This is a genomic window from Chlamydiifrater volucris, assembly GCF_902806995.1.
GTDB lineage: Bacteria > Chlamydiota > Chlamydiia > Chlamydiales > Chlamydiaceae > Chlamydiifrater > Chlamydiifrater volucris.
Genome location: NZ_LR777654.1, coordinates 807,401 through 865,071 on the forward strand (window position 1 = coordinate 807,401; position 57,671 = coordinate 865,071).

The following is a 57,671-nucleotide window of genomic DNA, read 5'->3' on the forward strand; positions in this document are numbered from 1 at the left end:
CTGATATCCTCGTCTTTTATCTTCAAGGACGCGCCTTTTGCTATATCCCGAATATCTTGTTCATTTAGGGGCTTATCGCTCATACTCAAGATCTCCTGACACCAGAGGTTTCAAAAACATTTCTCATTACTAAGGCAAAAATTTCGAATTACAGAACTAATGATAAAAAAAAATCAACACAAAACCCTCTTAGGAACTCCAACCCTAGAGAACGGAAAACCAAAGAATTAGACAGCGAGATTAATTCATCTCAAACAAAAAAGTCAATGTGACAACAAACAAAAAAGCTAGAAGTTTTTTGAAAAAAAATCTCCAATAAAATACATGAAAAAGTAAAAGACAATTGCTTTTGCATAAAATTAAGGAGATACGCCAATGTTAGGCAAGCTATTCCGAGGGCTATCGTCTCTCATTGTGATCCTTTCGGCCTTAAATATGGGTTTGATTGGAATTACCAATAACAAATACGACCTTATGACAACACTGTTTGGAGCCTCAGGATCTTTGCGCCTCGCTTACATTATCATCGGAGTTGCTGGAGCGATCTCCCTGTTTTATATGGGGCGTTCTTGCTGCAAATCACACCATAAAGGCTCTTGCAGCGCACACCACCACGATAAAAAAGACTAACCTTTTTTCTTCGCCTTTTCTGGGAAAGTTACGCAAGCTTTCCCTTTTCTTTCCTTCTTTCTCCCTCGAGAAAACAAAAAAGATTCCTTGGATTCAAAAAAATAGTTGATACGATTGCTTTATTTTTGAACTTCCTCTATGTATACCCTTAATCAGATACTTAACCTTTCGATCAAGAAATGAGATTACCTTTCAGTAGGATGTTGTTTTCAGCGACCCTGGCTGCTTACCTAAGCGCTTTTGCTAATGGTTCTGATGTAAAAGAAAATGAACCTCTTGAAAATCAACATTCAGAGATAAAAACACCTACTGAAACTAAGAACGGTGTAGAAGGGAAAGCTGTTTTAGAAGAACATTCAGACGCTGCAGATTCTTCACCAACAACCACTCTCCTCTCCGAAAGCAAATTTGGAGGATCTGATCCAGAAAAATTTCCTTTCCAAACAACAGAAAACGGAGCCATCTACTCTCTAACTAAAGGAATACGTTTATCAGATTTCAACGGAAACTTGCTAGCAAAGCCCGTGCCTGTGTTTACCAACAAACAAGGAGATTTAACTTTTGAAGGAAATGGTTTTTCTTTATTGTTTTCAAATAATATGGGACCTACGGCAGGTCTCGCTGTTAAAAATCCTTATACCGAAGCGCCCTCAGATAATGCAATTGGAGCCGTGGCAGCTGTAATACCTGTTGCAACCCAAGCTGATCAGTCTTCGTCAAAAAAAACCACATTCTCTGGATTCTCGTCTCTCGGATTCATCAACAACCAAGTAACCCTAAAAAGTGCAACAACTCCTGCTGAGCCAGCTGTTACTATGGCAAGCACCACGGACACAGAAGATCCCGCTTCCATAATCCATGTTGAAGATTTAACTTTTCAGGGAAACGGTGACATTATTTTTAAAGAAAATATTTCACCCGGAAGTGGAGGAGCTATCTCCGCCACAGCCAAACTCAACGTAACTGCAAATACTGGAACAATTTCTTTTGAGGGAAACGTCTCTACAGGAATAACTCCTCCTCCCTCTGGATCAACTGACGGGGCAAATGGAGCAGGAAGTGAGTCGTTAGCTTCTAGATCAGCCTCCCTCTCTACTAGCATAACTAACGAAGTTACGAATAGGGATACCCTTAAGTTTGCCACTTCTAAAGTTGCCGCAGCCGCCCCTACTCCATCAACCACTTCATCCCCCAATTCCACGCAGGCAGGAAACGGAGGAGCTATAGCTTTTGGAGTTACAAAAGAATCACCTGCAGAAGAAGCTCAACAGGAATCCGAAGAAGAAACCCCTTCTCCAGGACTGTTCGGCGCAAACTCCTCAAGTATAAATTTTTCCCAAAATATAGCTCACGGAAAAGGAGGCGCTATCTACGTAGAGAAAGGGCCTTTCTCTTTTGAAAACAATCTAGGACCTATTACCTTTGTTAACAACAGAGCCTCTAGTGGAGGTGCCATCTACACGCAGGATTCCTTATCATTTTCTGGAAACAGGGATATTATTTTTTCCGGCAATATAGCCTCCTCCTCTACTATGTCAGAAGGGAATGGTGGGGCTGTTTGTTTTAAAGAGAACAGTATTCTTTCTGAAGCGGTAAAACAATTGGATGTCTCCCCTCCCACTAAATCCGTTTCTTTCTCAAAAAATGGATCCATTGTTTTTCAAAGAAATATTGCTTCTGGAAACGGAGGAGCTATTTCTGCAAAAACTCTCTCTTTCACGGATAATGGACCCATTTTCTTTCTTAATAATACCGCAAATCAAGGTGGCGCTATCTATGTTGATAATCAAGGAACTTTAACCTTATCGGCAGACAAAGGAAACATTATCTTTTTTGGAAATACAAGCTCTACCCCAAAGGTTGTTTCAGAAACTCAGCTTACTCTTGATAATCAAGAAAATTCTAAACACTGCAGAAACGCCATATATTTGGATGCTGGGTCCACGTTTAATTTGAGAGCGTTAGCTGGCAATGCTATATGCTTTTATGATCCCATTGTTGTGAAGAAAGCGAACGGCGGACTCCAAGCTGTTACAGTTTTGCCTACTCTTCAAGTTCTCTCGGAGAAAACCCATTCTTCTAACTCCTCCCTTGTTATCAACGCAGACCCCGTTTCAGAAGAGGAAGTCGAGAAAGCTAACCTCAAAACACCTAAAGCTCTTCAGATATCTCCTGTTTCTCATCCTTTGTCCGGTTCTCATTGCAAAATTCTATCAATCGCTCCCAACACTGAAACTGATCTCACTGAAGAAGATGTAAGTGTTCATCCACAAAATGTTATCACTAAAAATTCAGAAGAAATTCCAACTGTTCGTGCCCTTACAGAAGAGGCTCCTGCTCCAGATTATTCAGGAACCATCGTATTTTCTGGAAAAGGATTGTCTGAAGAAGAAAAAGCCAATGTGAATAATCTAACTTCCATCATAGAACAGGACGTTACGCTAAATAAAGGAATATTAATCTTAGAACAGGGAGCCATTCTTAAGGTAAATAAGTTTACTCAAACTTCTGGAAGCCATCTTGTGATGGATTTAACAAGTCAGATAATTGCAACAGATACAACTAATGGTTGCATTACACTGCAAGACTTAAGCATTAATTTTGATGGAATCTCTGAAAGTTCCTCAGGAGCAACCCTAAAGTGTGAACAACCTTTAGCCAGAGAACAATCGATCTCTCTCCCCACTGCAATTACCATTCTGGATCCTAAAGGCTCTCTATACGAGAATCATAGTCTTTCCTCTAATCACGACTTTACGGTACTTAATATTAATCCCGAATCATTGGCACCAAACCAAAGAAATATAACAAAATTCGAAGGAGCAATCTCCTCCCCCTATGGATACCAAGGAACATGGTCCATTTCTACAGGAGAAAACGAAAGAGCTAGCACCCCTATAAAGGCCAAATGGAATTACACAGGATACATTCCCAGTCCAGAAAGGACACCCTACCTATCAGTATCTAGTTTATGGGATTCTCATTTAGATTCCCGGGCCGTTCGAAGGGCGATAACAACCAGCTCTAGTGCTGGAAGGTTCGATTTAGTAGACGATGGCTTTGGACATAGGACCTGGGCATCGGGGTTGGGAGTGTTTTTCCACCAAGATTCCAGAAAAGATCAAAAGAGCTTCCGACACTTGGCTGGGGGTTATGCCGCAGGGCTAAGTATAAAAGCTATGAATGGATCCATAGTCACCTTCGGATGGGGACAACTTTTCGGAAAATCCAAGGATTATCTGATCTCTGACAACAAAGAGTTAGCTTCTGTAGCTGCAATGAATCTCCAGCACCGCGCCTACTTATCTAACCGTTCCCAGCCTGTCCTTTCAATTACAGGAAGTTACGGAAGAACTGACAACCGACTTGTTACAAAATCTCCTGTCTTTGGAGAACTTAAAGGAAGTTGGAGAAATTTATCTCTGGGGGCTTCTGCAGAACTTAAAGATTTTGCTGTCCTTGCCTCTAAACATTTATTATTTTCACCATTTTTGAAAACGGATGTTACTTACGCAAGAGGAGGATCTACCACGGAAAGCGGAACTGAAGGTAGAAAATACACTCTAGAACCTCTTTACAATGTTTCTGTGATTCCGGGAGTTACAGCGTTACGAAGAACTAAATGCATTGAAGAAGGAGAAGAAGTCTCTGAGTTGGACGTCTCTATATCTTACGTTGCCGACATATATAGAAAAAATCCTTCTGGAACGGCCACTCTACTGGCCAACAATCACACTTGGTCAGTAAATGTTTCCAACTTGTCTAAACATGCATTGATGGTACAAGCAGATTCAAAGACCCGACTTTCTCCAAGATGGTGGGTTATGGCCAATTACGCCTTTGAATTACGAAGTTCTTCTCGCTCACACAACGTGTATGCAGGAACTAAAATTAGCTTTTAAACTAAGGAACGGTATTAAATGATGCCTATCTCCATAAAAAGATTATCTTCCGTATACGCTTTGGGAATGTTATGCAGTTTCCAAGCTTTTGGAGATCCTTTGCCTCTTTCCGAGCAAAAACTGCCTCTCTACGTAACAGGAAACGGGACTTTCTTTTTATCAGAGAATACTAGCATTGTAAACTTTGACGCCTCCTTAAGTACGACAGCCCTTCTAGGATCTACAGAAAACTTTTCTATTGATGGCAAAAACCGATCACTATTCATAAGCGGTTGCCAAGGCCCTCAAAGAGGTATCCCTTTGGTTCTGGCAGGCACTTTCTCTAGCCCAGAAGATAAGAAACAACGACAATCACCATCCAACACTTCATCTTCAATGACCTTAAGTGGTTTGCATACTTTCTCCTTCTTAAATAACACTACTTTCTCCACAGAGGGAGTCATCAGTGCGGGAAGTATCAATTGGAATAACAACAAAAACATCGTCGTATCCAAAAACACTACAGTAGCTCTTCCGTCCACGCCTAAAGAGGAGGAGGAAGAGGCTGTAGAATCTGCCGCCGAAGAAGAGGCTTCTCCAACACCTGCTGGAGGCATAGTCAAAGCTAAAGAAAGTATTTCCATAACAAACACTTCTGACACAGTGTACTTTGGAGAAAACTCCTCAGATTACGGAGGGGCTTTACGAATCGAAGAAAAAACTAGCCCACAACCTCCGGAGACACTCACCACTAATGGTGTTACTTTAATCAGTAACAATCCTGGTTCTGTCTCCTTTGAGGGCAATAAAGCTTCATCCTCTGGTGGGGCCATCTTTGGAGGTTCAGCTTTCTTCACCTCTAACGAAGGCTCCATACAATTTCTACGAAACTCTTGTACAGGAGCTGCATCCGAATCAAATTATTTGGGATCTGGAGGAGCTATCTCCCTTCCCAGCGGACTAGCTGCTTTTCAAAATAATGGTGGATCCATAATCTTCACCAAAAATACAGCCACAGGAGACGGTGGTGCTATTTACGCAAAAACTTTCCAAGCTTCAGGGAACACCGGTACTATGTTATTTGCAGATAATACATCTGCAAAAAAAGGTGGAGCAATTAGAGCTGAAATTGTTTCTATAGAAGCTACTAGCAATGTTGTTTTCTCCAATAACATTGCCTCTGGAGACGGTGGAGCCATTCTTGTTGATTCCTTAACATCAAATGGAACAACAGGTACGGGAACAACTTCTAATGGCATAAAATTACCGGGTTCTTCCTTGTCTCTTTTTGCTAATTCCGGTGATATCATCTTTATGGGCAATATCGGAGCAGCGGGCACTAGAAACGCTATAGCTGTCGGAGCCTCCACTTCCATAAAACAACTTTCTGCCAATGCAGGACATACCATTGCTTTCTATGATCCGATAACCGAAGTTGTTTCTCAACCCTCCGCTGTATCTACTTTTTCAAGCACAGATTCTGCGCTAGTCCTTAATGATGGAACTTCTGGGAAAATCTTGTTTTCAGGAAAGTTTGCTCCCAAAAGCTCTACACCTGCAGAGAAACAAACTAAGAATATTTCTCTGGCCAATTCGAAAGATGCTCAATCCAAAATCAATGCAGCAGTGACGCTGGCTGGAGGGATCTTAGAAATTACTGAAGGAGCCTCTCTAGAAGTGTCCTCTTTTACCCAATCTGGCGGTCACCTAGTTCTGGGCTCTGGGTCCACACTTAAAACGGCTTCTGAACCTACTTTAACCAAAGTTTTCATAGATCTATCAACCTTCCCCAGAGAAGATTCTACCCCAGCAACAATAGAAGTAACAGCATCTAACGCAGCTGGATCTACTCATACCCTTACTACTTTGGAGGCTGAAAAAGAGATTCCTACCCCTGCAGAACATACTGCTTCAACCTTGGAACTCTCCCCTACGCCTTTACCAACGACGAAACCTAGTGAAGACCCCTCAAACACAATAGTACCAGGATCGGTCTCGGATAGACCCGCTACTTTGGAAGCTACAAATTCTGAAGAAGCGCCCTCTACAGTGGCAGGTGGAAGTCATCCATCGAGTACTACTCTTCTGGTTTCTCCAAGAACACTTTCTGTAAGTGGAGTAAGGGTCGTCGACACCGAAGGATCTAATTATTACAACAAAGATTGGAATAAGTCTCATAAAGTCACAATTCTTACAGCCTCAGGAGAAAATCTTACAATAAGTGCTATGCCGGAAACTCAAATCCGGTCCGGCACTGACTACGGCTACCACGGCACTTGGACTATATCCGAAGCAACAAATGGAGAAAGAACCGGCACTACTAAAACTATCCAAGCACAGTGGACTCCTGACGGCACATTCTTCCTCCCCTACAATCGAAGGGGAGAGATCGTAGCCAACACCTTATGGAGTACATTATCGGCTGTGGATGCTTTTGCTACCACCGCCTATGAAAGCCCTTTCGAAGCTTACGAAGGTAAAAGACTCGTTGCTGAAGGGATAGGTTCTTTCCTGGTGGGAAAAACAGAGAAAGATAGCGAGCGTGATGGTTTCCGATTTGAAGGAGGAGGCTACGGTGTCTGCTTCGGCTCCAGTTACAATGGGTTCTCATCGGGAGTCGCTTTAGGACAAATCTTTGGAAAAACAAGAAGTAAGTTGTATCCGTCTAAGAGCACAGAAAACGCCTTCTTGGGCACTTTCTATGCGGCTGCTCCTATACCTTTCTTGTTCAGGGAACTGGAAACTGTAGCCTCCTTCGTTTTGGGATATGGATTTGTAGAAAACACTTTAAAAACAGACTATCCAGAAAACTCTGTCTTCACAGCAATGAAAACTTCTGAAGGAAAATGGGATAACCGAGGGGCTATCTTACGCATTCGATTCACTAACTGTCTTCCTCCAAAGCATTTTGATGCCATCACTCCCTCTTCAGGTTTAAGGGAAATCGCCTTTTTCTTTGGTCCCGAGCTTTCTGGCGTTCGTCAATCCTCCTTCATAGAACGAGGAGCTCCTGCTAGAGCTTTCCAAAGGGGTAAAGGATTTGTCATTTCCCTTCCCGTAGGGATTGCGTATCAAGCACACTTGCATGTAGGGAAAAATGCTACCCACATCCGTACATCATTCATGTACAAACCTGATATTTACAGAGATAACCCTCACACCCGCTTAATGCTGTTAGAAAACGGTAGGGAATATAGGGTTGATGGGGCTCATTTACCCAAAAATGCTTTTCGTCTAGACGCCCAAGGCGCAACGAAGATTAGTAATCACTTCGAATGCACTGCAGGGTATAGCTTCGAGGGTCGCAAATCCGTATGTATGCATAGAGCTTCGGTCACTCTGGGTAGAATTTTCTAAAAAAAAAACACCAGAAGGATTCTTCTGGTGCTCTCCTGTACTTCCAAAAAGTACTTTTTTTGAAACACTTTTGACTAAGATTTTTTCATACCTCTATCAAACTGTTTCCAATTTCTTCCTTGAACGCGACTTAGCATCTCTTTCGTTTGCTTTTCAAGTTCACTCATGACTTTATCCTGAGCGTCCATCTCCCTTTTGGCTTGACGCTCAGTTCTAGGGGCTCCCCTTTGACCTAGGGCTTCAAGAGTATGCTCTGTTGCTTCTAATACTTTCTTCTGAGTAGAAACTACAGCTTGCATAGAGACCGTAGCAGTAGTGAGCTTACCAAGAGAATCTTTCGAAGTGAGCGGGGTAGCACGCCCCCTAACGGCTGTGGTAAGACGTTCTTCCACATAAGACCCCAGACCTGGTTTTGAGGTTACTACTTTTGCTGTTATTGGACCTGAAATTTTAGAAGCTGTCTCTTTGTCCTTGAAGATGATTTCGGCGTACTCAACTTCTTCTCCAACACTGGCTTTTTCCAAAGTTACCGTTTTGGTTTTTGCGTCATAACGGACAACGAAATCCTCCTGGGGTCCTAAAGCCCCTTCTCCTCCCTTTGAGAAAATCCTTGCTAAATCTCTAGTAAGTTTTTTTAGTCCCTTATCAAACTTATCAATAGCTTTTCGAGCATCCTTAGCAACCTTTTCTAACCTACTCCTGCCGCTTTTCCACTCTTTTTCTGTCTTTGATGAAGTTTTTGCCGCTTTCTTGCCAGCGTCGATGGCTAACTGAGCGTAAACCACTCTCTCGCCCCTAGGTCCCTCAGAAACTTCTAATCCCGATCCACCGCCAAGTTCCATCAACGCTTCAGCTTGCTCCATTAAGCTATCACTTAAGTCCTCTGTGGAAGAAGAGGAGGAGGAAGAAGAAGACCTAAGCCCACCAGTTTGAAAGAAAGCTCTAAGATCCTCTACTACCCTCTCTGGCAACTTGACAGGATCATAGCCTCTGGAAGCTCCTTTTGGCGAAGCTGATCCGGCTCCCAGATCCACGTACCAGGTTGTTTTAGAAGCTTGTGCTTTCTCTTTTTTCCCAGAGAATCCTAGATAGATGGTTTTACCTGTAGCGCTTACTTTTTCTTTTAGCCTTCTGAGTTTTTCTGCTACACGAGCTCTATGACCCCTATCTCCGGAAGCAACTCCTGGGATATCCCCTTCGGAGAAAGACCTAGAGACTCCGGCTCCTTCTGAAGCTTCCGAGGATCCATGACCATGGATATCTCCTTCGGAAGCAGATCTACCCAAACCTGTTTTGATACGAGCACCTAAACTTTTGACACCTCTAGCAAAATTGCCTCCGGCTTTTTTGGCTGCACCGATAGCCTTACGAGCGGCTCCGCCTACTGCCTCTTTAATGCCTCCGGATCTAGAACTCGATGAAGATGAGGAAGATGATACACTTTCGGAATCAGAGATTTCATGATCCCCAAGACCACCTTTTCTGCTGGGTTTTTTAGATCCAGGAGACTGAAAAGGAGGAATTCCACCAGTTCCCCCGCTACCTGATACTCCGCTAGTCATATTCCACCTACAAAAACTTTCTAAAAATAAAACTAATTTTTATAAAAAAATTTTATAAACAAATTAATTTTAAATTAAATATTTTAATTTTCATTTAAAAGACGCTTAACTTGTTTAGCAACCTCAGGAGAAACATCCTCCTTATTAACAGTCTCTTTGTTATCAGGGACCAACGTAATCTTTCTTTTCAAAATAGGCTGCTGGGAAAGCTCTTTCCTCTGCTTCGATTGTCTAGAAAATGCTTTGCATATTGCTAGCGATACCCCTGTAACCAACAACCCATAAGCACCTAGTTCAAAACATCGTTGGCCTATGATAGCTAAAGCAGTCAAACCCGCAGGCGCTATTGCCAAAGTACTTGATAATATCAGACATACAACGCCTGTGATAAGAAGCGACAACGCTATAAGCACCACAGCCTTTTGCCAAGATGTTGTGTGCTTTACCAAACTATGACTATCGTCCACAGAGTAAGTATGCGGAGTAGGCACCGGCGAACGAAAAGCTGATCGATCTAATTCCATAACTTCCCCAATTACTCCTCTTCCGAATCCCCATCATTGGAAAGTAGGGTCCCTCTAAAACTTCCTACTCCAAAAGGAGCCCATCCTACCGAACCAAACCCTATAGGACCTAAATCAAATGTCCTTAAGGAAAGTTCTGGGAAACGATGCTTAGAGCCTCCCCTTTGAAAATCCTCTACCCATTGAGAAGCAGAAACATCTACATACACATCCATAGGCTCTACTCCAAGAGCCGCTGTCGCTACACGTATCCTTTCTTTGCGTTCCTTAGCTCTTTTTCTATACGTATACAACTGATGATTAAGCCAATCTATCAAACGCTTGATAAGCATGAGACCTCCAGTGATAAGGAAAGGTCCTGCTATAGATATTAATGCTGCTGAGAAAGCACCTACCCCTGGAATGAGTCCAAGAAGAGCGATGCTTACTCCAAGCAGGAAGGTTATACCACCCACAAGAAGTACATTGATGACTTTTTCTTTATTGGTTTGATTGATATCACTAGCGACCATTTTATCAACATCTAAGCTGTTGACTTTATAGTACCCTTTCTTTCTTCCTGTGATTGCTCGAATCTTTTCTCTTGCTTGCTCCCTTAGGAATCTTCCCGACCTATTTCTATTTTTCAATTTACCAGCAACAGTGAACAAACCTGAGAATACCGTACTGAAAGCTGTCCCTAGGATTGATGAACCCACTACGGACATAATAAGAATCTGATAGGCAGCGAGCCCCCCCACCCCACTCACTAGAAGAAGCGTTAATGAGGTGATGAGAAGGAGAGATCCTAATGCCAACGCTACCTTCTCTTTCCTTGATAACAGGGGTTCAGAAGAAGGGTCCACACTTTCTATCGAAGATAAACTATTGGTCCCATTTTCCGAGGATGTTTCCGATGCAGAACTTTCTGAAGTTCGCCTTCCTTTGGGAAGGTACGCAGACACATTTTGTTGGGACATATCCAGAAACGTATCTGCTTTGTTGAAAATACTTCCTTCTTCGGAACCATTTGCTAATGCTTCAGCTTCCAACAAATCGTAGGAAGACTGTTTGAGATACTCTTTCCACTTGCTAAGTTCTCCTCGAAGCAGAGATCGAAGAGATAGCCCAACCCCTATAGAGAGCAATGGAGGAGCAAAAACTAATGCTAAAGTTGCCGGAACCCCCGAAAGCACTACAGTACCTACTACAGCCAAAGATATCCCTAGCAACACACAACCAACGCCTACAGAAAGTACAGACATTGCCAAAATTGCAAACTTTCTATTTTCCTGCATACGTTCTTCTTCTGTAAGAGGTTCTGCTTTAAGAACCTTTTCCGAAGCTGCCAAACGCATATACAAGAGGTAGCATAAACTATTAAAAGCAGAGTTACTTCCCATAGTAAACGCCGTTGATCCTACATTACCCACAACACTTCCGTATCCCGGAATGAAGGATCCACCAAATTTCATTGCAAATCCTATACTTGTAAGTCCCGCTCCTAAAGAAAGACCATGAGCCGCTATGCGCCACTTCTCATCTTCTTGGCATTTTTCCTTGACCTTACTGTGGATGATTCCCATCCCATTTTGGATGGTTGTCATACTCCCTATTACTAAGGTCGATAAAGCTATTCCAAGAATTATACTTTGAGGAATTCCTGCTGTTAGTACAGTCAAAGCTACAACAGCCACTGTGATAGCTATGGCCATAACGGTCACACCCGCTATAAGTGCCATAGAGTGACTATTCATGATTACTGGTTGATTATCAGATATTTCTTCTTGACGATCGAGGATATTTTGTAGATCGGAAAGATCAACATCTGAAGGTTCTACTCCTTCAGATCCTGTAATATCGAAATCTCCATTATCAGCAAAAGGACCCTGAACGCCAGAAATTGTCATGAAAAAATAAATTGTTATTATTACCACACAATAATAACAATTCATAAATTATTATTTTCAACAAACAAAAGCAAAATTAAATAAAATAAACTAAGAAGCCACCTTTATAATTAAAGTAGTTAGCGGAGGGATATCCAAAAATACCCCTATCCCTAGATTTTTGGAATCACGATACAGAGAACTATGCAGACACCACCCCGAGCCATCGCCACCAAAACTCTTAGCATTCGAGTTAAATACTAACTCCACGTTCGAAGAAGCACAGGATAAAAAATACTTCGAAAGACTTTGAACACCAAAGTGATGCACGCACAGCAACTTGTACTGATCCTCTCCCATCCCACTTAGACGTGTCTCCAACTCCTCATACCTAAGGTAGCCTTCGCGGTAAGAACGAGATCGATAACCAGAGCGTGTATACGCAATAACACTGTTTGTAGTATCGCTAAAATCTACCCAATCAAACCCTTCCTGCTTACAGTCTTTCTCCCAAAGCGGAGGATGACCAAGATAGAAGAAATTCAGCGCCTTGACAAAATCGTTAAATGTCTTATGATCAACATCTTCCAACAAATACTCTTGTAAACCTCTGTTAGGACTCCACTCATCAAATGCAGCTAGTTCAGTGCCCATAAACGATAACTTTTTTCCCGGCTGACACATTTGATAAGACAACAGCAACCTAAGTTGTGCAAACTTCTGTTTTCGGTCTCCAGGCATCTTCCCTATCAAACTACCCTTCTCGTGAACCACCTCATCATGGGAAAAAGGTAAGACAAAATTTTCATTAAAAGCATACATAAGACCAAAAGTAAGGCATTGATGATGGGAAGATCGTTGATCAGAATGGGTACGAAAATAGTGGAAAGTATCATTCATCCAACCCATATTCCATTTATAATCAAATCCCAACCCACCATCTTCAACAGGAAACGTAACCTTAGGAAATGAAGTAGATTCTTCAGCAAAGGTGATTACGCCAGGAAATTTTTCATGAATAACAGCGTTCACTAGCTGAATAAATTCTTTGGCCTCTATGTTTTCCCTTCCCCCATCCTTGTTAGGAGTCCATTCCCCGTTTTCCCGTCCGTAATCCAAGTACAGCATAGAAGCTACAGCATCGAAGCGGATACCGTCGATATGCATCTCCTTCAACCAGAATAAGGCGCTTCCTAAAAGGAAATTCACTACCGGATTTTTATTATAATCGAAAGTATAAGTACCCCAGTGGGGATGCAAATAATCCCTATGCCAAACACTTTCGTAAAGAGGTGTCCCGTCAAAGTTAGAAAAAATAAAATCATCTGTAGGAAAATGTGCTGGGACCCAATCTAATATGACTCCTATCCCCTGACTATGTAAATAGTTAACAAAATATCGAAAATCATTAGGAGAGCCAAACCGTCTTGTAGGTGCGTAGTAACCTCCCACCTGGTATCCCCAAGATTCTACTAGAGGATGTTCAGTGACAGGTAATAATTCCACATGTGTGTAATGAAATTGTTGGCAGTACGCAGCCAACTGTTCTGCTAACTTTTGGTAAGACATGGGACGATCATTTTCCCATCGCCATGATCCCAGATGCACCTCATAGATATTGATGGGAAGGTGTCTTCGATCACCTGCTTGAATACGCCGTTCCATCCATGAATCATCCGTCCAAGTAAAAATCTCCTCGCCAATAACGACAGAAGCGAATTCTGGAGGGTAATCGAAACTTTTACCATAAGGATCGCTCTTTCGTATTCGCTCTCCTGAAGAGGTTACTATTTCCCATTTGTAGCGTGTTCCTTCACCAGTCCCTGGAATAAATAACTCCCAAACGCCTGAGGATCCTTCGACTTTCCTCATGGGATTAACAAAACCGTTCCACATATTGAAATCGCCAACCACAGAAACGCTAATGGCATTGGGTGCCCATACAGTAAAAGACACCCCCTTAACTCCCATGAACTCTCTAACTACGGCTCCCATCCTAAGGTAAATTTCTTCATGCTTACCTAGCATGAAAAACTCCTCATCTAGACGACTCCAAAGACTAGGGAACGCATAGGGGTCATGCGCCAATAATCCACTTTCGTGATAAATTTTGTAGTCAAAGCTTCCTAGAGAAGATGCAGCTTGCGTAAGCTTTTCTGGCAACTTGTAGAAAAAAAATCCTGGAGCTTCTTGAAAAGAAGTTGCTTCAACAACTTCTTCAAAGATCTGCAGAGAAACCTTTTCCGCTCCCGGGCGAAAAAGGACTATGACAGCATCCTTAGAGCCTTTCTTAGATAACGATTGCAAGCCCAAAACACTGTGAGGAGAGTCACTCTCTCCCTTACACAACTTCTCCACTTCCCGGGACTGTAAGATTCTTTCTACCATCCCTAAACTCTGCTAGACACGCTTACTGATAAAAACAATCCAACAGATACGTATTTCCTGATTTTAATGCCAACGTTTCGCCAGCCTTCATTATTTTCTTCTTCTTAAGCTCCCTTCGGATCATTTTTGAAGCGCGTAGGGATTCCCCTTGCCAGGGGATCTCCATGAGTCTGTACTGACGAATATCTGAGGGAAACACCAGGGCTATGTCCTTTTGAAGAAATTCTTCTTTACACTGAATTTCCATGCGACGAATTTTTTTCTTTGTCCACTCTAGGTGACATAATCCTATTCCTGGCAAGATGATTTCCAGGCAGCGACCACATGGGAAATCAGGCAACAACGACGGTAATACTGTGATTACATCCCCCTCCTTGCGGACGAGCATAGCCAACACCAGATGAAATAGCTCCTGATATAGTTGGAAAGGAATCGGAGCAGCAAGTTGGCTCACGTCTGACGGACTAGGGATAATCCCCAAGAAACTGTCGTCATACAACCTGGGCAAAAATGTCTCTGAAAATCCTGCAAAACATAGATCCCTTAAAGACTGACCCACGACATCGTGTTGCTTGGAAGCTATCTGTTGGTAAATCCCTTTAAGTAAAACGAATACCCCTTCATTTGTAAAATCTTTGATGAGAGGATGCTCTTTCCTATGACGACTAAACAACACGCCGTGCCGAAAAAGCACTGGCAAGATCTCTTTGAGATCCCCTCGCCGCCGCACCCTAGACAAATCTAACTGCTTGTGCATTCCCAAAGATAATAATGTCCCATGAAAACGGAGATCATCTTTGTAAGTCCTTAGCGACATGACCTTTTCTCCACTGGGAAGCAAGTAATACTTGTATTGATCGGTAACAACCTTCAAAACACCTCGATGCAAATCTTGGAAAACACCAAAATGCTTCAATGGTCGTTGGGTAGGGATAGGCTCTTCAAAAATCATCTCCCTATTAGCATTAAAAACGCGCACAAGCGTCGGAAAAACTGTTGCATACAGGGAAGAACCTGGAATGGTCAAAGGATCGCCTGGAACCAGAGAGTAAGGACGCAAACAACGGAATATAGAAATCATTTACGCCTTCCTTCTCCCCAATAATCCGTTCAAGCTATTTTCTTCTATCATGACATCCACCACATCATTTACTAAAGTTTGTCCTTCGTGAGGGAACCAAACACTTTCGAAAAATTCTGAATGTCCAAACGCTTGACCGTTATGAATACTTTCGACAAGCACAGAAGTTTCCTTACCTATTCTTCGGGCCCTTGAAGAATACGCTACTCTCTCTGCCAACTCTGATAATTGACGCTTACGCTCCCCTATAACCTCTGGCGACAATGCTCCAGAAAATTCGTAAGCTTTTGTACGCCGCCGAGCACTAAAAGGGAATATATGGACTTTGACGAAACCAACGGTTTCGATCACTTTGACAGTATCTAAAAAATCGCCTTCTGTTTCCCCCGGGAACCCTACTATAACGTCTGTAGTGAAGGAAAATTCGGGATTTCGAACCCTCAAAGACTCTACACAGTCCAAGTAATCCTGACGGTTGTATTTGCGATTCATGCGTTTCAGGATAGCATTGGAACCAGATTGCAGCACCAGATGTAATGAGGGGCACGTTGCTCTCCCAGATAAGACTGCATCACGAAGATCCTCGTTGACATCCTCTGGATCTATGGAAGAAATACGAATTCTCTCAACACCTTCTATAGCATCAACAGTACGAATCAAATCCGCTAGCGATTTATCCTGATCCCTGTAATCCCCTACATTGATGCCTGTTATAACAATCTCCTTATATCCTTGCTCAACCACTCCTCTGATTTCTTTTACAATAGATGGTAGTGACCGAGAAGTAGATCTCCCCCTTAGGTAAGGAATAATGCAGTAGGAACAAAAAGAATTGCATCCATCTTGCACTTTGATAAACACCCTTGAACGATCCTCGAATCGTTTGACGGCAAACTCCGGCAATTCTTCCGCGTATGGAACAATTTTTTCTACAAGAAGATGTTTCTCTTTATTGGGAACTAAAATGCAAGCCTCTCCGAGGCTACGAAAAAACTCTTTATCAGCATCAGCAAAGCAACCTGTGACGAATACCCTTGCTTCCGGGTTTCTTCGTATGAGCTGCCTTATCGCGTGTCTACTGGAGCTTTCTGCGGACCCCGTAACAGCACAAGTGTTAACAATGCAAACGTCTGCAGGTTCTTCACCATCTTTTACCTCTCTGTATCCTAATACCGTCAGCTGATCCCGGTAAGCTTGCACCTCATACTGGTTAACACGACATCCTAAGTAAACCAGTCTAAACGTTCTATTTTCCGCAATGTGTTTGTCTATGATTGTCATGAACTTCTATACCTTAACAAACGGAAACCTTCCTTCAAGGTCTGCTACAAACCCAACAATGTAAAAACCATGACCCACGGGAAATCCGAAGGAAACTATTCTAAGATATAAAGACTTTTCAGAGTATGAAAGATAAAAGAAAAAAATCTTTTTTCACGAATAAAAGAATTTTTTCACGAGACACAAAAGGCAACAATAAAAAACTTGTACAAGAGAACTAATCGGAATGAGACGAAGGAGTATACTGTAAAAACTTTTTTTCTAAACTGGGAGGCAAGAACGCCCGAAGACGCACATTGTCCTCATCAAAACGCTTAGAAATTACCAGCCCAGCTTCCAATAACTCTGCAACTCTATGGTATTCCTTACAAGGAATGACTAATGCTGTTTCTTTGTAGTCTGCAACTACTAAATCTTCCATAGTTTGTAGCAAACTAGAAATGCCCGTTCCATTAACACAAGAGACAAGTATGGGAAGCGGGCAGAACAAACGAAGCTTGCTGAGCATCTTATTGTCCGTACACAAATCTGTTTTATTCAGAACGGTGATAATCTTTGGATCAGTAATCTTCAATTCTTTCAATAGAGCCGTTGTTGTTGCTATATGCTCTTCAGCAGAAGGATGAGAAACATCCACAACATGAATAAGAAACCTATCTCTGAGGGCAGACTCTAAGGTACTGCGAAATGCTGCGACCAAAGTATGTGGTAGCTTACGAACAAAACCTACAGTATCTGTGATAAGTACAGGTAATTTATTTGGAAGCAAACATCTCTTTGTCTTGGGATCCAGCGTAGCAAATAGCTTGTCTTCAGCATAAGTTCCTGCATCTGTCAAAGCATTGAATAATGAACTCTTTCCTGCATTCGTATACCCTATCAAGGCAAATGAAGGTATCCCACTACGTTCCTTAGCCTTACGCTGCATTTCTCGATGCTTTATGGATTCCTTCAAGCGCGATGACAATCTATGGATCTTCTCCTTGATCATGCGCTTATCTAACTCTATTTGCTTCTCACCTTCTCCTTTAACGTATCCTCCTCCGCCCCCAGATTTTTGCCGAGATAGATGCCCCCACATACGCTTCAAACGCGGCAACAAGTATTTGGCTTTAGCTAATTCCACTTGAATCCCTGCTTCCGCAGTTATCGCTCTTTGAGAAAAAATATCTAAAATGACCTCAGTGCGATCCATAACCAAGGTTCCAAAGCGCTTCTCTAAATTCCTTTGCTGAGAAGCCGTAATTTCATCATCAAAAATAATCACACCAATGCTCGGGAATAAACGAAGCACCTCTTCGACTTCTTTGGCTTTCCCTTCACTAAGATATGATGACGGAGCTAGCGTACGTAGATGAAAAGTACGAGTCTCTATCGTAGTGATACCGCACGATCTCGCCAACTCTGCTAATTCCAACACGTGATCTTTGGCAAGTTTTTCTTCTTTGCGATCTTCGTAACAAGATATTAGTAGTGCTTGTGAAGGGTCCTGCTCAGGACGAGGTAATGTAACACCAGAAAAATCCACTAAACGTTCTGAAAAAGCCTCTTCACTCATCGACGGTAAACCTTAGTTCTTGCCCTTCCTTAGCAAATTCTACCCCAGGCAAATCTTGATATTGACCAAGCTCCCTTTGCAAAACATGTCCTATATGACTTATTACCAACCTATTGGCCCCAGATTTCACAAAAAAATCTACAGCTTCCTCCACGGTAAGGTGCGAACGCTTCCTCGTTCGCATAACATTAGGCAATTCCCGATATATAGCAGAGAGGACCAAAGTATCAACTCCTTCTAAGAAAGAAAAAACACTCTCCTCGTAACACTGCATATCGGTAAGGTACGCCAAGTTGCCGAACCGAAACCCTGTCACCCGCATTTCATTCTGAAAATACGAACAATAAGAGAACGGCAACTCTCCCATCTTGCCTCTACCAGTGGCTTCCTCTAAAGCGGTGAACGACAGCGAGGCCGCTAGGGAAGCTCCTTCTTGGAAAAAATGTTTCCTAGTCTCCTTTAAAACATCGAGGGTATCTCGGGAGGCTACAACGGGTACCGTATCCCCAAAAACAATCAATTTCGAGCGCATCTCGTCGATACCTCCCACGTGATCATAATGGGCATGCGTCAGAAATATCCCATCAACATCTGGAACAGCATATCGTAACAGCTGTTGGCGCACATCAGGACCCGTGTCTATAAGAAAGTGGGCCCCCTTGTGAATAACAAGCACTGAGGAGCGCAAGCGATGAACAGCTCCTTTGCAAGCCGGGCAAGAACAGAAAGGGACAGGTATACCCTCGGGGTTCCCTGTTCCAAGAAAAACAAAACTCCCCTTGCTACTCTCCTTCAAAGATCTCGTCCCCACAACTCATTCCTTAGACACCTGAAAGACTATAACAAACCTTATTTAAAACCCAACTATGGAGATTTCGTTAGGTGGCTTCCGTCCCACTATTTCCTTCAGGAATATTGCTAGCTTGCGTTTCCTCTCCAGGTGAAGAATTCAATAGCCGATTAAACTCTGACAACATAAAACCTGGAACAGGGACAGATAATCCCAAAGACAAATCAGACCTATCGATACGAACTTTACGCGCTCCTCTAACCTCAGCAGAAACCCGAGGCGAGCATACTGGGGGGTAGTGGTTAACCATGTGGTATTGGGAATCGTCACACACCTTCCTCAATGAGCAAAGTGATATATACTCATCTGCCAACTGCCTCCAGGCCGTTACTTTGCGACTAGATATAGAACTTGTGATTAAACTTACCAGTAAGAAAAATACCCCGACTCCGCCAATAATGAGCCCAACAAACCATGCAGGCAAACCCACAACGAGTGACGTAAATACGCAAGACAGAAGAAGACCCGCCGATGCCATTAAAGCACCTAAGACACTCAGGCAAGTGGTAGAAAGATCCAGGATACGTACCCCATAGTAACGGTCTATAAGCTGACGGTACAAAAATTCCCCTCTATCGGAATTATGAACCAGAGCATGCAGAGTAGTAATGTCATCTCCGAACTGAAAACCATCCAATTCATGTCTGAGGCAGCGCAGCACAGACACCTTGTACTTCGGCTCTGCCGAAAGCGAATCACAGACCATCAACGTAACTTCTTTGGTCTTAACAACACTATCGCACTGGCTACAGTAGAAGAAGTAGTTCCCACAATCCAGCTTGTTTGAACCTGGCTTACAGGGGTTTATCCCATACATACGCAGACTAAACTACCAGTTAAAATAAAAGAATTTAGATAAGAATAACAGAAAAGGAAACAAATATAAACTAAAGAAAAACGTCCTTTTATTCAGAGCAAAATATAGTTTTATATTTACAAACCTTCAGACACACTCCCAACCTTAGACCTCCAGAAAATGCCTTGCATGGACATCCCAAAAAGACGCTTGACAGGGTAAATCAAATAAAAACTTTTCTAAAGAATTTTTTTCCTAATATACTCTGCCACATTATCACTCAAAGACATACTTTCGTAATTTTCGAATGTAGCACGCCATAACTTCCAAGGAACTCCTGATGATTTTATTAGCAGATCCACGGTAAATTCCGATGCCTGACAACAAGCAAGATACCTCGTAACCGATAAATATTCGTCAACAGTACACACATCAGAACAAAAACGATACCCCCTTTCTACCAGGAACTTATGCGACAGAATCATAGACAAAACATTTAGAGATTTAATCAAAATTATAGAATCTCCGTCACGAAGAATAGACTCCGGGCCACTTGTGGGTCTTACCTTGCATGAAGTTGCTTCGTCTGCCTCTTCCAACCCCTCATACCGGCTCTCAAAATTTTGAATTAGACGACTGATGTTAACAGCCAGTATCAAAAACTTATCAAGGGATAGATTGCGGACAAACTTATTAAGCGATAGAGGATCCAAAATAGGCGATTCCAGAAGATGTATTAGCTGCTCTACTTCCCAGCAAGGGCCCTCAAGGGCAGATTCTTGAGAATGGGAAAATAATAATCGCTTACGAAAAACTTCTAGTAACAGGCAGATCTCCTCTAGTTTCTTTTGGCAAGAAGCATAAATATGCGCGCCCTCTGCAAAAGAATGACCTATTAATTTTTTCACAAAATACACGCAGGGACTTGCATCCCTGTATTTCTTCTCTATCTGACGAATACCCTCTTCAATACATACTTGCCTAGAAGACCTCTCGCGAGCCTTTTGCTCTTCATCTATATCTTCTGCCACAGATTCTTCATTTTCCAAATTACGAAGAACAAATTCTCCATAAAGGCGTAAAAATTTACTAATAAAGGAGGGATTCCAGCAGTAAGATAATGGATCCCTACTAGAGAAAATGTAATCTTCCTTTTGCAAGACTTCCAGAAATAAATTCCACTTCTCCTTAGCTGGAACAGAATCTTTTGAATAATAAAACCCCCTACCTCTGGGCACTAGAGTACCAAATTCTGCATATCGAAATAATAATGAACTTGCGTGAAAAGGATTACAGTTTAAGGCCACTTTTAGTAGCGCAGGTTTAGTAATCCCTTCATGACAAAGATGCTCTAACAACTTTTCTGCTCCATGAGCATCCTTCCGATTAAGAACTAAAATTTCTCCTTCAGACATACTTGCCCAATGATCGGAAAGAGCTTGGATAAGATGAGGCAAAGGAACGCAAGAGCTTAGTAATTTGCTCAAAGTCGATGCTGGAGTCGCTGAATCGACGATATTCCTCAAAGTCGTTCCCGAACGCAGATCGCCTCTGGAAGAAAATACCGCCAACTGAGAGGAAAGAAAACCCTTAGAAATGGCAAGAGACAACTCACGCTTCCAACCTAACTTGAACTCCGCATAACTAACTTCCCCAAACGAAGAGCTTACACGAGCAATACTCCATTCCCTGCCAAGAATGAGCCAAAAGCTGTACAGGTAGGCCAAACCAAAGACGACAAAAGCCACCACCCCGGCGACTAGAATCCCCACGGACCAACTTGCAGCTCCTATAAGCTGCAACGACAGACTAACGAAAGAGAACACCACCCCTACGAAGAATAGGTTCCTAGCTCGCACGTAGTGGCCCTCAGATTCCTCAAGAGTCGTCTCTCGACAAAAATCTGTGCGATCCAAACACAACGGACGAAAAGCGCCCACGCTAATCATAGCTTAGTCTTTTCGAAGATTCCACTTCCTCTCAAGCCGACGCATTGTCCCGTCCGCTTTCATTTCCCGAACGTGATCGATTACCTCTTTGTGAAGATCTCCTCGAGATTTAGATACTCCTATCCCATAGCCAAAGATCTTTTGATCTTCGGGCAAAGGAACCAGGCAATGAGAAAACTCAGGAAATTCCTCTACAGTGACTTTCCCGATAGAGGGTTCTAGAACAGCCACTGGAGACTTTCCATAGCGCACCTCCATGACTAACTCCGCTACGCTGTCAAATGACCGCACATGGACTCCTCTAAGAGAGAGCAAATACTCTTCCTGAAAAGTCCCAGACTGCACGGCCACAGAGGAATATTGAGAAAACTTCCCTGGATCCTTACCCAACGGCTGCTTGGATATAAGGAATAGCTCCTCTATTTCCTCTCCTTGGTAAGGAACCATATAAATCTCCTTCAACCGAGAAGGGGTCACAGACATTCCTGAGACAATAAGATCTATGCGCCCACGTTTCAAACTTAAAATCAATGCATCAAAGGCAAGCTCTCGCACTTCAACACTCTTACCGAGCCTAGCCCCAAGCTCAGTCGCCACGTCAATGTCAAAACCTACAACACGCCCCTGCTCATCGACAGATTCATAAGGAGGGTAAGTAGCATTGGTTCCTACAATAAGAACTCGTTCTCTATCAACCCCTCCTCTTCCCCTATTATATCCGCTAAGAGAACACGCCGACAGAGTAAGAAAAGATAAGAAATAAAAAAGCCAATATTTTTTCATATCTACAAACCCCCATAAGGAAGAAGAGCACCCCAAACGGGGAAAACCATAATCCAAAGGACAATTTTATTCGAGAAACAACTTTGATAAAATAACACAAAAAAGATGGATAGAATAGAACAATAACTGATGCTGCAATGAAAACAAAATTTTTGACGCGAAAACCTTGTAAACCATTGCATATAAATAAGAAATGCCATTCCCAAACGATCACAAAAATATATAGAAGTATTCTTGGAGATCCCTTACAATCCCTTCCTGTTCCTTTACGAAACTCTCCAAGCATGGCCTTTCCAGAAGTGTGGGATCAAGATTTTCTAATCGAAAAGATTAGTCACTAGAAATCTGCCTTGCTCAGAGGGTCCTGGGCAGCTCATATTACGCCAATCTATTTGGTGGCAAAAAATTAAGGAAGTCACTATGCAGTCTCATATCCTCAGCCGTCCGTCCTTCCCTCCCTCCCAAATACCTCCCCCACTTTCTTTGACAGAAAGCTCCCAAAAGGAAGACCCTTCAGCAAGACCTCTTTGGAAAAAAATTGCTATATTCGTATTAACAGTATTGTTCCATATAATTACCTTAGGAGTCTTTCTCATTATTGATTGCTTTTGCAAACGTGAAATCGTGACCCCACCAGAAACTCCTTTCCCCCTCCCCTCGCCGCAAATAATAGACCCATTAAAACTCCCCAAATTCTTTCCAAAAATCCCCTCACAATCCGTCCCTATACCTCCCTCCCAGCCAAGGCCCACTTACGAACCAGCACTTCCTCTTCCTATACCAGCAATTGTAAGGCCCAGCGCATGGAAGCTTCATGACTCGTTACTCGATCTGTACAAAAAACAGGAGAATAATGAAATTCCCAGAGCTGCCCGCCCTTTTCTGGACACAGTGTTCGGACCTAAGGATAATCCCCATTTTGTAAACAGCTACCCTGTATATCTCATGAAATCCTTCCTCGATGTGGGTCTTATCGACAGATTCCTTGCGGACCCTGAAAATCCAGGAGAAGAATGGCTGTTCCCAAAAATCGTTGATCAAATCTGCTACCTAGACAACAGGTACTTCTTGATCAATGTATCCGGAGACGGTACTTGCTTCTATAGATCTTTTGCTATAGGTTGGTTCGTTTCTTTGATAAGTAACCCCGAAAATCCTAAAGCCCTCCGAAAAGAAATATGTAGATTGGAGTCTTTGCCTTTTGCAACCTCTTCGGAAAGAAACGCCATCTTGACACGACGAGTAGTTGCTATTTTAAAATTATGTTTCCGAAAACGAAAACTTTCGTTCTTGTTCGACCAAATTTTTCTTTCTGCTCCAATGACAGATGTTATTGAGTATCTCCGCGAGCTTTCTTACTTTTCTGCTGCCCAGAAAAGAAAGTCGACTATGACGGAGGCCGATGCCAAGCAATTAATCCTAACACAACTTAATGATGATCCTTCCTATCTACAACAAGCTTTGACAACGCTTTCAGAATTCTCTCCCTGTAGCTCTAGTATTCAAAGCCTTTTCTACTCCCCAGATATGCTCTTAAACACTTCTACAATGGACCCTTGTGATGAACTCTTTTTAATGTGCAGATTCTTTAAAAAAATCGCCCTATCCACACATAAGGAAGTTGCCCCATTGGCCAGAGCTCTAGGGAAAGCTCTCAACATCATCCTCGATAAAACACTCGAAACCCAGATCAAAACTAAGTGGCCAAGCCTCTTTGTTAACGTCCCTGCTTCAGCAGCATACCGACAACTAAAGCAGAACACCCCCTATCTTTCTGACTTCTCGAGGCTCTACCTGCACCTGGAAACCCTCCCGGCATCTTCATTTGACCCAAAAATAGAGGCTTTCCTCACGCAAATACATTCACATATAAAAACTTATGGAAAATCCAAGCAATCCCTTAAAGAATTACTATTTCTTCAGGATTCGATAGAACACAAGTTTTACGAAGTAAAGGATCGTTTACTTCATTCCCTCTTCCGTAAAGATTTTGCTTTGCGAGCTACAAATGCACTTTTAACGACAATAAGCACTTCTATCTCTCACTCCGAGTATTCGCGAAAAATCATTCAAAATTTTGTCGCCCTTCTCAATAGTAATTTCCAATCTCTCTACGAAGCTAACAGAGAAATGATCCAAATTCAGCAACAAGAATTACTGACAGAAGAATATTTACTCTCCTCCTCCCCCACCTCCATAGAAGCAGAGCAAGAACTAAAAGAAGATTTTTCCTCCCTATTAAAAACTTTAAACATAAAAAACCTAGACCCTTTGGTCATAGACTTTCTTTTTCTGATAAACTCTCCCCAAAGAGCAGAAAAAGTTTTAAAATCATATCGAAGTGCAGCTCTGTTAAATACCTTTTCTTACCTTTACAATTCCACGGCTGCTGAGCTTCTCGACGAAAAAGATTTCAAAGCAACCCTAACTAAAGCCTCCTTCCAGTTGTGCTTGACACAAAGATATTCTTCCAACGATGAAATTCTCTTTTCCCTTCTAAGAATAGATTCAGACGAAGCAACCATTCTACGAGCAGCTTTCTCTCACCCCGAGTTCGTTTACTCACTAGGATGCAAAGAACTTTTGCAATCTTGCTGGTCGGTTCTCGCTGAAGCAAACCAAATGGCTACACGCTTAATCCTTTCACTGAATAGTGAACACCGAAACAAATTAGAACTGTACAAGGATAGCCTAAAGGTCTTATCTCTAAAAGAAGGTGACGTCCAAATTCGAGATAACGTACTGCAAGACATCAATGAAAGTTCTCTACTTTATGCTTTTTTACTTAACCACCCAGGTGTAGTAGATGAAGACCAGAATGCCATGGTGTTCCTTGGCATCTGCAAAAGACTCTGCAACGCGGATCACTCTGCACTACAACTCTCTCTCCCTTCTCGGGCTGTTCGAAATAATTTGTCTAAAAAACGACTAGCTGAGGCAATATATTTCCAGAAAGTATTCATTCAAAACCCATTGTATAAAAAATTGCTGGAAGATTTACTTCTCAGTATGCCCCTTGATGAGTTGGACCGTGCCTTCCGTCACTCCATTACGCAAGCCGAGACTGAGCATGTAGCTTCTTTGTCCCGAGAAATCTCCTCTTTCGCCATTTGTCAATTTTTAGGAACCAACGAAGCTATCAGCCCTTACAATTTCTCTTTAGACCTAGCAGACCAGGTGTCGCTGTTAACTGAAACACAGGGCTTTGTATCTTTGTACGCCGCAGAAGAGGAAGCCTCCGTACGCTTGCTTCGACTCTCCAATCACTATTGCTGTCTTCTACCTATAGAAAAAGAGGAATCCGAAGAGACAAAAGCTTCCAATACTGATAAAAAGTTATAAACCCTTTCTCATCTATTTCCGAAAATAACTTTTTTTTCTATGATCTCTCCAGCTAATTAACCACAGTTTATGAAAGAAAGTTCCTCCGAAGAGCTTTTAGAGGCTTTTCCAGATCTAGCTTCTCTGCAGAAAGAATGTATCCGTGCCGTTAGCAACCCCAGGAGAAATTCTAGTGTTACGGCGCTGTCTCCGTCCGTCTGCTTTGATGGTTCGGATCCTGTCATTATCGCGGGTCCTTGCGCACTGGAGAGTTATGAGCAAACTTTAGAGATCGCTCTAGCAGTCAAAGCTGCTGGAGCAAAGATTTTTCGAGGATCAGCGTATAAACCTCGAACTAGCCCCTATAGCTTCCAAGGGCGAGGAAAAGAAGCCCTCCTGTGGCATAAAAAAGCTCAGGCTGTCCACGGATTACTTACAGAAACGGAAGTTACTTGCCCGAGACTTACCGAGTTATGTGCGGAACATGTGGACATACTCCGTGTTGGTATGCGCAATATGCAAAACTTTTCGCTCCTTGAGGAAGTAGGAAAAACAGGTAGACCAGTGATCTTGAAACGTGGTGCCAGTTCTACGCTCAAAGAATGGCTCCTTGCTGCTGAGTACATCCTGAAGGAAAACAATAGTGGACCAGTTATCCTTTGTGAGAGAGGTATTCGAACATTTGAAACCTCTATGCGTTACACATTGGACTTCGGAACAGCACTTATCGCTAAGGAAATTTCCTGCCTTCCCGTGATTATAGACCCGTCTCATGCTGCAGGGCATCGAAGATGGGTACTTCCCCTTGCTCAAGCAGCATTATCCCTGGGAATAGATGGCATTATGATAGAAGTGCATCCTCACCCTGAGAGAGCTCTTTCAGATTCTCAACAACAAATCACACTAGAGGAGTTTTCCAAACTCACTCTTTCCTTAAAAAAGATGCAATATTGCAATTAAAATCTATTCAAAAAACATAAATTAAATTATTTGATAATTTAAGGTTTTAAAACCAAAAAACTAAATAACACAAAATGCTTATTAGCATAATTAAGGAGAACCTATGTTAAAAAAAATATACAAAGTATTTTTTGCACAATATGTCCTACTTTGTTCCCAATATCTCCTCTCCTTCTTGGTTAAAACTCTCAAACACTCTGGCGAACACATGGTCGACTCTCCCAAACGATTCCTCATCCTAGCTCTTATAGACTCTCTCAAAGAAATCGATCCTTTACCAGAAATCAATGACCCCTACAAAAAACTCTTCAACCGATAAAACTTTCTCTTTTCTTATTCCATTACCGCAGTCCCTCTGAAAAGAGGGACGCCCGCGCAAATTTAAGAAAAATAAAAACTCGATCTTTAAAAACAAATTCTAACGATTAATTATCTTTTGATAAAAAATATTTAATTTATTAAACGTTTAACTAAAATAAAATTTTACAACTTTTGATCTATTATGGAAAAAAACAATAATGAAACTATACCTTTAGATTCTTTTACAAAAAGAATGCTTTCCTATGGGGTAAAACAATTTATTTCTTATGCCATAGAATTAGTCGAAGAATTAAAAAATAATATAGAGGAATACTTTCAAGAAGAAGCTTCAAAAGAAAATAGAAGCTTACTTATCAAATCTATGATTGAAAGCTTATCTAACATTTATAAAGAAGAAAAAAAATAACATTTGTCAAAAGGGCTTCTTTAAAAGAAGCCCTAACCTACTTAAGTAAATAAAAGATGGCCCCTGCGCAAGCTACACGAAGAGTCGGCAAAGATTCCTGACATCCAATGACGAGAAAGGGAATTGCCGAACGGTTCCTGGAAACAGCGATGGATTCAATGATTTCTAACTTTTCATGCCAAGAACAGTTCGTATACATAGTCGTGACTTTCTGAAGAACATGAGCGGTACCATATAATCTTAACTGCAATAAAGCAGCTTCTAATTGCATAGAAAAATTCTTATCTTCTACCATCTTCGCTAGAAAAAGCTCCGTTTCCTCTTCTGCCCCATCCTCAATAAACATTCCGAGAAAATGACCTCCTTGAAAAAGTCTTCTTTCCGAAGCAAAAGATTGTAGAACTTCTCGACTTTTAGAATACCCAGAAAGAATGACAAGGCGCACCAGGCGCAATCCTAATTCTAGATCCCGTGTTTCCTGCAGGGAAGATTGGTTAAAAGAATCTGGACAATGAAAAGATTTCTCCTCTCCTAGGCAAAGTAAATTCCTTGTAGACGAAGACACTTGCCTCTCCGAAGACTGTAAAAAAGATAGTATCGCATTCCCAGCATCTTCCACAGACTCCCTGTTAACCAAAAGGATGGTTGCCAAATCAACAATAGATTTCCTAGAGCAAACACTTGACAAATGCGCCTTAGCAAGATTCTTACCATAGACTCCCAAACTTGCTAAAGCTTCAGAAGCTAGCTCACAATCACGAGAAGATGCTGAGCATAAACCCTGAGACAAAATTTCCTCTCCGAGAGGGTCATCGACGAAAAATAAGACGGCAGCACCCGCGTAAACTATTTCCTTAGAAAAACCTTCTTTAACAAGTTCTCGAACACGAGAAAGAAAATCCTTCTCCTTAGATAAAGTATTCTTCCCCTTCCTAACAGCTACCGACAAAACGGCTTTCTTTACGTCCAAACAGCTATGATTCAAATAGTCCCTAAAAACTGCAAAGATATCATCAACGTCGTGGTTTAGAGAAAACTCACAAACAAAAAGAGCCATTTCTATATCACTTAAAGAACTTTCAGAAATGCATCGTTGAAACTCTTCTGCCTCTACCAATCCTGCAATAGCCTTGACAGCCTCCCTACGTTCACTAGCAACTAAAAGACGGTTTGAAGCTACAGAAAACAACTTAGGCAAGATTTCCCTCATCCCAAGTTCAGCGCAAGAATGATATGCCAGCGAACGAACAAAAGAAGACCGATCACTAAAAGCAATCCTAGCTATTTCTTTTCGGACAACATCTGTTGGATAATGTGAGGCGACCTGAACAGCTAGCCCACGCACATAATAATTATCATCATCCAAAGCCTCTAGAATACAAGGAACTAAACGAAAGTCGCCAGCCATTCCGGATGCCAACAAAGATAGGCAACGCACGGTGTAAGAGGAATCTTTAAATCCTCTTTTCAAAACCTCACTACAGAAATGTTCCAGAACATCTCTAGATTCTCGTAGTTCAGGGTATACAAGACTCAAACGAAAATACTCTTCACTCCATGCACTAAAATTCCCTTGGGCAGCTAATGACTTCAAATACAGTTCAGCAACTTTTGGGGAATGATTGCCAATCAGAAATTGTCTGGAAAATGATTCCACATCGGAAAAAGAGTTTACCATCAATCTCCTAGAAATGGAATCCTCCAAAGAGAAATTCAATTCAGATGCAAGACCTTCCCGAGGAAAAGCGAAGGATGTAGCAAAGTAGCAAGTAAAGAACAATATCTTGTTCAAGAAAAAGAATGTCCCAAAGACTTTCCGCCTAAAAGATGAATGTGAAGATGAAATACGCACTGACCGCCCTCTTTCCCATTATTTATCACGAGGCGGTAACCATCAGCAATATTGAATTTCTCTGCCATTTGTTGGGCTATAGCTCCAGCCTCTGATAATAAGGAAAGATCCTCCTTAGAAAGGTCATGGAACCGCTCCACACATTTCTTTGGAATAATTAGCAAATGAACAGGAGCTTTGGGAAATTTATCATGAATGACTATAAAACGCTCGTTTTCAAAAACTTTATCGCAGGGCACTTTCCCTGCAATTATTTCTCCAAAAATTGTCGTCATAAATTCTCTTTAACCCCTCGATAACGCAATGTAACATCCAATGCTTTTAAACAACTCTCTCTGTCTCTCCACACAGAAAGAAACAACCCTTTGTGACAAAAAACCCCACCATCAATACCACTAATTTCACGCAATTGATCCCCTAGTAGTCCTGCCCAAGCATCAGGCAAAGGGACTCTCACTTCCATGCGGCGGTCTAAGGAAGGGGGTATCCCTCTCAATATCCACTGACCTGATGAAGGAAACACAAGAAAAACCGCCGGGTGATGTTCACCTCCCAGTGCAAAGAAATTATCTAACCAAGCTATGGGCTTTTCAAACTCCATGTATAAACCACCTTTTGCCATGGCTGCAGAGACCTCTTGACGGCACTTCTGATTATATAAAAATTTTGCTCTCAGACACAAAATCAAGTCCTTGGTAAAGGACAATGCTTTCTTGAAAGCTTCTTCAAAATGCTCGTTATTGTCAGCCTCTTCTTGAGGAGAATAAATTTTAATAATGTCGGAAAAAGAACAGAACCCCTCCGGAGAAAAACATCTCCCATTATCTTGTTCGTCGATACCATGTATTAGCTGGTTATTGAGGAAATCGTATTCCTCGCTAACGAGCTTTCCTATCAATCGAAGATAATCAAGAACCATTCCTGCACTACTCCATGCCCCAGAATAAGAAGATTGGTGATGATCAAAACGTTTCTGCTCGGGAGAGTATACTCCTCCAACATCACAAACGTACTCACAAGAGGACAACTTCTCAGGATCTCTAGTGCGCACAATCTTATCTTCGTCAACAAGACCAAAAATAATCAGCAGCGCACAAGCTGCAACCTCATCAGCATGGAAAGAGCCATCATGAACTCCCACGCTCCTCAAAATTTGCATGAAAGACCTCCAGAGTAGAATCCTCCGATTTTATAGGAGTCAGATTAATTCTCAACTGGAAAACGATCCCTTTGATTTTTCAACCCAAAATCCGTTATAGAACTAGAGAAAATAACGTAATCAACCCCTATCAGATACAACCATGACAAAATTTCTCTACTCAGGGAATGACGCTGTATCTCCTGATGGATTCCTTGTCTCTCCACCAAAATTTTTAAAAGAAAATACGTATAGCAGTCATATGCGTATTGAAAATATCCCTGACAACTTTCTTGGATACTTATTACCTAAAGAGTCTTTATCAATAAATCTCAAAAGCTGCTTAGCTCAGCTGGGAGTCGAAGCTTCTGTAGAAGAACTAACTTTAGATAAAAATAAAAAAACAGCTGAAGTATCTCTTCTGCTGACGGCCTATGGCCCCATAGCATCAGCCACACTATCCCTCTTACAACCAGGCACATTCGTCGCTAAGTTGTTCGCTGCTGACAATCGAAGATTAGTCCGAACTGAAGACTATTTGAAAAGAATTTTGCACAAAAAGGATCGTAATGGCCTACCTCTGCTGCGCCTTGGAACAACACATGTTCACGAAGAACCTGACTGGCAAATTATCGATGGAAGGCTTGTTGCTTTTATTCCCCTCATTCCTGGTGTCGCCACCTATGAGCAAACTATTTACGGCTTCCTGCCTTTCTTAGCAAAGGCTCTTACTAAGGATAACATTCCTACAAGACAATTCTTATCTCTTTACCAAACACATGTCCTTGCTGAAGCGAAAGTGCAACCAGGCAATATCTTACTTGTAAAAACTCATCCCCTACACATTCGAACAATGTTTGCTCGAGTTGTCCAAGAACTGCTGCCTAAAGGGTTCTATCACACAACAGCAAACATTCTACAACCCGATACAACAGCTTCTGGCGATATATACGAGTTCTATGGTCAATCCGATGAGATTATCGAGAAAGTTCCCTTAGAATTCTTTACAATAGAGCCCTCTAAGGAGCATTCCTTCTTTTGCTACAGAGACACCTTACAAAAAAAGTTAGAGAATTTTGATAATTTAATTTCCATTTTTAACACCTATCCTGACTCTGAAGATCGTAGGCAACGCAAGGCTATCTTCATATGTAAAGGAAGTGACTTAGAATCCATAGATTCTTCAGATTGGATCTTGGGGAAACAAGATTCCCAATCTCCCAAATTCTTAAAAGACATGCCGCTGTCTACAGCCGAAGAATACTTGAAAGATCAACCCTGTTATCCATTTCTGCAAGCTATAGAATCAGGGAAAATTACTAGTCAAGGAGTGCTAATTACTGAGTATTTCCCATCTACACTTCTTAAAGGCATGCTTCTGTCCTACTACGTACGTCATCAGCTCAAACAAATTTATTTCCGCAAGCCTTCTCAATCACAAGGGGAATATTTTTCCGATAGAGATCGCGCCATGCTCCTGGACCTTTATACCTTTGGAATTTCTGTTTTCTGGGTTGATGAAACGACCAATACCATCCTCAAATACGTAAAACGAAGAGGCAAAGAAGCCGGTATGTTCTTGCCTCCAGAAAGGGAACAAGAATTTTTAGATGCTGTCTTCTTCGGCATTTATGGGTCCAATATGATTGTGGGTGATTTTGAATCTGAAATAACTTCTCTCATGAACTCTTTACTAAAGATGAGAAAAAACACCCTTCACCCCCTGCTATCCAAAACCCGTCCATTAGCTATGGTCACGGGGGGAGGACCTGGAGCTATGGAATCTGGCAACCGAGTAGCACGCACTCTAAATATCCTCTCTTGCGCTAACGTCATGGATTTTGAAAAACCAGGAAACGCAGCGGGAGTACAGCCGGCAAATACTTTTATTGATGCCAAAATGACTTATCGTTTGGGAGAACTGATAGAGAGACAAGACCATTTCCACCTAGATTTCCCTATCTTCCTTACTGGAGGCGTAGGAACAGACTTTGAAATGGCTCTAGAAGTCGTTAGCCTAAAGACGGGACGTAAACTTCCTTCCCCCGTGATCCTGTTTGGGGTTCCTGAATACTGGGAGCAAAAACTCTCCTCAATATACTCGGTCAATTTAGAATCTGGAACTATCAAAGGTTCTGAATGGATTAGCAACTGCCTATTCTGTGTGCAAACAGCCCAACAAGCTTTGGAGGTGTACGAAAAATTTTTCCAAGGGGTCCTACCTATAGGTCCAAACTATCCTGCTCATCAGAAAGGATTTGTCTCTGTCAAATAGAAAAACCTCGCCTAGAAAAGAGGAACTAATCCGTCAAAAGCAGGTCAAAACATAAGGACTTCTCCTATAGACCGTACATTAAGCGAAACCCATAATATCGAGATGGTTCTCGAATGAACTGGCCTTCCTTAGAAAATCCTTCGTGGTACTCTAACAAAGCACGAATTTTACGGCCAACATCTCGAAACCTTGACCACTCCATCCCGACTACATAGGTCTGATCTAAACCAAAATCTTGCTCCTCCCAGAAACGGAAATGCATAGCCATAATGGGCTGCGCATATAAGTTGTTCTCCCTATCCCTTAATCCAAAGGGACGAATTTCTGATCCACACTCAAAATACAATGGCTTCTCAGGAAATGTTAAATCCCTATTAACAATGTACCCAACCCCACCGTACAAACGCAAAGCATGATTGTGTGTATAGGAAAGGAAAAAGTCTATACCTTCATCACTTAAATTAAACCGAGGGAAATTCGGGTGTGTCAATAAAAACTCATCACCAAGGTGAGAAGATAGATGCCACATACGCAACCTGCAACTCCACTTGTCGAAAGCATAACCAAAAAGCAATCCAACGAAAAAGTCAGAATTCACCATGCACGCATCTGGATGTTCTAAGTCAAAGACGGAAAACACCCCACACTGAATACCAAGATCCAGGTCTCCCCGCAAACATCCTACATCGAAAAGTCGAAGTAAAATGATGTCTCCACCAAAAACAGCAGAGCCCACTCGACTTCCGATAACCTTGTCGTCAAAGCGGATGCTAGCAGAGGTTGTCACCTGCCTAGGATCAGCAACTAAAGGCTGGAAAAGAACGGTATTTTGAGGCAACCAAACACCTTCTTTACCAAAAAGTATAGGCGAGCGAACACTTCTACAAGCTGGCAACGGATTTTTGTTACTATTCTCTAAGAGAGTTATGTCGACAATCTTGCCTTCAACAGAAACTGGGCAGTTTTCTCTCAAAAAATCTTCGTAATGACAAGAAACAGCCTCTACAGAATTAATACAGGGAATATCCTGAACAAAGCATACGATGTCCGTCGCCAGACAATCATCATTAGGTAAGGAAAACAAATACGCCTTCCCGGAAAGAACTACTGTCCGCACTCTACAATCAACGTAGTGCATGTCTAAAAGAGCCTGAACGTAACCTGTTACGTATCGATCGTTAGGACATAACTCTAACCTTTCAGGAATCTGATCTGTACGAACGATTTCAACGTTATCCAACCTACATTCTGGACATTCCTTACGCTCAAAACATTCACTTTCTAACGCTTCAGCGAAAGAGTCCGTCAAAAAAGACTTCTCCTGGCAAAAACCAGCGACGCCCCTAGAAAACGAGCATAATCCCAATGCTAAAATACAATAAAAAGGTAACCGCTTCATGATATAAAAGTTAATAGATAGAATGGATTTATTTATCAATTCCTTATCAGTCTCTGTCCAATACTAAAAAAATTAAGAAATCTCCCCTGAGCGAAAATTCGGCCCTGCCACTTTCATAGCATACCGGCTCTACGATACTATCTTTGAGCCTTTTATTTCCATTACCAGAGATCATCAACAAAAGTAAAACCCTCCACTCATACGAACATATTGCTACAAAACTTCAGTTAAAATAAAACGAAAGCAGTTAGTCGTGATCGGTAAAACTCCATCACTTCTTGAACATTTTTTCTTGTACATCAAAATGCTGGATACCCCTATGCAGATAGAGAAAATTTTTAAGAAAAAATCCTCACAAAAATTCTTTTGATGCTTAAGATGTACAATCTCTCAATTTGTAATCCCGGACGACACTATGCTCTCTAACCCTTATTTCAAGAAACTGAAGCCTAGCTACCTCTTTAAAGAGATCTCTGAGAAGCTGTGTATGTTCAAAAACAACAATCCTGCTCGGACCGTTGTAGACCTCTCCCTAGGCAATACGACTTATCCCATAGAAAAAGAATTATCGGAACACTTGGCTTCGGTCGCTTACAAACAGTCGTCTAAAAACGGTTATTTAGGATACGGGCCTGAAAATGGGTCCGCTACTTTACGCTCCAAAGTAGCAAAGACCTTTTACCGAAGTACCATTTCCCCAGATGATATTTTCATATCTGATGGAATAAAATGCGATTTGGGCCGGTTACAGTCTCTTCTGGGCCCAGGCAGGATTGTTGCTCTACAAGACCCTGTTTACCCAGCCTATAGGGATGTCTCCATCATCGGAGGGGCAGCGGAAGTTATTTCGGTACCTTGTAGAGAGGAGAATGATTTTTTCCCAGACATTCGTTCCTTGTCTAGAATTCCCGATGTTTTGTTTCTTTGCTCCCCAAATAACCCTACAGGAACAGTTTTAAACAGAAAGCAACTGACCTCCATCGTCAACTATGCCTTAGAAAATGAGGTGCTTATCGTTTTTGATACGGCGTACTCTTTGTTTATTGCAGACGAAAGTTTACCCAAGTCAATATTTGAGATCCCTGGCGCAGAAAAATGTGCCATCGAGTTTGGATCTTTTTCTAAAACGTTTGGATTTACAGGGTTACGATTAGGATGGAGCGTAGTCCCTTCCCAGCTTCAATACTCTGATGGCGCTTTTGTCCAGCATCACTGGAGGCGTGTAGTATCGACTTTGTTTAATGGAGCTTCTTCTGTTATCCAAGAAGCTGGAATAAAAGCTTTAGAAGCTTATTCCCCGCAAAACAATGCGGCTCTACAATACTATAAAACCAATGCTAATTTGCTAAAAGATGCGTTACTCTCTGTGGGCTTCTCCGTTTTTGGAGGGGATCACTCCCCTTACCTGTGGGTAAAACTTCCCAAGGAACTCGCCTCGGTAGACCCTTTTGATTTCTTTTTGGAAGAGTACGGTGTGGCCGTAACTCCAGGCGTTGGGTTTGGCTCGGAAGGAGAGGGATTCGTTAGATTTTCTTCTTTTGGAGACCGTTCTGAAGTGGAGTTGGCTTGTCAACGGTTTGCTTCTCGAGAAATTTTCGTTCCCTCAGGTGCTCTATGAATTTTCGTTTTCCTATTGGTAAAATTTTCTGTATACTCTCCTTTGCCGTCTCTGGCATCTGCGTCTTGCTATCTGGTCAGGTAAAAGCTGCCCCTCCGCAGCAACCTAGAGTCGGAATCTTTCTTTCCTTCTCTCATCCCAAAATCGAGGATTGTTTGAGTAGCTTCCAGGAGACGTTGCGCACTCTCAAAGGCGCTTTTCCCGTAGTCATAGAAAATGCTGAGAATAATTTGTCAGAAGCCAGAAGGATTGCCAGAAAATTCCATAGAGATCCGACTATCAAGGGGATATTTACCATTGGTTCTCTCTCCACCAAGGTCATGTCCCAAATAGAAGATGAGAAGCCTATTGTGTATGCAGGGGTCCCCGAGAGCAGTTCGTTGCGCTTATACAAAAGCACGAAAGCTTTCCATGTTGAAGAAAACATGGACATAGAGCAGCTCTGTTACGTCATACAGACGGTCTGTTCCTCTGATAAAGCAGTCATTTGTTTCCGGGACACTACAGATCCTTTTCCTTCAAATTTTCAATCCAAAATATCAAGAAAACTTCAGCAGTTCGGTATCCAAGTCGTTGACCAAGGCTTCTCTCCTTCAAACCTAACCACAAAACTCCAACAGACTTTAGAGAAGAAACCTTCTGCCATCTTTCTCCCTCTGAATACTCATATCTCTAAGCAAACAGATAAGATCCTTCCAGAGATTCTTAAAGAGAAAGTTCCCGTCATTACAGATGATCCTTCCCTTTTGCCCAAAGGCGCTTATGCAGCGCTTGCCGTAGATTACAGGAGATCTGGCAGACAAGGGGCTCTTCTTCTCAACAGCATCGTCAATAGTTCAAATACCCAAGCATTCAAAACTATTCTTTCCGATCCAACTCCTCGAAATACTACCTTTAACGAGGAGATCGTTAGATCCCTAGGAATAAAGATCCAACGAGCGGAGAGGAAAGCTCGGTCTATAATCTTTAAAGACTTTAGAGAGAAAAAATCTATTACTAAAAACGAAGATAAGGGAAAAGTCGAGCCTACTAATAACTCTTAGCTTTTTATACAAACGAGAACCATCAGAGTCGAGAAAACACTGCCGTTATTTCTCTGACAAGGAAGCTAGTCTGTCCCTTACCGAGGGGGGTAGGAGGATCTTCTTTTTTCTAGACGTCTCTCCCGAAAGGATGACAACTTCCCTTTTGGGAAGACCGAAGAAGTCTGCTATAAGCGAAATCACAGCATAGTTAGCCTTCCCCTTCTCTGGGGCAGCGGACACTCTGACCCGCAAAACCCCGTCCAAAAAAGGCCCGACACCTTCTCTCTTTGCTCCAGGCGTCACTTTGACCTCGATAACACATCCATCCATGATCAATCGAGAACTCTAACCAATTTTCCATCAGTCTCATCGTACCAGATGGACAAAGTATGTAAACACAACCTTGCAGCCCAGCTCTGCTTCAAAACAGATTCACTAAAGCCAGGACCAGCAACAATTCCCGGCTCCTTAGCAAAGTATTTCCTTACTCTCATAGCATCCAAAGAAATAAAAGGTTGGCTACTTACGAACAATGTCTTTGAAAACCCTTCATAAGAACGGAATAATTTCAGAGTGTCTTCTCTAGTGGCTCTAGTCCGATCACCGGTAGGTTTTGCACAAATGAAAACCACAGACATTTTGGACGTATCCCTCCAAATCTTTGGCAATTTCATCTGAGACCAGACAAATCTTGCCACACCTTCCTCACTCTTGGGCATATCACCTACCCTCTCATCCCAACTAGACTCGACAGGGAAGGGATTATGGCGTACATCAAAAAACTGCTCTCTTTCTTCAATGTTCCTATAAAGAGGTCTTTCTCCACACAAAAAAACTATTTTCCTAAAACGGACTCCACGATTCCACTCCCGAACTAAAAAATCCAAACGCTGCCTTATAGAAGGTAGAGTTCCCCCCAAAATTACAGCCGTATCATACGTCGCTGAATATGCAGGAACAACCTGTGTCATGTATAGCATAGAAAGATCGTTATAAAACGCGTGAACATCGCTTAAGCAGACATGCTCCTTGATCTTTCCTTCTCTTCGCTCAACTTCCTCTAACCTCCAAATACGCAAAGCTTCTTTAATATCTTCCTTAGATTCAAGATCTACCGCTCCCAATTGAGCCAAAATACTTCTTAATGGTTCTTTAAACCAATTCTTTTGAAAAGACGGTGCCCCCCTTTCCACGAGACGTGAGCAACAACAACCAAAAGAAGTCAAAATCGTCACAGATAACAAGCACAAAGCTACTGCTTTCACAAACCTCTTCTTCATAAAACCAAATCCTACAGATCCATCGTTTGACCACGACAAACATACAAAAGAACATGAAAAAAAACAATTAATCCCAATTGAATTACTCAGCTCGAAATACACCTCCACACTTCGATCAATCATTAGAAAATTGTTTAGAGAACCTATTGATATTTTTCCTTTGCAAATCCAAAAGAATATCCATTAAAATCCCTCGGTCTGGAGTGCTAGCTTATAACGAGGGACTGCCAGATCGCTCTGCCCTAAAGCAGTCTACAGCTTGAGACAACATGGCTAAAACGGCTTCTCTCTAAAATTCTAATCAGCTAGCCCCTCTTGATAGAACTTTTTAAACAGACCATTTGGACACTAAATATATGAGGAGCTCCCTTCTATTCTATAAGACGTCAAAAAACGCTAACAAGGATTCTCAGGTCATCTCTAATGAACTTTTGGAGAAAGCTGATTACATCCGTAAAATCTCTAAGGGCATCTTTTCCTACGGCCCTCTTATGCAACGAGTGGTTAAGAATTTTACTGAGATAATAAGGGAAGAGCTTGATAAAATTGGCGGTCAAGAAGTATGTTTGCCCATCTTGCAGCCTGCGGAATTCTGGGAAAAAACAGAACGTTGGCAAGCTTTCTCTAGTGAGGGGTTATTGTATACTCTCAAAGACAGAGAAAATCGAGATTTTTGCATAGCTCCTACTCACGAAGAAGTTATTTCTTCTTTAGTCGCAGAAAAAATTACCTCTAAAAGACAATTACCCATCCACCTATACCAAATCGCTCCAAAATTTCGCGACGAAATTCGCCCCAGGTTTGGCTTAATGCGCTCTAAAGAGCTCCTTATGGAGGATAGCTATACCTTTTCTAATTCCCCTGAGCAGATGGAAGAGCAATACCAATTGTTAAGACAAGCTTATTGTAATATTTTTGACCGCCTAGGGCTTCAATATGTAATCGTCGAAGCTGATGGAGGAAAAATTGGTAAAGGAAAATCAGAAGAGTTTCAAGTGCTGTGTGCCTTGGGCGAAGATACCATTTGCGTAAGTGAAGAATATGCCGCCAATGTGGAAACAGCAAAAGCTATTCCCCCTGCCTTCTCTTATGATAAAACTTTACTGCCTATGGAACAATGTTATACTCCTGATGTTTGTTCCATCGAAGAGCTGCAAAAGTTCTTTGACATCCCACCACAAAAAATCTTGAAGACTTTGGTGTTCAAGCTTGTCTATTCGGACGGAGCACGAATGGTCGCTATAGGAATACGCGGAGATAGACAAATAAACGCAGCTAAAGTTTGTTCCAAATTCCTGGCTAACGAAGCTATCCCAGCCTCTGAAGAAGAGCTCTCCGCACTTAAAACCACTAAAGGTTTTATAGGTCCGTTAAACTGTCCGATAGAATTTTTTGCGGATCTTTCAGCAGAACCTATGACTAATTTTATCTGCGCAGGAAATCGCAAGGACTTTCACTACGTAAACATGAATTGGGAACGAGATCTATCAAAACCCACTTTCGATGACTTCCTTTTGGCTGAGGAAGGCGATATTTGTCCGCAAAACCCTACGGTTCCCTATAGAATGATGAGGGGAATTGAAGTGGCTCACATATTCAACTTGGGCACAAAATATACTCAAGCTTTTAATGTTTCCTTCCAAGATGAACAGAGCAATTCTTGTTTATGTTGGATGGGAACGTATGGTATTGGCGTTGGCAGAACCTTAGCCTCCTGTATTGAGCAGTTGTCTGATGATAAAGGTATTGTTTGGCCTACTTGCTTAGCGCCTTTTTGTGCCACTATCATTCCTGCAGGGAAAGCTCCTGAAATTATCACGGCCGCTGAAACATTGTACGCTACTTTACGCAATGCTGGATATGATCCCCTATTAGACGATAGGGATGAACGTTTCGGATACAAGTTAAATGATAGTGATTTCATTGGTATCCCATATAAAATAATCATCGGAAAGTCTTTCCTTTCGGATCACCTTGTTGAGTTAGAATCTAGAAAAGGAGATAAGCTTTCTGTAGAAATCTCAAAATTTCTTTTAACTTTTGAAAATCTAATTTCCAGAGGTGTGACTCCAAAAAATAAGCACTCCTAAAGCCGGAGTGCTAATTTTGATTGACCTGCAACCCTCCTTCCTTTATAATCCCGAGAGATTATCGGTTTTATGGAAGCAAATGGACACTGAAACACCCTCCAAAAAGGATGAAAAATTTTTTTCCGTGCTATTCGCGACGGTGGAGCTATTCTTAGCTACAGGCCATCCGGTTGGCTCTAAAACTTTGCAAGAAAAAAGTTTTCCCCATCTAAGCACTGCTACCATCCGCAACTATTTTGTAGATCTTGAAAAAAGAGATCTTCTCAGGAAAAACCATGTTTCAGGAGGAAGAATCCCTACGGACTCGGCTCTTCGGGCTTACGTGAATTTGTTTTCGCACGATGATTCCTACCCAATCCCACAAAAAACGCAATCTCTTCTAGAAGATTTGCCCGAGGAGAGTCGCAACATCATTAGAGACCTACAAAACATTACTGAAAAAATCGGGGAAGCTCTCCAACTTCCGACGTTTTTTTCTGCCCCTAGGTTTGAAAATGACGTAATTACAAATATTCAGTTAATAACTATAGACGATTCTCGATTTCTTGTAGTTCTGTCCTCAGAGTTTGGACAAATTTTCACTGATGTGTTGTGGTTCTCAACACCAGATGAAAGAAACTCCCTAGAAAATATAGAATTATCGTTAAAGTCCCGCTTACGAAAGGAATCTTGCCTCGTAGAACTTTCCTCCAATGAAAAGACACTAGCGTACAGGATTTATAATGAGGTTGTTGTCCGTTATCTCACTCGTTACTGCAACTTTAGTGAAGAGGATTTATATTTCACTGGATTTTCTAAACTTCTTCGCTACGAAGCTTTTTCTGATCCCGAGCTTTTAGCCTCCGGCTTGGCTCTTTTTGAAAACCGGAAAGACATGCACGTTATTATCAATACCTGCATGTCTAAGAATGAGCCTACAATCCTTATCGGAGAAGAGCTGACCGAACTACTGAAAACTCCCTATTCAGGGTGTAGCATTATAGCCTTGCCTTACTGCATCAATCGAACCCCTCTGGGAGCCCTAGGAATCCTAGGGCCTTCTAATATCCCCTACAGGGAAGTACTTGGCACCCTTAAGCTATTTTCAAACAAATTACAGGACGGACTAACTAAAAGTTTTTATAAGTTTAAACTTTCCTTCCGAAAACCTAAAGAATCAAGAACTACGCCGGAAAGAGACATTAATGTCCTTACTCAGCGAACCCCGATCAAACTTTTACCCTCAAAGGAGATGTCATGAGCGAGACTGTACAAGAATCTGATCTATCCAAAGAAGACGACGAGCTCTCTTCTCTACGCAAAGAGGTAGAGCAGTTAAAAACAGAAGTAGAAGAAAAAAATACAAAGTATCTAATGGCCTTGGCTGAAGCTGAAAATTCTAGAAAGCGTATGCAAAAAGAACGCCAAGAACTCACACGCTATGCTGTAGAAAATGCTATCATCGAATTCTTAGGCCCTATTGAAAATATGGAAAAAGCCCTCACTTTTGCTCAACAAGGAGCTTCTGATGAAGTGCGAAATTGGGCTACAGGATTTCAGATGATTCTGGATCAACTGAAATTAGTATTTACGGACAAAGGCATTACAGAATACTCCTCCTTAGGTCAGAAATTTGATCCCTTCCTCCACGAAGCTGTAGAAACAGAAGAAACTAACGAGCATCCTGAAGGAACCATCCTAGAAGAGTTTTCAAAAGGATACAAAGTAGGAGATCGACCCGTACGCGTGGCTCGAGTTAAAGTTGCAAAACCTGTTGTATCCACCGAAACAGACGAAAATAAGAAGGAAAATAATTAAAAGATTTAACCCAACATTAGGTAAACAATGAGCGAAAAAAGACGATCAGGAAAAATCATTGGCATTGATTTGGGAACTACCAACTCTTGCGTATCTGTCATGGAAGGCGGCCAACCCAAAGTTATCACCTCAGCAGAGGGAACTAGAACAACCCCTTCCATAGTTGCTTTTAAAAACACCGAACGATTAGTCGGAATCCCTGCTAAACGCCAAGCTGTAACAAACCCAGAAAATACTCTAGGGTCTACAAAGAGATTTATCGGAAGAAAATTCAGTGAGGTCGCTTCGGAGATTCAAACTGTTCCCTACAAAGTAACTTCCGGGAATCAAGGTGATGCTGTTTTTGAAGTGCAGGGAAAACAATACACACCAGAGGAAATCGGCGCACAAATCCTCATGAAAATGAAAGAGACAGCCGAAGCTTACTTAGGAGAACCCGTTACAGAAGCTGTGATTACTGTTCCAGCGTATTTCAATGATGCCCAAAGAGCTTCCACAAAAGATGCTGGCCGAATTGCCGGGCTTGAAGTAAAACGAATCATCCCCGAGCCTACTGCAGCTGCCCTCGCTTATGGTATAGACAAAGCAGGGGACAAAAAAATTGCTGTTTTCGACCTAGGAGGGGGAACTTTTGATATCTCTATTTTGGAAATTGGTGACGGAGTTTTCGAAGTGCTGTCCACGAATGGAGATACTCATCTCGGAGGAGATGATTTTGATGAGGCCATTATTGTTTGGATGATTCAAGAATTCAAACAACAAACAGGAATAGATTTAAGTAAGGATAACATGGCCTTGCAACGACTAAAAGACGCTGCAGAAAAAGCGAAAATAGAGTTGTCTGGTGTTCAGTCTACGGAAATCAATCAGCCATTCATCACTATGGATGCTTCTGGGCCAAAACACCTATCTTTGACGCTAACAAGATCTGCTTTTGAACAACTGGTAGAACCTCTTATTTCTAGAACTAAAGAGCCTTGCTTAAAAGCTCTCAAAGATGCTGGGCTCACTCCTGATCAGATAGATGATGTGCTTCTTGTAGGAGGTATGTCTCGTATGCCTGCAGTTCAAGAAGTTGTTAGAGATATCTTCAAAAAAGAACCTAACAAAGGGGTAAACCCTGATGAAGTAGTCGCTATCGGAGCAGCCATTCAAGGTGGAGTTTTGGGCGGAGAGGTTAAAGATGTTCTTCTCTTAGACGTTATTCCTCTTTCCCTAGGGATCGAAACTTTGGGTGGAGTGATGACCCACCTTGTAGAAAGGAACACCACTATCCCCACGCAAAAAAAACAAATCTTCTCTACTGCAACCGATAACCAACCCGCTGTAACCATTGTTGTTCTACAAGGAGAAAGACCTATGGCTAAGGACAACAAAGAAATTGGTAGGTTCGATCTTACGGACATTCCTCCAGCGCCTAGAGGACATCCCCAAATTGAAGTATGTTTCGATATTGATGCTAACGGTATCCTACACGTTTCAGCGAAAGATGTCGCCAGCGGCAAAGAACAAAAAATTCGCATCGAAGCTGGTTCCGGATTAAAAGAAGATGAGATCCAGCGTATGATCCAAGAGGCTGAAGCCAATAAAGAAGAAGATAAAAAACGTCGAGAAGAAAGCGAGATCAAAAACGAAGCAGATAGTAATGCCTTCAGGGCAACCAAGGCGTTGAGCGATTATAAAGACCAAATACCTGAAACTCTCGCAAAAGAAATTCAGGAAAAAGTCGATGCTGTACGCAAAGCTCTCAAAGATGAAGCTCCTATTGAAACCATCAAAGCGGCTTCAGAAGATCTCAGCAAGCACATGCAGAAAATTGGCGAATCCATGCAAGCACAAAGCGCTTCAGCGGCTGGACAAGCAGGAGGACCCAATATAAATACTGAGGACTTGAAAAAACATAGCTTCAGCACTACCCCTCCTAACAAAAACGGCGGAGCAGCTGCTGAAAATGTTGAGGAAGCCGAAGTAGAAATTCTTGATAAAGAAAATTCTTAACCATAAAATCCCTGAGCCCCGCCTCCGGCGGGGTTTTCTTTGAAGGTTGGTTACCCTTTTGAAATAACCAACTTTCCATTATATGCTATATTAACAAAGTTCCTCGCGAAAGCGAGTGCGTTTACTGGAGAAACTCCTTTTGAAAGCAAAAAAAACTAAACGTTCCTCTTCTTCGAAAAAACGTCCTTTAAAGCTACCTAGGTTCAGAAAATCCTCTTCATTTTTAGTTACAGGCACTCTTACCATAAACCCTAGGAAAGGCTTTGGCTTCGTCCACCCCTCAGATCCTAAAGATCTAGCTTTTGATGTTTTTATCCCCCCAGGGAATCTCAAAGGGGCTATTGAAGGTGATGTCGTTTCCGTGCGTGTTTCAGAATCCGGTAGCAACAAAGATGGAAAATATAAAGGAACTATACAAGAGGTTCTGTCCAGAAAAAAAACCTCTGTTGTGGGAACTATTATTTCCCTCCAATCCCCCCTAAAAGCCATCGTTTATGTCCCCACCTTTGGTCAAGATGCAACCGTGAAGGCGAGCCTTATCCCTGGAAAAACTTACCAAGAAGGTGATCGTATCTTATTAAAAAATGAAAAATGGACATCCAAAGGCTCTTTGTCTGCATCTCCATTTAAAATGGAGAGATTTCTCGGCAATCTATCCGATGCTTCTGCAGATTTTGCTACCGTAAAAGAGGAATTTTCTTTAGTGGAGGAGTTCCCTCCAGAGGCAGTTCTAGAAGCTGAGTCCTTTTCACAAGAACAAATTTCCCAGCTTACGGAAACAAGAAAAGATCTAAGGGACCTCCTTTGCTTCACCATCGATTCTTCTTCAGCGAAAGATTTTGACGATGCCGTTTCTCTGACTTATGATCAAGACAATAACTATATCTTGGGCGTGCATATTGCTGACGTGTCAAACTACGTAAGACCTAATTCAGCATTGGATAAAGAAGCAGCTAAAAGGTGTAATTCTGTCTATTTTCCCGGGAAAGTTATACCTATGCTGCCTTTCGCTCTGTCCGATGATTTGTGCAGCCTAAAGCCTAACGTAGATCGTCTTGCCGTTTCTGTATTTATGACTTTTTCTCCTGAAGGTTATCTCACGGATTATAATATTTTTCGAAGCGTTATACGAAGCAAATACAGGATGACTTATGACGAAGTGGATGATATCATACAAAGAAAAATCACACACCCTGTAGCAAAGACCATTGCAAATATGCATGAGCTCAGCAATAAGTTCTCCGCAATTCGAGAACAACGCGGCTGCATACGCTTTGTGACCCCCTCGATCACTATATCCCTTGATTCTAAGCAAGAACCTGTGGCCTTGGTAGAGAATTCTCAAACAGATTCTCATCGTCTCATTGAAGAGTTTATGCTTAAAGCCAATGAGGTTGTTGCCTACCACATCAGTCATCAAGGAGTCTCTCTTCCGTTTCGTATCCACGAGGAGCCCAATTCAGAAAGTTTGGAATCTTTCACTAGATTAGCTAAGGAGTTAGGATTTGAGATCACCTTTACTAACCAAGAAGAACCAGATTTCCAACATCTTCTACAGGTAACAGCAGCGGGTCATTCGCTAGAAAAGTTTCTTGCCACCCATTTCATCAGAAGCATGAAAACAGCCATCTACTCCGTAGAAAATAAGGGACATTATGGCTTGCGTCTCGACTACTACACACATTTTACAAGCCCTATTCGTCGTTACGCAGATCTCATCGTTCATCGACTTTTATTCGATTCTATGGCTGTTTCTGAATCCCACTTGGAGGAAATTGTGAGAAACTGCTCAAATACGGAAAGAATTTCTGCTAGAGCAGAAAACGATTACGAAACAATAAAAAAATGCCGATTTATAAAAAAATTCTTAGAAAACTCGCCATCAACCACTTACGAGGCTATGGTTATTTCTTCAACTAAGGAAGGCATGTCATTCTCCATTCCTGAATTTTTCCAAGAGGGTTTCCTTCCCTCCGTACTTCTTCCTGAGGAATTCAAAGAAAAAAATGAAGGAGAGATAAAAAAATATCCTCCAGGAAGCAAATTTTTTGTTCGACTAACTTCTGTGAATTTAATGACAAAAGAAGTTCTTTGGGAGCCAGTTTCCAAGAACGATCCTAAGGAAGAGGGACTGCCATCAAGTAAAAAAGAAAAAAAAACTAAGAGAAGACAAAGGTTCTCTCCAAGAAAGGAAGCCTCCCCTAAAACCAAGACGTGTAGGAAAAAAAAAGTTTCTCGTCAAAAAAAATCTAAAAACCTAAACACCAAATGAAAGTCCATTTAGAGACATTTTACAACAAACTTTTTACTTTTTTCCTGTTATTGATATCCTGTACCCAGGCAAAAACCACTCAAATTGAACCTAAAATAAGCAGTTGCACGAGTTGAAGGGTTGTCCTTCTAACCATGGAGAGGATAGAACCTTTATCTTCTTTGATCTTTTGGAGAATTAAATGCGAAAACACTTTATCACAGGGTTAGTAATTTTACTCCCTCTAGCAATAACAGTCGCTATCGTAGGAGTTATTGTAAATTTTTTAACCCAACCTTTTGTAGGGTTAGCCTCAAGTTTTTTCGAAAAATTTTCTTTCTATAGTCAACATAGGGCCTTCTTGAGGTTTTGTTTACAAATTATCCTGCTTTTTGGCCTGTTCTTTGTTACAGTGCTCTTGGGTTTCTTGGCTCGTCTGATGGTTTTTAAATCTCTACTATCTATCTACGACAAAATTCTACATCGCATCCCTATCATAAAGACCGTATATAAAGCCGCTCAACAAGTAATGACAACTATATTTGGGTCTCAATCAGGATCCTTTAAGCAGGTAGTCATGGTCCGCTTCCCTTCAGAGAATATCCGATGCATAGGTCTTGTCTCTGGCGATGCCCCTAATCCATGCTCCTTACCCGAAGACAAAGAGGATCCTCTAGTTACCGTTTTTATACCAACGACCCCTAACCCAACCTCTGGCTTCCTTACCGTGTTTCCTCGATCAACAGTTACGTTTTTAGATATGAAAATTGAAGATGCCTTCAAATATATTATCTCTTGCGGAGTGTTGTGCTCGACCCCGGAGTGCACTTCGCCTATTCCCGAGGAAAATGCTAGTACAGACGCACACGAAAATCATACTGAAAGGACCTAAATCTTGAAAAAATATTACCTGATCTGATAACCTGCACCTCCAAAGATGGGGATTTCCCCTCAGGGACCAGAACCTCTCTCCTCCGAGGTTTTGAAGTTTCAAAAGAAATTCAGGTTTGTAGTCATGACAAGAATGAGTAAACAGGCTAGGCGAAGAGCCATGTGCCCTAAAAAAAGAAAACCTAAGTATGCAATTAAGCATCCATCTCCAGCTCCTCGTATCGCGTACAAGGCTCGGGAAAATGTCGTAGAGAGCAACGGATTGGTTTTTATTCCGAGAATCGGTTAATCAAAGAGGAAGATTTATGTCTCGCCATCCAAGTTATGGAAAATCCGTAAAGGGAGTAAAAAAACGCAATGTTTTAAAGCGTTTTGAGCGCATTGATGTGTTAAAGAAATTGGGAAGGTGGAAAAATGAAACAGCTAAGAAAGCTACCGGTCTTCCCAAGACACCAGTGCTTTAGCACGTTATGTAAAATCAGGACTTGCTTCTATACATGAAAGTTTTCGTGTCGAATAGACAGAAGGGGGTGCCTATCTCCGCGCAGTCTGTGAAGCAAGTTGTTGGTTTTGTTGTCCGCCATCTCTCCGTGTCTACGGATCTTTTGTATGTCCATTTTGTCGAAGAACACACTCTGGCAAAGTTGCATGGTCGCTTGTTTAATGATCCCTCGTTGACGGACACCATCACGGTGCCTATAGATGCTCCAGGAGAGCCTTCTTCTCCCCATGTCCTTGGCGAAATCTTTATAGATCCAAAAGCAGCCCATAGATATCTTTCACGACAGGCGAAGGAAATAACTGAAGAGGCCTTATACAAAGAAATCACACGTTACGTCGTGCATTCCATCCTTCACCTAGTAGGTTATGATGACATAGCTCCTGAAGACAGACGAAAAATGAGAAGGAAAGAAAATTTTTACTTGTCCTTGTTGGAAGAAGCTGCTTTAATCCTGAGAGCTTAGCCACTAAGAAACCTAATATGCAAACTCCAATGGTTCCCACCCTCGTCTTGTTTCTTCTTTGCTCTCTAACAATTTCTAGCAAAGAACCCCCTCCTCCTTTTTTCTGTCGCTTATACAAGAGACTATTTCCGTCAAAAACAAATGCTAATAGTTCGTATAACAATATCTTATCTCTCTTCTCAGTATCCCTCTACCTTTACTACCCCTTAATTCTTATGAAAAATTATTCTGAGGAGCAAAAGCTGTGGCCTTCTCTTTTGTTAGCCATATTGCTTGGATACGTACTTCCTTCCTGGCTCTCTCGGCATCTTTCCTCGAGAGTAAAAAAACTTTTTATCTTTACCGGAACTTTTTGTGCAACAACCGTTCTGCCAGCAAAAAAGCTACTTTCCTTCCTCAGTCCCCCACCCACAGAAGAAGCTCCGGCATCAAAACCAAAAGCTGCTATCACTCAAGAATTTAATAGCAAACTGGAAGAAGCTTTGGTTTCTTTCGAGGATCTTATCGTTCGCGAAGTAATGGTGCCCAAAATAGATATCTTCGCTCTTCCAGAAGAGCTCCCTATACAAGAGGCTATGGCTAAAATCACTAGCGAAGGGTATAGCAGGATCCCTATCTACAGAAAAAGTGTAGATACAGTTACAGGAATAGTTTTGGTCAAAGACCTTTTATCCATACTGCAGCATTGCAATTCGGATAAAACTCTCAAACCTCTATCCTCCATTGCTAAACCTGCCATGTATACCCCAGAAATCAAGAAAGCTACCTTGATGCTTCAAGACTTTCGTCAGCATCGAAAACATCTGGCTATTGTTGTCAACGAATACGGGTACACTGAAGGAATTGTCACAATGGAAGACATTATAGAAGAGATTATTGGAGAAATTTCTGACGAACATGATAGTAAAGAAGATCTTCCCTATAGAAAATTTGGTAACTCTTGGATAGTCGATGGAAGGATGAACATTTCAGATGCCGAAGAGCTTTTCCAGCTGCACATTGACCATGAAAATAGCTACGACACCCTGGGGGGACATGTCTTTCATAAGCTCGGAGCTGTGCCACAAAAAGGAATGAAGTTGAATCACGAACAATTTGATATTGAAATTATTAGCTGTTCTGAACGAAGCATTGGAAAGTTGAAAATTACTCCTCTGAAGAAACCTTCTTCTTCCGATCAATAGACTTGCAGGGTCCAACAAAATTTCTTTTATAAAAAGAGCATCTTTACTCTATTTGCTTGCCTCAAAAGACTTTTTTCTGAAAATGCCAATAAGGGTATGGTTCAGGCCTGGGACGTATTAACATCCTACCTGCACATGAAGATGTATACCGCACATGGGCAGATCACAGTAGACAAAATTGTAAAACTGCCCTAAATGGCAAATAAGGAGACCTGAATATGAGTGACATTCGAAAGGAAACGCATGGGGATACAACAGTCTTCTTTCTCGAAGGAAAATTAGATGGTGTCTCCTCCCCCTCCATTCAAAAAACAATTTCTGAAGAAATATCTTCTGGAACTAAAAATATCGTTCTGGAATGTAGTAAGTTAGAATACATGTCTAGTGCTGGCATTCGGGTACTACTGCAAAGTTATCATCAAGCAGGGAAAAATTCTGGCAAAATAGTACTAACTACAGTCTCTAAAACCATAGAACAAACATTGTATGTAACCGGATTCCTTTCTTACTTCCATATTTATGCCTCTTTAGAGGATGCTTTATCATCACTAAATCAACAGGAAGATTGAGAAAAACACTTTTCTCCTATATGATCTGCTCCTTGTCTTATCTTAAAATTGTGGTCCTATGCGCAGATCCGTATGTTACGTCGACCCCTCTTCAGCCAGAGCCGGGCAGATATCTACATGGCAGTTTCTTTATAACCCAGCAATGCCCTTACCCAAGGGCACAAAGTTGAAATTCGATCTTCAGGGTTCTGGACGTGTTATCGATTGGGAAGTGCCCACTGCAGATCTAACCTCTCCTAAGAATGTCATCTATGCAAAGACCCCCTCTGGAAAAATCATTAAAGCCAAACCGGTCAGAGCCCCAGGCAAACTTGTCCCCCAATTTGAGTTTGTTCTCCCTTCTCTTGTTGATATAGGAGAAACACTAACCATCGTCATGGGAGTTAATCCCGAAGGACCAGACAATGATGAGTTAGGCAACGGGTCCCAGCTTTTTGTTCAAAGAAGAAAACCTTTCCTGCTACACGTGGATACTGGTAACGGGGAGGAAGAAACGGAAGTTTTTTCCATGGACATTCGAGGGAATGTTCTCAAAAAAATTCTTATTTTTACTCCTTCGTATGTCACCAAAAACAAACGATTTGATATCACAGTTCGTTTCGAAGATGAGTTTGGAAACTTAACTAATTTCGCTCCCGAATCGACACGTGTGGAGCTTTCTTACGAACACTTAAGGGAAAACCTCAGTTGGCAGCTTTTCATTCCAGAAACAGGTTTCGTTGTTCTTCCCAATCTTTATTTCAATGAGACAGGTATCTACCGAATTAAATTGCGCAACTTGTCAACTAACGAGAGCTTTGTTTCTGCGCCGGTAAAGTGCTTTCCTGATGCAAGTCCTAATCTTATGTGGGGATTGCTGCATGGTGAATCAGAGAGACTGGACGCCGAAGAAAATATCGAATCGTGCTTAAGACACTTCAGAGATGAAAAAGCTTTCAATTTCTTTGCTTCTTCTTCTTTCGAGGGGTCAGAAGGTATTTCTAGCGACTTGTGGAAGTTAATATCCCAAAATATTTCAGATTTTAACGAAGAAGACCGGTTTGTTACCGTCCTTGGCTTTCAATACGCCGGAAATACTAAGGAAGAAGGCATCCGCCATATTCTATCTTGCAAAGATAACAAATCTCACACGAAACAGCGCGATAACAAGCATTTGCAATTAACGAAACTCTATAAAAACTCTTCTCCTAAAGATTTTATTTCCATCCCATGTTTCACAGCATCGAAAAAATATGGTTACAATTTTGACTCCTTCCATCCTGAATTTGAGAGAGTTGTGGAAATCTATAACGCTTGGGGAAGCTCAGAAACAACTGAAGCTAACGGTAATCCTTTCCCTATAAAAGGCTTCGACACGGAGGAAGAATCTGGAACAATCATCCACGCTTTAAAACGTAATAAACGTTTTGGATTTGTCGCTGGAGGGTATGATGATCGAGGGCCTTATTCTACTTTCTTTGATAATGGTCAGATACAGTATTCACCCGGATTTACAGGAATCGTCTCCTCAAAATATACTAGAGAATCCTTAATGGATGCTTTGTTTAAACGGCATTGCTATGCTACCTCTGGTCCCAGGATTATATTAGGATTCCACATAGCTCAGGAACCTATGGGTACTGAGCTTTCAACAGCAGCAAAGCCTGGTCTCATGGTCAATCGCCACATTTCGGGATATGTTGCGGGAACCAGCAAACTGCAAAAAGTTGAAATCATCAGGAACGGCGACGTTTTGCATACCTTTTCTCCCCAAGAATCCTTGCAGATAGACTACGAATATGACGACATGACAGATCTGTCCACTGTAGCCTTGTCCCCTGATAAGAATAAACCTTCTTTTGCATTTTACTACTTACGAGTAACCCAGGTAGATGGAGCTATGGCTTGGAGTTCTCCAATATGGGTAGATGTAGAGCCTTCTAAATAAAATTACTGCTTAACACATTATTTTAGGAGAAGCGAAGATGTCTGTTCTTGTTATGGTTCTATTATCATTCATTTTGATCGCTTGTTCGGCTCTTTGTTTGTTTGCGGGTGTTCTGTTTTTCGGAAAACCCTTAACGAAGGGTTGTGGGAAAGAAGAATGTTGCCGAAAAAAAAACTGTGAAAATAAACCGGAAAACTTGCATAGTCAACGCCCTGATGAATGAGATTAAGGATTGGTCGCAGTGGGTGGTGTTATCGATTTGACTCCTCCGGGGGCGCTCTGTGGGCGTGTTCTCGATAAAGTAGTTGGGGGTGAGCGGCTGTCTGAGGATGACGTTGTCGGATTGCTTGCTCTTTCTACGGAGAAGGAAATTTCTTTCATTCAAAAACTAGCAGATCACGTACGCAGTGCTAGAGTGGGTGACGTAGTTTTCTTCTCTTCCACCTACTATTTATACCCTACAAACTTTTGCGAGTTTAATTGTTCATTCTGCGCGTTCTACGCTAAGCCTGGCGATGCTAAAGGGTGGTGGCATACTCCCGAAGAGTTACTAGAGCTAATTTCTAAAGTTTCTCAACCAATCTCTGAAGTTCATATTGTCTCTGGATGTCACCCAGATTGCAATTTACCTTACTTCGAAAAACTGTTTTCTTTACTCAGGGAATATTACCCTAAACTGCACCGAAAAGGGCTCACGGCGGTAGAATACGACTACTTGGCCAAACTTCACGGTACAGATGTTAAATCAATCTTAGAGGCACTTCGCGATGCGGGTGTCCAAAGTTTGCCCGGAGGAGGAGGAGAGATTCTTGTTGATTCTCTCAGACAAACTATCTCTCCAGGAAGAATTTCTTCCGATCGTTTTTTAGAAATTCATCGGACAGCTCATGAGTTGGGATTAAGAACCAATGCAACTCTTCTGTTTGATCATATAGAAACGCCCCAAAATATTGCTGAGCACTTAAAAAAATTAAGAGACTTACAGGACGAAACACACGGATTTAAAACTTTGGTTCCGCTAAAGTTTGCTAACCAGAATAACGCTCTAGGCAAGATCTCTCGTTACAAAAATCGCTCCCCTCTCCGCCTTGCCTTGTTATTTGCCTCAATACGTCTATTCTTAGATAACTTTGACAATATAAAGTCTTTATGGAATTACTTGGGTATAACTAACGCTCTAGAAATGCTTAATTGTGGAGCTAATGATTTTTCTTCCACCCATATTGGAGAACAAGTTTTCCAGATGGCATCCTCCAAAGATCCCGTACGTATGGATATTCCTGGCATGCAAAAATTAATTTCTGGAATAGGTCGAAAACCTTGTCTGGTCAATTCTCAAACAGTTTAATCAAACTCGGTTGCGTAGATTATATTAACGCTCTACCTCTCTACTATGGGGGCATTCTTTCCTTTCCTTCTGTCGATTTATGGTTCGGAAAGCCTTCTGAGCTTTTAAGCCGCTTTCTAACCTTTTCTCCTTCAAATAGAAATATTACCCCTTCTGAAGTCTTTCTGACAGGAAGTACAGGAACCTTTTTACCTTCGGCAGCTTTTCTACCAACCTATGGTATAGCAGCCTATAAGAATATTCTAAGCGTAAATCTATATGCCAAACCTTCTTTGTTCTCCTACTCATCTACTCTATCAAAAATTGCCATCACTAAAGAAAGCTGTGCCTCTGTAGCTCTGCTGCAAGTGTTATGTAATAGACTATGGAAAATAAACCCGAAATTCATTAGTACCTCTACAGAAATCTTGTTGCAAAATTACTCTCAATATGACGGCATTCTACTTATCGGAGATACAGCTCTAAAAAACCAAATCATACAAGGATTAGTCACTTATGATCTAGCCAATGCATGGTATGAACTTACTCGTCTTCCCTTTGTTTTTGCTTGCTTTCTTTTATCCCCGAATTTTTCTCAAAAAAAACTTTTAGAAAGTTTTTTGGACACTTCTCTCAAATTCTTTGAACAAGATCCTGCTTTAGTCCTTACCAGAGCAAAGCAGAAGACTCTCCTCCCCATCGATTATTTAAAACGTTATTACTCTCATTGCCAGTATCGTCTAGGAAAAGAAGAACTTCGAGGATTAGACACTTTTCGTAAATATTACGAAGAACTATCCTCTTCAAATCATCTTACAAAACCAAGCGCTCTGCAATCGCGATGAGAAGTTCCTCAGAAATTAAGTTTTTTTTTAAAGCAATAGCTTCTAAATACGACTTTATAAACTCCTTACTGTCTTTGGGAAACCACCATTACTGGAATTTTTCTCTCATCCGAGAAATAGAGAAATTTACATATACAAAGCATGACATAAAAAACTTACATTTGGTCGACTTGTGCGCTGGCACAGGAGCCATAACTTTTAAATATCTGCGTAAATACCCTCACGCTACAGCAACATTAGTGGATTTTTGCCCAGAAATGCTTGCCATAGCAAAAAATCGAGGCGAAAAATTTTTTCCAAGGTACACCTTGATGGAGCAAGACGTTTCCTCGCTTCCCTTCTCTGATGAATCTATTCCTTTAGCATCTATGGCTTATGGATTACGTAATCTAAAAGATGTGAGGAAATGCCTAAAAGAAGTGTTCCGCACTTTGGTCCCTGGAGGTTTCTTCTATATTTTGGAACTTACAAAACCGGAGAAAAATTTTATAGTTAGAAAAGCTCACAAACTCTTTCTAAAAACTTACGTACCTTTCATAGGCAGCATTTTTACAGAAAATCCCTCCGCGTACGACCATCTGAAAGAAAGTATCGAAGGTTTACCAGAAATCGAAAAAATTTCCCAAATGCTGGAGGGAGAAGGATTCTGTATAAAGAAAACTAAGTCTCTCACTTTAGGAAGCGCTACGATATGGGTAGCACAGAAAAACTCCTAAGATTTCTTTTTTCTCCCCCTACGAGATCCTGCAGCTTTCGCTGATTTCTTAGACAAGACAGAGTCTTCGTCGTCGTCATCGTCATCATCATCGAAGAAAGAAAGATCTCCTGAACCGAGATCCTCTTCAGAATCGTACCCTAACTTAGCCGATAACTCCTTCAATGAAGCAAATCTTTCTGACAAATTAGCCAAATTCAGCTGATCTTCTACCCGACCGGCTCCTCTGAGGTGGGCTAAAAACTCTTCCTCAGTATCAAATTTCTCCGAGAAAGTAATGGAAGAAGCCGAAGTAATTTCTGGAAGAAAGAGAAAACGTCTTGCTGCGGGAGGAACCTGCGTATAGATATCACTAGAAACCGCCGTCTCTGCCTCTACTTTAGCTGTCTGTTTGGGGGGTCTTCCTCTTTTAGGTCGAGGATTCAAAGCCTCATTAGAATAATAAACTTTAGCCTTATTCATTAACAGCTGACGAGCTTGAGCTATATCCTTAGAAACCTTCGTATCAAAAAGATGCACTTTTAACTGTTCGAGAGTATCTTTAGAAAAATCTAAATCCTCCTCAAAAACAAAGTGAAACCTATTGTTCCGAAGCCATTCTATAATTCGTATCCGGGAGCGTTCCAAATAAAACTGTTGCCACTTTTCTAATTCTGACTCATGGTCATAGATAAACTCTAAAAACTGCTCTCTAGCATTCTTAGTTTGAAGAATCTCTAAAAACTTCTCCTTAGTATCAATATCATAGATCTTCTCATTAATGAAAGTCTCCATGATCTTCTTCGTTTCATAGAAGGTCAACTTAGGAATCAAACAGTATCTGTCAGCATGAGTTTCTATCTCTTCATAGATTTTTTTAAGATCTTCTTCGTCTTTATCCAAATCAATGTAAAGGATAAACCCTTCGACACGATCCAAATAAAAATCCCTCTCATCATCAGACTTTGAGAAGGCATCCATCAAGCGAAGTACTCTTAGTAGCAAAGGATTTTGAGGAATAGGATATGTAGTCATAAGGAGGGATTATAAAACAAGTATTCTTAGCAATCAAGAAAAGTTCTAGTCCAAAATGTTCAAACTATAGATTCCTCTGAAAGTTTTAATTCTTTAACAGGGCCTGTTAAAAAAACTTTTTTTCTATCTTCAGAAAAGTCTACTACCAAAACACCTTCCGATCTTGTTTTTATATAAACCTGAAGACCTATTGGTTGTAGAAAAGCTGCCGACAAAGCTACAGCTACAGCACCGGTACCGCAAGCCTGAGATTCTCTTTCTAGGCCCCTCTCATAGGTAAACACCTTTATCTCTTTGTTGCCTATAAATGTGGCAAAATTTACGTTAACACCTTCGGGAGAAAAAACGTCATGCCAACGAAGCTTTCTTCCGTAATCAAAAACTTCTTCCTCAGATAATGTTCTCGATACAAAAACAACCAAATGCGGAACCCCAGTATTCAGCCAAAACATACGACTTTCTGGAAAAAAACTTTTTCCTAAAGAGACAGGACGGAAGTTCCAGTCTTCCTTGGTCATGTCGACCGTCACTTGACCTGAAGAAGATACTGTGGCTTTATAGATCCCCGAAAAGGTTTCCACACTCACTTCCGACAATCCTCTCTGAGTAGCTACGTGAAAAACTAGACACCTGAGCCCATTCCCACACATCTCCGCACGAGAACCATCACTATTAAAAATGCGAACAGCGACGTCCGCTACAGAAGAATCAGAAAGAGCCAAAAGCCCATCAGTCCCCGTCTGCATGCTCAAACGAGAACACTCTTCATCAGAAAGACTTGCTGCTTCACAAACAGCGAAAGTATTTCCCGCTCCAGAATATTTCTTATAAGAGCTACCCATCGACAGCAAAATTCTATTTTATATGACCAGCAGCCAATTCTCAGAATTATAAATCATTAAACGAAAACAACACCCCGTCCAAAAGACCAAAAGCTTTAGCCTCATCAGCTGTCATCCACGTATCCCTATCTATAGCTTTTTCTATAACATCCCTAGGTTGTTTTGTTGCCTTTTCGTAGAGGTCTACCAAACGGGCCTTAGTTTTAAGAATCTCTCTAGCATGAATATCCAAATCCGTGGCCTGCCCCGTTATGGCTCCTCCAATAGATGGTTGGTGAATCATAATGCGAGCATTAGGAGTAGCAAAGCGTCGTCCAGGTTCCGCACATAAGCTCAATACAGATCCCATGGAGGCTGCTAAACCCGTAACCACAGTCGTGACTGGAGATGTTATCATTTTAATTTGATCCCAAACAGCGAAGCCTGCATCCACTGAACCACCAGGACTATTGATAACGAAAGTAATCGGTTTTCCAGGATCTATCATTTCTAGAAACCAGAGCTTTCTGATCGCTTCCGAAGAGCTTTTTTCCGTTACAGGCTCGCAAAAGAATATACGTCTCGACTCTAAAATTTTGCGCTCAATAACGTCTCGCAAATTGTGAAAAGATTCTTCATTGGAAGGCATAAATTTTTTTCTCCTTACTGTTCAAGAACGCTAAGATCTACTTCCGGGTATAATGGAAACCGGGCCAACAAATCAAGGACCCGCGATTTGGCTTCCTGACTAATGTTCTCTGGAAGCTCTCCAAATTTTTTATTACTGTTACCGTCGACATTATGTTTCACAACAATATTTCGCAACACTTTAACGAGGATATCCGCTATTTCATGCATCTCATGAACACCCATTCCCAAAGTTGTTAAGGCGGCTGTCCCCAAACGAATCCCTGAAGTATCCCATTTACCAGGCTCATCGGTGGGTATAGAATTTCTGTTCACAGAAATGCCAACAGCTCCCAAAATGTCCTCGGCAATTCTTCCTGTAAGACCTATTGCAGAAACATCAACAAGCACCATATGATTATCCGTCCCCCCCGTCAACAGCCGTAACCCTCCAACCATTAACCTGTCGGCTAGTGCTCTAGCATTTTCTACAACAGCATGAGCATATTTTTTAAAATCTACAGACAAAGCCTCTTTGAGGGCCACA

48 protein-coding genes (2 of these 48 running past the window's edge) are annotated in these 57,671 nt (G+C 41.6%); 26 read left to right on the forward strand and 22 right to left on the reverse strand.

Features of this window, described 5'->3' with window-relative positions; translation table 11 throughout:
* On the reverse strand, window positions 1-83 hold the start of the coding sequence (gatC, locus tag KJA62_RS03320) for an Asp-tRNA(Asn)/Glu-tRNA(Gln) amidotransferase subunit GatC (RefSeq protein WP_213318605.1). The gene continues 217 nt to the left of window position 1, outside the view; the window shows 83 of its 300 coding nt (coding positions 1-83); the start codon lies at window positions 81-83; its stop codon lies off the left edge, out of view.
* Between the two features lie 292 nt (window positions 84-375).
* Here gatC and KJA62_RS03325 point away from each other — a divergent pair, with 292 nt between their 5' ends.
* The 3 genes from KJA62_RS03325 to KJA62_RS03335 all read left to right on the forward strand — a co-directional run bounded on the left by KJA62_RS03325 (window position 376) and on the right by KJA62_RS03335 (window position 7,868).
* The gene (locus KJA62_RS03325; RefSeq protein WP_213318606.1) at window positions 376-630 is read left to right on the forward strand and encodes a DUF378 domain-containing protein; all 255 of its coding nucleotides are present in this window, start codon (window positions 376-378) and stop codon (window positions 628-630) included.
* A 179-nt stretch (window positions 631-809) separates the two neighbouring features.
* On the forward strand, window positions 810-4,532 hold the full coding sequence (locus tag KJA62_RS03330; RefSeq protein ID WP_213318607.1) for a polymorphic outer membrane protein middle domain-containing protein: 3,723 nt from the start codon (window positions 810-812) through the stop codon (window positions 4,530-4,532).
* A 21-nt stretch (window positions 4,533-4,553) separates the two neighbouring features.
* On the forward strand, window positions 4,554-7,868 hold the full coding sequence (locus KJA62_RS03335) for a polymorphic outer membrane protein middle domain-containing protein (protein WP_213318608.1): 3,315 nt from the start codon (window positions 4,554-4,556) through the stop codon (window positions 7,866-7,868).
* Between the two features lie 74 nt (window positions 7,869-7,942).
* Here KJA62_RS03335 and KJA62_RS03340 read toward each other — a convergent pair whose 3' ends face one another.
* The 11 genes from KJA62_RS03340 to KJA62_RS03390 form a co-directional block, all read right to left on the reverse strand.
* On the reverse strand, window positions 7,943-9,430 hold the full coding sequence (locus KJA62_RS03340; protein WP_213318609.1) for a hypothetical protein: 1,488 nt from the start codon (window positions 9,428-9,430) through the stop codon (window positions 7,943-7,945).
* Window positions 9,431-9,513: 83 nt separating this feature from the next.
* The gene (locus KJA62_RS03345; protein WP_213318610.1) at window positions 9,514-9,954 is read right to left on the reverse strand and encodes a hypothetical protein; all 441 of its coding nucleotides are present in this window, start codon (window positions 9,952-9,954) and stop codon (window positions 9,514-9,516) included.
* Window positions 9,955-9,965: 11 nt separating this feature from the next.
* Window positions 9,966-11,843, reverse strand: a complete 1,878-nt coding sequence (locus KJA62_RS03350; protein WP_213318611.1) for a hypothetical protein — start codon at window positions 11,841-11,843, stop codon at window positions 9,966-9,968.
* A gap of 90 nt (window positions 11,844-11,933) precedes the next feature.
* Window positions 11,934-14,210, reverse strand: coding sequence for a 1,4-alpha-glucan branching protein GlgB (glgB, locus tag KJA62_RS03355; RefSeq protein ID WP_213318612.1), 2,277 nt, complete (start codon window positions 14,208-14,210; stop codon window positions 11,934-11,936).
* 22 nt (window positions 14,211-14,232) lie between these two features.
* Window positions 14,233-15,291: a hypothetical protein gene (locus KJA62_RS03360; protein ID WP_213318613.1), complete on the reverse strand. Its 1,059-nt coding sequence runs from the start codon at window positions 15,289-15,291 to the stop codon at window positions 14,233-14,235.
* Window positions 15,292-16,572, reverse strand: coding sequence for a tRNA (N(6)-L-threonylcarbamoyladenosine(37)-C(2))-methylthiotransferase MtaB (gene mtaB, locus KJA62_RS03365; protein WP_213318614.1), 1,281 nt, complete (start codon window positions 16,570-16,572; stop codon window positions 15,292-15,294). It abuts the gene before it with no gap.
* A 217-nt stretch (window positions 16,573-16,789) separates the two neighbouring features.
* Entirely contained in the window at window positions 16,790-18,130 is a 1,341-nt protein-coding gene (gene hflX / locus KJA62_RS03370) for a GTPase HflX (protein ID WP_213318615.1), read from the reverse strand.
* The gene (locus KJA62_RS03375) at window positions 18,123-18,941 is read right to left on the reverse strand and encodes an MBL fold metallo-hydrolase (RefSeq protein WP_425513830.1); all 819 of its coding nucleotides are present in this window, start codon (window positions 18,939-18,941) and stop codon (window positions 18,123-18,125) included. Before KJA62_RS03375 ends, hflX begins: the two co-directional genes overlap by 8 nt.
* Before the next feature lie 67 nt (window positions 18,942-19,008).
* The gene (locus KJA62_RS03380; RefSeq protein ID WP_213318616.1) at window positions 19,009-19,686 is read right to left on the reverse strand and encodes a hypothetical protein; all 678 of its coding nucleotides are present in this window, start codon (window positions 19,684-19,686) and stop codon (window positions 19,009-19,011) included.
* A 329-nt stretch (window positions 19,687-20,015) separates the two neighbouring features.
* Window positions 20,016-21,725, reverse strand: a complete 1,710-nt coding sequence (locus KJA62_RS03385) for a hypothetical protein (protein ID WP_213318617.1) — start codon at window positions 21,723-21,725, stop codon at window positions 20,016-20,018.
* 3 nt (window positions 21,726-21,728) lie between these two features.
* A complete protein-coding gene (locus KJA62_RS03390) occupies window positions 21,729-22,508 on the reverse strand; it encodes a transporter substrate-binding domain-containing protein (RefSeq protein ID WP_213318618.1) in 780 nt (259 codons plus the stop codon).
* A gap of 420 nt (window positions 22,509-22,928) precedes the next feature.
* Here KJA62_RS03390 and KJA62_RS03395 point away from each other — a divergent pair, with 420 nt between their 5' ends.
* The 4 genes from KJA62_RS03395 to KJA62_RS03410 all read left to right on the forward strand — a co-directional run bounded on the left by KJA62_RS03395 (window position 22,929) and on the right by KJA62_RS03410 (window position 27,516).
* Window positions 22,929-25,850 (forward strand): OTU domain-containing protein, encoded by a 2,922-nt coding sequence (locus KJA62_RS03395; protein WP_213318619.1) that lies wholly within the window; start codon window positions 22,929-22,931, stop codon window positions 25,848-25,850.
* 69 nt (window positions 25,851-25,919) lie between these two features.
* Window positions 25,920-26,789: a 3-deoxy-7-phosphoheptulonate synthase gene (aroF, locus tag KJA62_RS03400; protein ID WP_213318620.1), complete on the forward strand. Its 870-nt coding sequence runs from the start codon at window positions 25,920-25,922 to the stop codon at window positions 26,787-26,789.
* Window positions 26,790-26,892: 103 nt separating this feature from the next.
* Complete coding sequence (locus KJA62_RS03405) at window positions 26,893-27,108, forward strand: hypothetical protein (RefSeq protein ID WP_213318621.1); 216 nt, start codon at window positions 26,893-26,895, stop codon at window positions 27,106-27,108.
* A gap of 183 nt (window positions 27,109-27,291) precedes the next feature.
* The gene (locus KJA62_RS03410) at window positions 27,292-27,516 is read left to right on the forward strand and encodes a hypothetical protein (RefSeq protein ID WP_213318622.1); all 225 of its coding nucleotides are present in this window, start codon (window positions 27,292-27,294) and stop codon (window positions 27,514-27,516) included.
* Window positions 27,517-27,553: 37 nt separating this feature from the next.
* Here KJA62_RS03410 and KJA62_RS03415 read toward each other — a convergent pair whose 3' ends face one another.
* The 3 genes from KJA62_RS03415 to KJA62_RS03425 form a co-directional block, all read right to left on the reverse strand.
* Entirely contained in the window at window positions 27,554-29,194 is a 1,641-nt protein-coding gene (locus KJA62_RS03415; protein WP_213318623.1) for a HEAT repeat domain-containing protein, read from the reverse strand.
* A 110-nt stretch (window positions 29,195-29,304) separates the two neighbouring features.
* A complete protein-coding gene (locus tag KJA62_RS03420) occupies window positions 29,305-29,643 on the reverse strand; it encodes a histidine triad nucleotide-binding protein (protein WP_213318624.1) in 339 nt (112 codons plus the stop codon).
* Window positions 29,640-30,527, reverse strand: a complete 888-nt coding sequence (locus KJA62_RS03425; RefSeq protein WP_213318625.1) for an MYG1 family protein — start codon at window positions 30,525-30,527, stop codon at window positions 29,640-29,642. The genes KJA62_RS03420 and KJA62_RS03425 overlap by 4 nt, the downstream gene beginning before the upstream one ends.
* 142 nt (window positions 30,528-30,669) lie before the next feature.
* Here KJA62_RS03425 and KJA62_RS03430 point away from each other — a divergent pair, with 142 nt between their 5' ends.
* Window positions 30,670-32,781: an LOG family protein gene (locus tag KJA62_RS03430; protein ID WP_213318626.1), complete on the forward strand. Its 2,112-nt coding sequence runs from the start codon at window positions 30,670-30,672 to the stop codon at window positions 32,779-32,781.
* Between the two features lie 64 nt (window positions 32,782-32,845).
* Here the strand turns inward: KJA62_RS03430 and KJA62_RS03435 are convergent, their stop codons facing one another.
* Window positions 32,846-34,180, reverse strand: coding sequence for a DUF1207 domain-containing protein (locus KJA62_RS03435; RefSeq protein ID WP_213318627.1), 1,335 nt, complete (start codon window positions 34,178-34,180; stop codon window positions 32,846-32,848).
* Window positions 34,181-34,595: 415 nt separating this feature from the next.
* Here KJA62_RS03435 and KJA62_RS03440 point away from each other — a divergent pair, with 415 nt between their 5' ends.
* Together KJA62_RS03440 and KJA62_RS03445 are read left to right on the forward strand one after the other, a co-directional pair.
* The gene (locus KJA62_RS03440) at window positions 34,596-35,798 is read left to right on the forward strand and encodes an LL-diaminopimelate aminotransferase (protein ID WP_213318628.1); all 1,203 of its coding nucleotides are present in this window, start codon (window positions 34,596-34,598) and stop codon (window positions 35,796-35,798) included.
* The gene (locus KJA62_RS03445; protein WP_213318629.1) at window positions 35,795-36,841 is read left to right on the forward strand and encodes an ABC transporter substrate-binding protein; all 1,047 of its coding nucleotides are present in this window, start codon (window positions 35,795-35,797) and stop codon (window positions 36,839-36,841) included. The genes KJA62_RS03440 and KJA62_RS03445 overlap by 4 nt, the downstream gene beginning before the upstream one ends.
* A gap of 45 nt (window positions 36,842-36,886) precedes the next feature.
* On the opposite strand, the gene KJA62_RS03450 is transcribed toward KJA62_RS03445, so the two are convergent.
* Entirely contained in the window at window positions 36,887-37,156 is a 270-nt protein-coding gene (locus tag KJA62_RS03450) for a DUF167 family protein (protein WP_213318960.1), read from the reverse strand.
* Entirely contained in the window at window positions 37,156-38,103 is a 948-nt protein-coding gene (locus tag KJA62_RS03455) for a hypothetical protein (RefSeq protein WP_213318630.1), read from the reverse strand. The genes KJA62_RS03450 and KJA62_RS03455 overlap by 1 nt, the downstream gene beginning before the upstream one ends.
* A gap of 356 nt (window positions 38,104-38,459) precedes the next feature.
* Between KJA62_RS03455 and KJA62_RS03460 the strand changes: the two genes are divergently transcribed.
* The 16 genes from KJA62_RS03460 to KJA62_RS03535 all read left to right on the forward strand — a co-directional run bounded on the left by KJA62_RS03460 (window position 38,460) and on the right by KJA62_RS03535 (window position 54,663).
* On the forward strand, window positions 38,460-40,193 hold the full coding sequence (locus KJA62_RS03460) for a proline--tRNA ligase (protein ID WP_213318631.1): 1,734 nt from the start codon (window positions 38,460-38,462) through the stop codon (window positions 40,191-40,193).
* A 79-nt stretch (window positions 40,194-40,272) separates the two neighbouring features.
* On the forward strand, window positions 40,273-41,433 hold the full coding sequence (gene hrcA / locus KJA62_RS03465; protein ID WP_213318632.1) for a heat-inducible transcriptional repressor HrcA: 1,161 nt from the start codon (window positions 40,273-40,275) through the stop codon (window positions 41,431-41,433).
* The gene (locus tag KJA62_RS03470; RefSeq protein WP_213318633.1) at window positions 41,430-41,990 is read left to right on the forward strand and encodes a nucleotide exchange factor GrpE; all 561 of its coding nucleotides are present in this window, start codon (window positions 41,430-41,432) and stop codon (window positions 41,988-41,990) included. The genes hrcA and KJA62_RS03470 overlap by 4 nt, the downstream gene beginning before the upstream one ends.
* A 27-nt stretch (window positions 41,991-42,017) precedes the next feature.
* Window positions 42,018-43,988, forward strand: a complete 1,971-nt coding sequence (gene dnaK / locus KJA62_RS03475) for a molecular chaperone DnaK (RefSeq protein WP_213318634.1) — start codon at window positions 42,018-42,020, stop codon at window positions 43,986-43,988.
* Window positions 43,989-44,127: 139 nt separating this feature from the next.
* Window positions 44,128-46,260 (forward strand): ribonuclease R family protein, encoded by a 2,133-nt coding sequence (locus KJA62_RS03480; protein WP_281412403.1) that lies wholly within the window; start codon window positions 44,128-44,130, stop codon window positions 46,258-46,260.
* A 181-nt stretch (window positions 46,261-46,441) separates the two neighbouring features.
* Window positions 46,442-47,131 (forward strand): DUF502 domain-containing protein, encoded by a 690-nt coding sequence (locus tag KJA62_RS03485; protein WP_213318635.1) that lies wholly within the window; start codon window positions 46,442-46,444, stop codon window positions 47,129-47,131.
* A 123-nt stretch (window positions 47,132-47,254) separates the two neighbouring features.
* A complete protein-coding gene (locus KJA62_RS03490) occupies window positions 47,255-47,419 on the forward strand; it encodes a hypothetical protein (RefSeq protein WP_246481912.1) in 165 nt (54 codons plus the stop codon).
* Between the two features lie 16 nt (window positions 47,420-47,435).
* Window positions 47,436-47,594 (forward strand): small basic protein, encoded by a 159-nt coding sequence (locus KJA62_RS03495; protein WP_213318636.1) that lies wholly within the window; start codon window positions 47,436-47,438, stop codon window positions 47,592-47,594.
* A 33-nt stretch (window positions 47,595-47,627) separates the two neighbouring features.
* Complete coding sequence (gene ybeY / locus KJA62_RS03500; protein WP_213318637.1) at window positions 47,628-48,095, forward strand: rRNA maturation RNase YbeY; 468 nt, start codon at window positions 47,628-47,630, stop codon at window positions 48,093-48,095.
* 17 nt (window positions 48,096-48,112) lie between these two features.
* Window positions 48,113-49,279: a transporter associated domain-containing protein gene (locus tag KJA62_RS05210; RefSeq protein ID WP_425513831.1), complete on the forward strand. Its 1,167-nt coding sequence runs from the start codon at window positions 48,113-48,115 to the stop codon at window positions 49,277-49,279.
* A 218-nt stretch (window positions 49,280-49,497) separates the two neighbouring features.
* Window positions 49,498-49,848 (forward strand): anti-sigma factor antagonist, encoded by a 351-nt coding sequence (locus tag KJA62_RS03510; protein ID WP_213318638.1) that lies wholly within the window; start codon window positions 49,498-49,500, stop codon window positions 49,846-49,848.
* 58 nt (window positions 49,849-49,906) lie between these two features.
* Entirely contained in the window at window positions 49,907-51,775 is a 1,869-nt protein-coding gene (locus KJA62_RS03515; protein WP_213318639.1) for a DUF3604 domain-containing protein, read from the forward strand.
* Window positions 51,776-51,812: 37 nt separating this feature from the next.
* Complete coding sequence (locus KJA62_RS03520; RefSeq protein WP_213318640.1) at window positions 51,813-51,998, forward strand: hypothetical protein; 186 nt, start codon at window positions 51,813-51,815, stop codon at window positions 51,996-51,998.
* 30 nt (window positions 51,999-52,028) lie between these two features.
* Window positions 52,029-53,123 carry a CofH family radical SAM protein gene (locus KJA62_RS03525; RefSeq protein ID WP_425513839.1) on the forward strand — a complete coding sequence of 365 codons (1,095 nt, stop codon included), beginning with the start codon at window positions 52,029-52,031 and terminating at the stop codon, window positions 53,121-53,123.
* The gene (locus KJA62_RS03530; protein ID WP_213318641.1) at window positions 53,096-53,947 is read left to right on the forward strand and encodes a menaquinone biosynthesis protein; all 852 of its coding nucleotides are present in this window, start codon (window positions 53,096-53,098) and stop codon (window positions 53,945-53,947) included. Before KJA62_RS03525 ends, KJA62_RS03530 begins: the two co-directional genes overlap by 28 nt.
* The gene (locus KJA62_RS03535; protein WP_213318642.1) at window positions 53,944-54,663 is read left to right on the forward strand and encodes a ubiquinone/menaquinone biosynthesis methyltransferase; all 720 of its coding nucleotides are present in this window, start codon (window positions 53,944-53,946) and stop codon (window positions 54,661-54,663) included. Before KJA62_RS03530 ends, KJA62_RS03535 begins: the two co-directional genes overlap by 4 nt.
* Here KJA62_RS03535 and KJA62_RS03540 read toward each other — a convergent pair.
* The 4 genes in view from KJA62_RS03540 to KJA62_RS03555 are tightly spaced (at most 59 nt apart) and all read right to left on the reverse strand, a layout consistent with a single transcriptional unit that may run on beyond the window.
* Window positions 54,660-55,676, reverse strand: a complete 1,017-nt coding sequence (locus KJA62_RS03540) for a UPF0158 family protein (RefSeq protein ID WP_213318643.1) — start codon at window positions 55,674-55,676, stop codon at window positions 54,660-54,662. The genes KJA62_RS03535 and KJA62_RS03540 overlap by 4 nt on opposite strands.
* A 59-nt stretch (window positions 55,677-55,735) precedes the next feature.
* Window positions 55,736-56,518: a diaminopimelate epimerase gene (gene dapF, locus KJA62_RS03545; RefSeq protein WP_213318644.1), complete on the reverse strand. Its 783-nt coding sequence runs from the start codon at window positions 56,516-56,518 to the stop codon at window positions 55,736-55,738.
* A gap of 46 nt (window positions 56,519-56,564) precedes the next feature.
* Window positions 56,565-57,146, reverse strand: coding sequence for an ATP-dependent Clp protease proteolytic subunit (locus KJA62_RS03550; RefSeq protein WP_213318645.1), 582 nt, complete (start codon window positions 57,144-57,146; stop codon window positions 56,565-56,567).
* Between the two features lie 14 nt (window positions 57,147-57,160).
* Window positions 57,161-57,671: the 3' portion of a glycine hydroxymethyltransferase gene (locus KJA62_RS03555; protein WP_213318646.1), read on the reverse strand. The gene runs 983 nt beyond the window's last position; only the last 511 of its 1,494 coding nucleotides appear in the window; its start codon lies off the right edge, out of view — the gene reads right to left on this strand; its stop codon occupies window positions 57,161-57,163.

What these genes read in the sequence shown, in the direction of transcription:
- dnaK (WP_213318634.1), top strand. Translation starts at nt 42,018, where the DNA reads ATGAGCGAAAAAAGACGATCAGGAAAAATCATTGGCATTGATTTGGGA.
- KJA62_RS05210 (WP_425513831.1), top strand. Translation starts at nt 48,113, where the DNA reads ATGCAAACTCCAATGGTTCCCACCCTCGTCTTGTTTCTTCTTTGCTCT.
- KJA62_RS03490 (WP_246481912.1), top strand. Translation starts at nt 47,255, where the DNA reads ATGACAAGAATGAGTAAACAGGCTAGGCGAAGAGCCATGTGCCCTAAA.
- hflX (WP_213318615.1), bottom strand. Translation starts at nt 18,130, where the DNA reads ATGAGTGAAGAGGCTTTTTCAGAACGTTTAGTGGATTTTTCTGGTGTT.
- KJA62_RS03335 (WP_213318608.1), top strand. Translation starts at nt 4,554, where the DNA reads ATGCCTATCTCCATAAAAAGATTATCTTCCGTATACGCTTTGGGAATG.
- aroF (WP_213318620.1), top strand. Translation starts at nt 25,920, where the DNA reads ATGAAAGAAAGTTCCTCCGAAGAGCTTTTAGAGGCTTTTCCAGATCTA.
- KJA62_RS03345 (WP_213318610.1), bottom strand. Translation starts at nt 9,954, where the DNA reads ATGGAATTAGATCGATCAGCTTTTCGTTCGCCGGTGCCTACTCCGCAT.
- KJA62_RS03520 (WP_213318640.1), top strand. Translation starts at nt 51,813, where the DNA reads ATGTCTGTTCTTGTTATGGTTCTATTATCATTCATTTTGATCGCTTGT.
- KJA62_RS03510 (WP_213318638.1), top strand. Translation starts at nt 49,498, where the DNA reads ATGAGTGACATTCGAAAGGAAACGCATGGGGATACAACAGTCTTCTTT.
- KJA62_RS03535 (WP_213318642.1), top strand. Translation starts at nt 53,944, where the DNA reads ATGAGAAGTTCCTCAGAAATTAAGTTTTTTTTTAAAGCAATAGCTTCT.
- KJA62_RS03425 (WP_213318625.1), bottom strand. Translation starts at nt 30,527, where the DNA reads ATGCAAATTTTGAGGAGCGTGGGAGTTCATGATGGCTCTTTCCATGCT.
- KJA62_RS03430 (WP_213318626.1), top strand. Translation starts at nt 30,670, where the DNA reads ATGACAAAATTTCTCTACTCAGGGAATGACGCTGTATCTCCTGATGGA.
- KJA62_RS03470 (WP_213318633.1), top strand. Translation starts at nt 41,430, where the DNA reads ATGAGCGAGACTGTACAAGAATCTGATCTATCCAAAGAAGACGACGAG.
- KJA62_RS03390 (WP_213318618.1), bottom strand. Translation starts at nt 22,508, where the DNA reads ATGAAAAAATATTGGCTTTTTTATTTCTTATCTTTTCTTACTCTGTCG.
- KJA62_RS03420 (WP_213318624.1), bottom strand. Translation starts at nt 29,643, where the DNA reads ATGACGACAATTTTTGGAGAAATAATTGCAGGGAAAGTGCCCTGCGAT.
- KJA62_RS03460 (WP_213318631.1), top strand. Translation starts at nt 38,460, where the DNA reads ATGAGGAGCTCCCTTCTATTCTATAAGACGTCAAAAAACGCTAACAAG.
- KJA62_RS03550 (WP_213318645.1), bottom strand. Translation starts at nt 57,146, where the DNA reads ATGCCTTCCAATGAAGAATCTTTTCACAATTTGCGAGACGTTATTGAG.
- hrcA (WP_213318632.1), top strand. Translation starts at nt 40,273, where the DNA reads ATGGACACTGAAACACCCTCCAAAAAGGATGAAAAATTTTTTTCCGTG.
- KJA62_RS03415 (WP_213318623.1), bottom strand. Translation starts at nt 29,194, where the DNA reads ATGGTAAACTCTTTTTCCGATGTGGAATCATTTTCCAGACAATTTCTG.
- KJA62_RS03325 (WP_213318606.1), top strand. Translation starts at nt 376, where the DNA reads ATGTTAGGCAAGCTATTCCGAGGGCTATCGTCTCTCATTGTGATCCTT.
- KJA62_RS03405 (WP_213318621.1), top strand. Translation starts at nt 26,893, where the DNA reads ATGTTAAAAAAAATATACAAAGTATTTTTTGCACAATATGTCCTACTT.
- KJA62_RS03435 (WP_213318627.1), bottom strand. Translation starts at nt 34,180, where the DNA reads ATGAAGCGGTTACCTTTTTATTGTATTTTAGCATTGGGATTATGCTCG.
- KJA62_RS03440 (WP_213318628.1), top strand. Translation starts at nt 34,596, where the DNA reads ATGCTCTCTAACCCTTATTTCAAGAAACTGAAGCCTAGCTACCTCTTT.
- KJA62_RS03540 (WP_213318643.1), bottom strand. Translation starts at nt 55,676, where the DNA reads ATGACTACATATCCTATTCCTCAAAATCCTTTGCTACTAAGAGTACTT.
- KJA62_RS03350 (WP_213318611.1), bottom strand. Translation starts at nt 11,843, where the DNA reads ATGACAATTTCTGGCGTTCAGGGTCCTTTTGCTGATAATGGAGATTTC.
- KJA62_RS03410 (WP_213318622.1), top strand. Translation starts at nt 27,292, where the DNA reads ATGGAAAAAAACAATAATGAAACTATACCTTTAGATTCTTTTACAAAA.
- glgB (WP_213318612.1), bottom strand. Translation starts at nt 14,210, where the DNA reads ATGGTAGAAAGAATCTTACAGTCCCGGGAAGTGGAGAAGTTGTGTAAG.
- KJA62_RS03360 (WP_213318613.1), bottom strand. Translation starts at nt 15,291, where the DNA reads ATGATTTCTATATTCCGTTGTTTGCGTCCTTACTCTCTGGTTCCAGGC.
- mtaB (WP_213318614.1), bottom strand. Translation starts at nt 16,572, where the DNA reads ATGACAATCATAGACAAACACATTGCGGAAAATAGAACGTTTAGACTG.
- dapF (WP_213318644.1), bottom strand. Translation starts at nt 56,518, where the DNA reads ATGGGTAGCTCTTATAAGAAATATTCTGGAGCGGGAAATACTTTCGCT.
- KJA62_RS03485 (WP_213318635.1), top strand. Translation starts at nt 46,442, where the DNA reads ATGCGAAAACACTTTATCACAGGGTTAGTAATTTTACTCCCTCTAGCA.
- KJA62_RS03515 (WP_213318639.1), top strand. Translation starts at nt 49,907, where the DNA reads ATGCGCAGATCCGTATGTTACGTCGACCCCTCTTCAGCCAGAGCCGGG.
- KJA62_RS03495 (WP_213318636.1), top strand. Translation starts at nt 47,436, where the DNA reads ATGTCTCGCCATCCAAGTTATGGAAAATCCGTAAAGGGAGTAAAAAAA.
- KJA62_RS03445 (WP_213318629.1), top strand. Translation starts at nt 35,795, where the DNA reads ATGAATTTTCGTTTTCCTATTGGTAAAATTTTCTGTATACTCTCCTTT.
- KJA62_RS03385 (WP_213318617.1), bottom strand. Translation starts at nt 21,725, where the DNA reads ATGATTAGCGTGGGCGCTTTTCGTCCGTTGTGTTTGGATCGCACAGAT.
- ybeY (WP_213318637.1), top strand. Translation starts at nt 47,628, where the DNA reads ATGAAAGTTTTCGTGTCGAATAGACAGAAGGGGGTGCCTATCTCCGCG.
- KJA62_RS03330 (WP_213318607.1), top strand. Translation starts at nt 810, where the DNA reads ATGAGATTACCTTTCAGTAGGATGTTGTTTTCAGCGACCCTGGCTGCT.
- KJA62_RS03340 (WP_213318609.1), bottom strand. Translation starts at nt 9,430, where the DNA reads ATGACTAGCGGAGTATCAGGTAGCGGGGGAACTGGTGGAATTCCTCCT.
- KJA62_RS03380 (WP_213318616.1), bottom strand. Translation starts at nt 19,686, where the DNA reads ATGGTCTGTGATTCGCTTTCGGCAGAGCCGAAGTACAAGGTGTCTGTG.
- KJA62_RS03395 (WP_213318619.1), top strand. Translation starts at nt 22,929, where the DNA reads ATGCAGTCTCATATCCTCAGCCGTCCGTCCTTCCCTCCCTCCCAAATA.
- KJA62_RS03455 (WP_213318630.1), bottom strand. Translation starts at nt 38,103, where the DNA reads ATGAAGAAGAGGTTTGTGAAAGCAGTAGCTTTGTGCTTGTTATCTGTG.